At 38.2% G+C, this 50,450-nt stretch carries 48 protein-coding genes, 1 pseudogene and 2 other annotated features (1 of these 51 only partly in view); of the genes and pseudogenes, 7 read left to right on the top strand and 42 right to left on the bottom strand.

Annotated elements, in window-relative coordinates:
* Positions 1 to 121 precede the first annotated feature (121 nt).
* Together FAR12_RS15295 and FAR12_RS15290 are read right to left on the bottom strand one after the other, a co-directional pair.
* Positions 122 to 889: pseudogene (locus FAR12_RS15295) on the bottom strand (M42 family metallopeptidase); the annotation flags it as partial.
* A gap of 76 nt (positions 890 to 965) precedes the next feature.
* Entirely contained in the window at positions 966 to 1,457 is a 492-nt protein-coding gene (locus FAR12_RS15290) for a dUTP diphosphatase (RefSeq protein WP_126409639.1), read from the bottom strand.
* A 124-nt stretch (positions 1,458 to 1,581) separates the two neighbouring features.
* On the opposite strand from FAR12_RS15290, the gene FAR12_RS15285 reads away from it, so the two are divergent.
* Positions 1,582 to 1,992 carry a sigma-w pathway protein ysdB gene (locus tag FAR12_RS15285; protein ID WP_126409638.1) on the top strand — a complete coding sequence of 137 codons (411 nt, stop codon included), beginning with the start codon at positions 1,582 to 1,584 and terminating at the stop codon, positions 1,990 to 1,992.
* Positions 1,993 to 2,057: 65 nt separating this feature from the next.
* Here the strand turns inward: FAR12_RS15285 and FAR12_RS15280 are convergent, their stop codons facing one another.
* The 24 genes from FAR12_RS15280 to FAR12_RS15165 form a co-directional block, all read right to left on the bottom strand.
* Complete coding sequence (locus FAR12_RS15280) at positions 2,058 to 2,630, bottom strand: TVP38/TMEM64 family protein (RefSeq protein WP_126409637.1); 573 nt, start codon at positions 2,628 to 2,630, stop codon at positions 2,058 to 2,060.
* Between the two features lie 75 nt (positions 2,631 to 2,705).
* On the bottom strand, positions 2,706 to 2,963 hold the full coding sequence (locus FAR12_RS15275; RefSeq protein WP_126409636.1) for a DUF1294 domain-containing protein: 258 nt from the start codon (positions 2,961 to 2,963) through the stop codon (positions 2,706 to 2,708).
* A 71-nt stretch (positions 2,964 to 3,034) separates the two neighbouring features.
* Complete coding sequence (gene rplT / locus FAR12_RS15270; RefSeq protein ID WP_126409635.1) at positions 3,035 to 3,394, bottom strand: 50S ribosomal protein L20; 360 nt, start codon at positions 3,392 to 3,394, stop codon at positions 3,035 to 3,037.
* Between the two features lie 26 nt (positions 3,395 to 3,420).
* Positions 3,421 to 3,621: a 50S ribosomal protein L35 gene (gene rpmI, locus FAR12_RS15265; RefSeq protein WP_019154796.1), complete on the bottom strand. Its 201-nt coding sequence runs from the start codon at positions 3,619 to 3,621 to the stop codon at positions 3,421 to 3,423.
* Between the two features lie 16 nt (positions 3,622 to 3,637).
* On the bottom strand, positions 3,638 to 4,141 hold the full coding sequence (gene infC, locus FAR12_RS15260; RefSeq protein ID WP_126409634.1) for a translation initiation factor IF-3: 504 nt from the start codon (positions 4,139 to 4,141) through the stop codon (positions 3,638 to 3,640).
* Positions 4,142 to 4,258: 117 nt separating this feature from the next.
* Positions 4,259 to 4,395 (bottom strand) — a sequence feature (ribosomal protein L20 leader region).
* A gap of 205 nt (positions 4,396 to 4,600) precedes the next feature.
* Positions 4,601 to 6,535 (bottom strand): threonine--tRNA ligase, encoded by a 1,935-nt coding sequence (thrS, locus tag FAR12_RS15255; protein ID WP_126409633.1) that lies wholly within the window; start codon positions 6,533 to 6,535, stop codon positions 4,601 to 4,603.
* 75 nt (positions 6,536 to 6,610) lie between these two features.
* Positions 6,611 to 6,848 (bottom strand) — a binding site (T-box leader).
* Between the two features lie 70 nt (positions 6,849 to 6,918).
* Positions 6,919 to 7,773 carry a putative sporulation protein YtxC gene (gene ytxC, locus FAR12_RS15250; protein ID WP_126409632.1) on the bottom strand — a complete coding sequence of 285 codons (855 nt, stop codon included), beginning with the start codon at positions 7,771 to 7,773 and terminating at the stop codon, positions 6,919 to 6,921.
* A 177-nt stretch (positions 7,774 to 7,950) separates the two neighbouring features.
* Positions 7,951 to 8,883, bottom strand: a complete 933-nt coding sequence (dnaI, locus tag FAR12_RS15245) for a primosomal protein DnaI (protein ID WP_126409631.1) — start codon at positions 8,881 to 8,883, stop codon at positions 7,951 to 7,953.
* 5 nt (positions 8,884 to 8,888) lie between these two features.
* Entirely contained in the window at positions 8,889 to 10,265 is a 1,377-nt protein-coding gene (locus FAR12_RS15240; RefSeq protein WP_126409630.1) for a replication initiation and membrane attachment family protein, read from the bottom strand.
* Positions 10,266 to 10,569: 304 nt separating this feature from the next.
* Positions 10,570 to 11,028 carry a transcriptional regulator NrdR gene (gene nrdR, locus FAR12_RS15235; RefSeq protein WP_126409629.1) on the bottom strand — a complete coding sequence of 153 codons (459 nt, stop codon included), beginning with the start codon at positions 11,026 to 11,028 and terminating at the stop codon, positions 10,570 to 10,572.
* 247 nt (positions 11,029 to 11,275) lie between these two features.
* The gene (locus tag FAR12_RS15230; protein WP_126409628.1) at positions 11,276 to 12,307 is read right to left on the bottom strand and encodes a glyceraldehyde-3-phosphate dehydrogenase; all 1,032 of its coding nucleotides are present in this window, start codon (positions 12,305 to 12,307) and stop codon (positions 11,276 to 11,278) included.
* A 237-nt stretch (positions 12,308 to 12,544) separates the two neighbouring features.
* Positions 12,545 to 13,141, bottom strand: a complete 597-nt coding sequence (gene coaE, locus FAR12_RS15225; RefSeq protein ID WP_126409627.1) for a dephospho-CoA kinase — start codon at positions 13,139 to 13,141, stop codon at positions 12,545 to 12,547.
* A 72-nt stretch (positions 13,142 to 13,213) separates the two neighbouring features.
* Complete coding sequence (ytaF, locus tag FAR12_RS15220; protein ID WP_126409626.1) at positions 13,214 to 13,846, bottom strand: sporulation membrane protein YtaF; 633 nt, start codon at positions 13,844 to 13,846, stop codon at positions 13,214 to 13,216.
* A gap of 67 nt (positions 13,847 to 13,913) precedes the next feature.
* The gene (gene mutM / locus FAR12_RS15215) at positions 13,914 to 14,759 is read right to left on the bottom strand and encodes a DNA-formamidopyrimidine glycosylase (RefSeq protein ID WP_126409625.1); all 846 of its coding nucleotides are present in this window, start codon (positions 14,757 to 14,759) and stop codon (positions 13,914 to 13,916) included.
* Positions 14,760 to 14,880: 121 nt separating this feature from the next.
* On the bottom strand, positions 14,881 to 17,505 hold the full coding sequence (gene polA / locus FAR12_RS15210) for a DNA polymerase I (protein WP_126409624.1): 2,625 nt from the start codon (positions 17,503 to 17,505) through the stop codon (positions 14,881 to 14,883).
* Positions 17,506 to 17,626: 121 nt separating this feature from the next.
* Entirely contained in the window at positions 17,627 to 18,562 is a 936-nt protein-coding gene (hflC, locus tag FAR12_RS15205; RefSeq protein WP_126409623.1) for a protease modulator HflC, read from the bottom strand.
* A complete protein-coding gene (gene hflK / locus FAR12_RS15200; protein WP_126409622.1) occupies positions 18,555 to 19,523 on the bottom strand; it encodes an FtsH protease activity modulator HflK in 969 nt (322 codons plus the stop codon). Before hflK ends, hflC begins: the two co-directional genes overlap by 8 nt.
* Before the next feature lie 169 nt (positions 19,524 to 19,692).
* Positions 19,693 to 21,471, bottom strand: coding sequence for a two-component system histidine kinase PnpS (pnpS, locus tag FAR12_RS15195; RefSeq protein WP_126409621.1), 1,779 nt, complete (start codon positions 21,469 to 21,471; stop codon positions 19,693 to 19,695).
* Positions 21,468 to 22,184 carry a response regulator transcription factor gene (locus FAR12_RS15190; protein ID WP_126409620.1) on the bottom strand — a complete coding sequence of 239 codons (717 nt, stop codon included), beginning with the start codon at positions 22,182 to 22,184 and terminating at the stop codon, positions 21,468 to 21,470. The genes pnpS and FAR12_RS15190 overlap by 4 nt, the downstream gene beginning before the upstream one ends.
* Positions 22,185 to 22,381: 197 nt before the next feature.
* Positions 22,382 to 22,858, bottom strand: a complete 477-nt coding sequence (locus tag FAR12_RS15185) for a MaoC/PaaZ C-terminal domain-containing protein (RefSeq protein ID WP_126409619.1) — start codon at positions 22,856 to 22,858, stop codon at positions 22,382 to 22,384.
* A 116-nt stretch (positions 22,859 to 22,974) separates the two neighbouring features.
* The gene (gene mdh, locus FAR12_RS15180) at positions 22,975 to 23,913 is read right to left on the bottom strand and encodes a malate dehydrogenase (RefSeq protein WP_126409618.1); all 939 of its coding nucleotides are present in this window, start codon (positions 23,911 to 23,913) and stop codon (positions 22,975 to 22,977) included.
* 87 nt (positions 23,914 to 24,000) lie between these two features.
* The gene (gene icd, locus FAR12_RS15175; RefSeq protein WP_170972220.1) at positions 24,001 to 25,269 is read right to left on the bottom strand and encodes an NADP-dependent isocitrate dehydrogenase; all 1,269 of its coding nucleotides are present in this window, start codon (positions 25,267 to 25,269) and stop codon (positions 24,001 to 24,003) included.
* A gap of 237 nt (positions 25,270 to 25,506) precedes the next feature.
* Positions 25,507 to 26,628, bottom strand: a complete 1,122-nt coding sequence (gene citZ, locus FAR12_RS15170) for a citrate synthase (RefSeq protein ID WP_126409616.1) — start codon at positions 26,626 to 26,628, stop codon at positions 25,507 to 25,509.
* A gap of 384 nt (positions 26,629 to 27,012) precedes the next feature.
* Positions 27,013 to 27,474 carry a DUF441 domain-containing protein gene (locus tag FAR12_RS15165; RefSeq protein ID WP_126409615.1) on the bottom strand — a complete coding sequence of 154 codons (462 nt, stop codon included), beginning with the start codon at positions 27,472 to 27,474 and terminating at the stop codon, positions 27,013 to 27,015.
* Positions 27,475 to 27,643: 169 nt separating this feature from the next.
* Here FAR12_RS15165 and ytvI point away from each other — a divergent pair, with 169 nt between their 5' ends.
* The gene (gene ytvI / locus FAR12_RS15160; protein ID WP_126409614.1) at positions 27,644 to 28,750 is read left to right on the top strand and encodes a sporulation integral membrane protein YtvI; all 1,107 of its coding nucleotides are present in this window, start codon (positions 27,644 to 27,646) and stop codon (positions 28,748 to 28,750) included.
* Positions 28,751 to 29,081: 331 nt separating this feature from the next.
* Here ytvI and FAR12_RS15155 read toward each other — a convergent pair whose 3' ends face one another.
* The 10 genes from FAR12_RS15155 to dnaE all read right to left on the bottom strand — a co-directional run bounded on the left by FAR12_RS15155 (position 29,082) and on the right by dnaE (position 42,022).
* On the bottom strand, positions 29,082 to 29,744 hold the full coding sequence (locus FAR12_RS15155) for a DNA-binding response regulator (protein WP_126409613.1): 663 nt from the start codon (positions 29,742 to 29,744) through the stop codon (positions 29,082 to 29,084).
* Positions 29,745 to 29,891: 147 nt separating this feature from the next.
* Positions 29,892 to 30,341 carry a hypothetical protein gene (locus FAR12_RS15150; protein ID WP_170972219.1) on the bottom strand — a complete coding sequence of 150 codons (450 nt, stop codon included), beginning with the start codon at positions 30,339 to 30,341 and terminating at the stop codon, positions 29,892 to 29,894.
* Positions 30,342 to 30,914: 573 nt separating this feature from the next.
* Positions 30,915 to 31,304 (bottom strand): FxsA family protein, encoded by a 390-nt coding sequence (locus FAR12_RS15145; RefSeq protein WP_283202150.1) that lies wholly within the window; start codon positions 31,302 to 31,304, stop codon positions 30,915 to 30,917.
* A 60-nt stretch (positions 31,305 to 31,364) separates the two neighbouring features.
* Complete coding sequence (pyk, locus tag FAR12_RS15140) at positions 31,365 to 33,125, bottom strand: pyruvate kinase (protein ID WP_126409610.1); 1,761 nt, start codon at positions 33,123 to 33,125, stop codon at positions 31,365 to 31,367.
* 39 nt (positions 33,126 to 33,164) lie between these two features.
* The gene (gene pfkA, locus FAR12_RS15135; protein WP_126409609.1) at positions 33,165 to 34,127 is read right to left on the bottom strand and encodes a 6-phosphofructokinase; all 963 of its coding nucleotides are present in this window, start codon (positions 34,125 to 34,127) and stop codon (positions 33,165 to 33,167) included.
* Between the two features lie 412 nt (positions 34,128 to 34,539).
* On the bottom strand, positions 34,540 to 35,520 hold the full coding sequence (accA, locus tag FAR12_RS15130; RefSeq protein WP_126409608.1) for an acetyl-CoA carboxylase carboxyl transferase subunit alpha: 981 nt from the start codon (positions 35,518 to 35,520) through the stop codon (positions 34,540 to 34,542).
* A complete protein-coding gene (gene accD, locus FAR12_RS15125; RefSeq protein ID WP_126409607.1) occupies positions 35,505 to 36,383 on the bottom strand; it encodes an acetyl-CoA carboxylase, carboxyltransferase subunit beta in 879 nt (292 codons plus the stop codon). The genes accA and accD overlap by 16 nt, the downstream gene beginning before the upstream one ends.
* Before the next feature lie 215 nt (positions 36,384 to 36,598).
* Entirely contained in the window at positions 36,599 to 37,216 is a 618-nt protein-coding gene (locus FAR12_RS15120; protein WP_126409606.1) for a FadR/GntR family transcriptional regulator, read from the bottom strand.
* A 9-nt stretch (positions 37,217 to 37,225) separates the two neighbouring features.
* Positions 37,226 to 38,464 (bottom strand): NADP-dependent malic enzyme, encoded by a 1,239-nt coding sequence (gene ystJ, locus FAR12_RS15115; RefSeq protein ID WP_126409605.1) that lies wholly within the window; start codon positions 38,462 to 38,464, stop codon positions 37,226 to 37,228.
* 189 nt (positions 38,465 to 38,653) lie between these two features.
* Positions 38,654 to 42,022 carry a DNA polymerase III subunit alpha gene (dnaE, locus tag FAR12_RS15110; RefSeq protein ID WP_126409604.1) on the bottom strand — a complete coding sequence of 1,123 codons (3,369 nt, stop codon included), beginning with the start codon at positions 42,020 to 42,022 and terminating at the stop codon, positions 38,654 to 38,656.
* Between the two features lie 239 nt (positions 42,023 to 42,261).
* On the opposite strand from dnaE, the gene ytrH reads away from it, so the two are divergent.
* The gene (gene ytrH, locus FAR12_RS15105) at positions 42,262 to 42,600 is read left to right on the top strand and encodes a sporulation membrane protein YtrH (protein ID WP_126409603.1); all 339 of its coding nucleotides are present in this window, start codon (positions 42,262 to 42,264) and stop codon (positions 42,598 to 42,600) included.
* Positions 42,597 to 43,097, top strand: coding sequence for a sporulation membrane protein YtrI (gene ytrI, locus FAR12_RS15100; protein WP_126409602.1), 501 nt, complete (start codon positions 42,597 to 42,599; stop codon positions 43,095 to 43,097). Before ytrH ends, ytrI begins: the two co-directional genes overlap by 4 nt.
* 38 nt (positions 43,098 to 43,135) lie before the next feature.
* Here ytrI and FAR12_RS15095 read toward each other — a convergent pair whose 3' ends face one another.
* Entirely contained in the window at positions 43,136 to 44,077 is a 942-nt protein-coding gene (locus tag FAR12_RS15095) for a DHH family phosphoesterase (RefSeq protein ID WP_126409601.1), read from the bottom strand.
* Between the two features lie 222 nt (positions 44,078 to 44,299).
* On the opposite strand from FAR12_RS15095, the gene FAR12_RS15090 reads away from it, so the two are divergent.
* Positions 44,300 to 44,602 carry a YtpI family protein gene (locus FAR12_RS15090; protein ID WP_126409600.1) on the top strand — a complete coding sequence of 101 codons (303 nt, stop codon included), beginning with the start codon at positions 44,300 to 44,302 and terminating at the stop codon, positions 44,600 to 44,602.
* A gap of 48 nt (positions 44,603 to 44,650) precedes the next feature.
* Here FAR12_RS15090 and FAR12_RS15085 read toward each other — a convergent pair whose 3' ends face one another.
* From FAR12_RS15085 to FAR12_RS15075, 3 genes are all read right to left on the bottom strand, one after another.
* Positions 44,651 to 45,970: a CBS domain-containing protein gene (locus tag FAR12_RS15085; RefSeq protein ID WP_126409599.1), complete on the bottom strand. Its 1,320-nt coding sequence runs from the start codon at positions 45,968 to 45,970 to the stop codon at positions 44,651 to 44,653.
* A gap of 109 nt (positions 45,971 to 46,079) precedes the next feature.
* On the bottom strand, positions 46,080 to 46,322 hold the full coding sequence (locus FAR12_RS15080) for a hypothetical protein (protein ID WP_126409598.1): 243 nt from the start codon (positions 46,320 to 46,322) through the stop codon (positions 46,080 to 46,082).
* A gap of 108 nt (positions 46,323 to 46,430) precedes the next feature.
* Complete coding sequence (locus FAR12_RS15075) at positions 46,431 to 47,111, bottom strand: metal-dependent hydrolase (protein WP_126409597.1); 681 nt, start codon at positions 47,109 to 47,111, stop codon at positions 46,431 to 46,433.
* A 386-nt stretch (positions 47,112 to 47,497) separates the two neighbouring features.
* On the opposite strand from FAR12_RS15075, the gene FAR12_RS15070 reads away from it, so the two are divergent.
* Positions 47,498 to 48,577, top strand: coding sequence for a M24 family metallopeptidase (locus tag FAR12_RS15070; RefSeq protein ID WP_126409644.1), 1,080 nt, complete (start codon positions 47,498 to 47,500; stop codon positions 48,575 to 48,577).
* Between the two features lie 42 nt (positions 48,578 to 48,619).
* Here FAR12_RS15070 and ald read toward each other — a convergent pair whose 3' ends face one another.
* Together ald and FAR12_RS23480 are read right to left on the bottom strand one after the other, a co-directional pair.
* Positions 48,620 to 49,741 carry an alanine dehydrogenase gene (ald, locus tag FAR12_RS15065; RefSeq protein ID WP_126409596.1) on the bottom strand — a complete coding sequence of 374 codons (1,122 nt, stop codon included), beginning with the start codon at positions 49,739 to 49,741 and terminating at the stop codon, positions 48,620 to 48,622.
* 129 nt (positions 49,742 to 49,870) lie between these two features.
* Positions 49,871 to 50,032 (bottom strand): hypothetical protein, encoded by a 162-nt coding sequence (locus FAR12_RS23480; protein ID WP_170972218.1) that lies wholly within the window; start codon positions 50,030 to 50,032, stop codon positions 49,871 to 49,873.
* A gap of 108 nt (positions 50,033 to 50,140) precedes the next feature.
* Between FAR12_RS23480 and FAR12_RS15060 the strand changes: the two genes are divergently transcribed.
* Positions 50,141 to 50,450 carry the 5' portion of a universal stress protein gene (locus FAR12_RS15060; protein WP_126409595.1) on the top strand. 140 nt of this gene lie beyond the right edge of the window, so the window shows 310 of its 450 coding nt (coding positions 1-310); it begins with the start codon at positions 50,141 to 50,143; its stop codon lies off the right edge, out of view.

Genomic DNA, 50,450 nt, shown 5'->3' with positions numbered 1-50,450 from the left:
GGAATATAACCATCACCGTTATCAATGGGGCTTAAATAAAATGACCCCGGTACAATACCGGGGTCACTTACTAGCCGCATAGGTGCTTTTTTAAACTGTCCGTAAACTGGGGCACAGTTCACATTTTACTCATAGCTTCTTTTTCTGTAATTCCCGGTGTATCTCCTGCAATTCCTACATCCACTGCAAAACCGATATCTGGGTTAATCTTGTTCGCTGAAGTTTTCGCTCCTCTTAAGCCAACCTCTTCTTGAACATTTCCTACACTGTATACTTCATTATCGTGCTTTTCGCCTTTTAATTGCTTTAAGACATCGATAGCGATCGCACAACCAATTCGGTTATCCCAAGCTTTTGCCAGTAGCATTTTTTCATTATTCATGACGGTAAATTCAAAGTAAGGGACAACCATGTCTCCTGGTCGAACGCCCCACTCTTCTACTTCTTCACGGCTAGAAGCGCCAATATCAATGAACATATCCTTGATTTCAACAGGTTTTTTACGAGCTTCCGGAGGTAAAATATGTGGCGGCTTCGAACCGATGACTCCCGTTACATCACCTTTGCTTGTTACGATTGTCACGCGTTGTGCAAGCATAACCTGTGACCACCAGCCACCAACCGTTTGGAAACGTAAGAATCCTTTATCATCGATTTGTGTGATCATGAAGCCGACTTCATCTAAGTGTCCAGCAACTAAAACTTTCGGACCGCCTTCTTTACCAACCTTTTTAGCAATTAAGCTACCTAGTCCATCTGTTGTTACTTCATCAGCTAAAGGCTCTATGTACTTTTTCATGACTTCTCTAGGCTCGCGTTCGTTGCCTGGGATACCTTTGGCGTCAGTTAGCTCTTTAAGCATTGTTAATGTTTCATCTAATTTAGCCATTAATTATTTCGACTCCCTCAATATGTAATATAGGATTCATTATATCGAAAATCTTTGAAAATGTACAAAAATTCTACTAATAGCCTGTTTGCTGCCTCTTATAATTTACTTCGTTTTTGGAAATGTATGCTCGTTTTATGTCTTCATCTTGAAAACCAAGTAAATTTGCCAGAACTAAATAAGCTTGCAGCATTGATATATATGTCTCTTTAGAGCGTGCTAAACGAAACGCATGAACGGCTTCATATACTTTTAAAAATTGCTCATTAATCGTCACCTTATCGTCTGTCACACTTTTTACTTCATCAATCGTATCAAAGCCACATTCAATTCCAAGGGACGCCATAAAATGAACCCCATCAACGAACTCTTCTAATACAGTCGCTTGATCGGAAGCTGGCTTTAAGCTCCAAAACTTAAAGCATCTTGTTTCATTAGCTAGCTCTCCTAGCTCAACTAACAAAGACAATACTTTCCGATCAAATAAATCATCATTCTCTAGTCCATGTTGTTTTTCAATATGACTATCTAATTCTTTCTGCATTGCAAAAATTTCTTGTAATTGCACTTCATTCACCTACAATTCTTATTTCTTACTTAATCATAAAGAAAAAACGCAAAAAAATAAACGCGAATGAAACTTTTTTAGCGTTCATTCGTATACATGGAAAAATGATTGGAGGGCAATTGCTGTGTGGTTAATCCGTTTTCTATTGTTTGCACTTATTATTTTCTTAATATATAGCACGATTAAATATTTGTTAAATCCAAAACGGAAGCTTGAGCTCGCCCATGAGCAAAAGAAATTTTTCTTCCTTGATAATACAAACAATGTCCGTAAAAACTTTTTGCTTACTTATAAAGGAGTATTATTTGAAGGAGAGAAATATTTAGGGACTACCGACGATGCTTTTGTCGTGGTCGATGTATTTATGTGGCCACATCGGGTTTCTGCATTGAATGGACTAGTACGTGAGGATTTTGAGTTTATTGAAAAAAAGGTGAAAGAACACTACCCACATGCTAAAGTCGATTGGAAAAGTCCAATTCATGAATTTATGAAAAAAAGTCATAGCTCACAAACACCTTTTACAAAAAATTGACCGGATTCTAATCAGAATCCGGTTTTTCTGTCTAGCTCCAGCTCCTATCGCTTATGCTTTTCTATTTACGCAGCTTCCTTGAAAAATTCACGCCATTTGATAATGGTCATCCTTTCACGAAGAAGATAGACAAGAATCGAAAGCGAAAATAAAATAACGAGGATCATCGTTGGAGTAAACCGACTAATGAACTCCCCGAACACAGTATAAAAAAGTGCTAGTGGTATATTCGTAAGGAACGAGGCTTTCATATAGCCTCTGAAGCCTCGATGTCTTTCCATTAGACAAAAGCTTAGTAAATGATAATGAATGAACGGGATGAGCCGTAAAATCGCTACTTGGCCAGTTGTTAAATTGCGATATTCACCAAACCATTTTTTCTTAATCAGCGATAATTTTTGATGCGTTTTTGGCATTCGTTTGATAAGTACATAAAAAAAGATGCTACTTAAAAATAATCCCACCATGGAATAAAAGGTGCCCGCGACAGTGCCAAACAATACTCCCCCAGCAATACAGATAACTGCGACGGGGAAAAAGAAGAATTGCCGAACACAGTGAAATAAAACAAAGACGATTGGAGCTAAAATCCCGCCGGTTTCCACCATTACTAAAAGCATTGTCATTTGGTCTTCCACGCTCTCACCTTCTTTTGTAAAATTCCCTGATGTTATTAAAGCTTATCGAGGATAGATGATTTTTATGACAAAAAATTAGGATAAGTATAATAATAGACCAAGCCAGATTATAGCTAATGCAGGGAATCCCCATTTAAAAGAAGCATGTTTTGTTTTATGACGAAACCATTTCATCCCGATTGTCGTGCCAATCGCTCCCCCTAAAACAGCTACAAGCCACAATGTTTTTTCAGGAATTCGATATTCGTTTTTTCGTGCCTTCTGTTTATCTGCATACATGACGATAACACCAATCAGATTGATGAATAGAATGTAATAAAGTAAATACACCATTTTTCTCCCCCTTATATAAAAATGCATAAAAGCCATCCTCCTTGAAGAGAATGGCTTTTGATGAGCAAATATTATTTGCTTAAGTTTTGTTTAGCAACTGATGCTAATTCTGCAAATGCTTTTTCGTCAGCTACAGCTAAGTCAGCAAGCATTTTGCGGTTTACTTCGATACCAGCTTGCTTTAAACCGAACATTAAACGGCTATAAGAAAGTCCGTTCATACGAGCAGCAGCATTGATACGAGTAATCCAAAGCTTACGGAAGTCGCGCTTCTTTTGGCGACGGTCACGGTAAGCATACATTAATGATTTCATAACCTGTTGGTTAGCAACTTTATATAATGTATGTTTTGAACCGAAATAACCTTTAGCTAATTTTAAAACTTTTTTACGACGTCTGCGAGTAACTGTACCGCCTTTTACACGTGGCATTCTATTTCCCTCCTAGTTTCGAAAAATTACTTAAGATTTACTAATAAGTTACGGATACGCTTGAAGTCTCCAGAAGATACAAGAGCACCTTTACGAAGCTTACGCTTTTGTTTTTGAGATTTGTTAGCAAACATATGGCTTCTGTAAGCATGGGAACGCTTCAGTTTACCAGATCCTGTTCTCTTGAAACGCTTTGCAGCGCCACGGTGAGTTTTCATTTTTGGCATTTGGTATTCCTCCTCATTACTTATCGTTTTTAGGGGCAAGCATCATAAACATGCTTCTTCCATCCATCTTTGGATGAGATTCTACTGTTGCTACTTCATTGCAGCTTTCAGCAAAACGAACTAAAACTCTTTGACCAATTTCTTTATGTGTAATTGCACGACCTTTGAAACGAATCGATGCTTTTACTTTATCGCCTTTTTCTAAGAACTTAATGGCATTACGTAACTTTGTATTAAAGTCATGCTCATCAATTGTTGGACTAAGACGAACTTCTTTGATATTGATAATCTTTTGATTTTTGCGTGCTTCTTTTTCTTTTTTCTGTTGTTCGAATTTAAACTTACCGTAGTCCATAATACGAGCTACTGGTGGTTTAGCAGTTGGAGCAACAAGTACAAGGTCCAAATTCACACGTGCAGCAATCTCAAGTGCTTCGTTCTTTGACTTAATCCCTAGTTGCTCGCCATTTTGGTCAATTAGACGAACTTCTCGGGCACGAATACCCTCGTTTAACAACATGTCTTTGCTAATAGTTAGACACCTCCAAATAATTTTACGAACACAGCTTTGGGTCAAGAATTACGTTGTATCAAACCCAAATCATCACTTGATTCTAAGCTAAAATTGCAGTAATTTGCAATTAAAAAAGTGTGGATGAATAATACACCCACACTTTACGAAAACAAACATAAACGAATCAAAAATTGCTCGTAAAACCTGTTAACTGCTCATTGCGTCAATCAGGTGAGAAGCGGGTGCTTCTTCTTTTCCCTAAACTCGTATTCAGTTACCTAACTATTTTACAACAAAGGCGTGTTTGTTGTCAATGTAACACTCTTTATTGTCTAGCGTTCAATCGGAACGCCATCTCTATTGCAACAAAAAGAATTGTATCAGAATAATTTATGCTTGGCAATAGTTTTTTTACAAGTTGATTTCCACTCCAGGCAATGCCTTCCGCTCCAATCAACTATTTTTTTAGAAACGTTGAACTTCAGCTTTAATGCCCGCAATGAAGTCGTTGAATGAGATTGTTTCAGACTTTTGCTCACCGTATTTGCGGACGTTTACGGCATTTTCTGCTACTTCGTTGTCACCAACTACTAGCATGTAAGGAATCTTTTGGATTTGTGCTTCTCTGATCTTGTAACCCATTTTTTCATTGCGATCATCTAGCTCAACACGGAAGCCTTCAGATTTAAGCTGTTCCACAACTTGTTTTGCATAATCAAAATGAACATCCGGAGATACTGGAATTACTTGTACTTGAACCGGTGCTAACCAAGTTGGGAATGCCCCTTTGTATTCTTCAATTAAGAAGGCAACAAAACGTTCCATTGTTGATACAACACCACGGTGGATAACGACTGGACGATGCTGCTTACCGTCTTCTCCAACATAAGTTAAATCAAAGCGCTCTGGTAATAAGAAGTCTAATTGAACAGTTGATAAAGTTTCATCTTTACCAAGTGCAGTCTTTACTTGAACGTCAAGCTTCGGACCATAGAATGCAGCTTCTCCTTCTGCCTCGTAATAATCAAGACCTAATTCGTCCATTGCTTCTTTAAGCATGGATTGTGCCTTTTCCCACATTGCATCATCATCAAAATACTTTTCAGTATCTTGAGGGTCACGGTAGGATAGACGGAAAGTATAGTCAGTAATATTGAAGTCCTTATAAACTTCTAATGTTAAATTCACGACACGTTTAAATTCGTCTTTGATTTGATCAGGACGAACAAATACGTGAGCGTCATTTAAAGTCATCCCGCGTACACGTTGTAATCCGGAAAGTGCTCCAGACATTTCATAACGGTGCATTGTACCAAGTTCAGCAATACGAATCGGTAGTTCACGATAGCTGTGAATTCCTTGTTTGTACACCATCATGTGATGCGGACAGTTCATCGGACGAAGAACTAGCTGTTCATTATCCATTTCCATTGGCGGGAACATATCTTCATGGTAATGATCCCAGTGACCAGAAGTTTTATACAGATCCACACTTCCCATAATTGGAGTGTATACATGATCATAACCAAGGCGAACTTCTTTATCGACAATATAACGCTCGATAATACGACGGATTGTTGCACCCTTTGGAAGCCATAATGGTAAGCCTTGACCAACCAATAGATTGTTTGTAAAAAGCTTCAGCTCTTTCCCAATTTTACGGTGATCGCGCTCTTTTGCTTCTTCTAATAAACGTAAATGCTCATCTAAATCAGCTTTTTGGAAGAATGCAGTTCCGTAAATACGTTGAAGCATCTTATTTTTGCTATCTCCACGCCAGTAAGCTCCAGCAATGCTTAATAGCTTAAACTCTTTAATTTTTCCTGTTGAAGGAACATGAACACCACGACATAGGTCGAAGAAATCACCTTGTTCATAGATTGTTACCTTCTCATCAGCTGGAATGGCATCGATTAATTCTAATTTATACTCGTCGCCAATTTCTTTATAAAGCTCAATTGCTTCATCGCGGCTAACTTCTTTACGAACAACCTCGATGTTTTCGTTGATGATTTTCTTCATTTCTTTTTCGATTAATGGAAGGTCTTCTGGTGTAATGGATTCTTCTAGATCGATATCATAGTAAAATCCACCTTCAATAACTGGACCTACCCCAAGCTTCACATTTTTATATAAACGCTTAATCGCTTGTGCCATTAAATGAGCTGTACTGTGACGTAGCACCTCAAGTGCATCATCGCTACCAGCAGTCACGATTTCAATCGCCCCATCTTCTTCAATCGGACGACGAAGATCGTACATTGCACCATTTACTTTACCTGCTATCGCTTTTTTCTTAAGACCAGGACTAATGGATGCAGCAACATCCTCAGTAGTCGTACCAAATGGAAACTCCTTCACTGCACCATCTGGAAACGATAACTTAACTACGTTTGACATAAAAATTCCTCCTTAATGATTTAGCAAAAGCCATATGAAGGCTTCGTTTAAAAAATAAAAAAACCCGTCCCTATAGAAAGGGACGAGTTATTGTTATTAACACGTGGTTCCACCCTAATTTTCACTTATCCAAATAACGAAAAAGTGACTTTAGTGACAAATATAACGGTTTGAACCGTCAACCAATACTACTACTTCCTGGTTGAAGTTTAGAGGTGGTAAGCATTCCATTCGTGTTAGGAAGATTCCAGCCAATGTCTTCCCTCTCTAGAAACCGGTTATCGAATACTCTTGTCCTCATCAATACTTTTGCTACGTTCAATTATTATGTATTATAGTAGTTTAATTTCGTAAAATCAAGCTTTCGAATTATTTTTTTGTGCCTAAAAGAGAGCTGTTCGATTTTGATAAAATTCGGCCATTTCCTTTAATTGCACACGCTCTTCAAAAATATTCAGGATCGTTCGAACTAGCGGCTGCTCATAGTCGTCTGTATATAGATATATGGTAGAAGGAGCAATCGAAAGTAATGGAGCGATCGTGACAGAATCGATATAAACCGGGTGGTTGGAAATAAGCCTTCGATCAATCATTCGAACGAGTTCTGCTCTACGTATCTCATAGTACTGTTCATCATAAAAGGTAACTCCGTCCTCCATCAACAAATGCAGATGATTAATCTTAGGCGCCCTCTCCGCTAAAAACTGTCTTAAGGTTTGAATAAACATCTGGTACTCCTGTTCCATTTTGTACTCATCTATCGAAATCTCTACAAATTTTTCAAGTTTTTCCATAAAGGGTCGCATCCGAAATCGAACAAAGGAGTCAAAAGAAAAAGTTCGACTCTCCTCAAACATTTGCGAGATGGCGTTTTCAATCTGTTTGTTCATATTTAAATCGTGGATAAGAGACTCTAAATCATTGCGATTTCCGTCAAGAATGGATTGAACAATATCTAAAATTTGTAGTTGTTCATCTTCATCTTCATAAAAATACTGCTCCTTTAAAATCAGCTTGAACCAATCGTTTAATTTAATCTTAATGATAAATTGTAAAAAGGCTTTTTTACACGCTTCTAAAATTTCCTGAACACCTTTATCGATTTTCACCTTCGCTTTATTTTCATCTTCTAAAAGAAGGATCATTTTTTTATCAAATACCATGGAATGCAATTGCTTTTGTATGTAATTGTGAAACTGGTTAGCATCCTCTTTGTTTAGGAACGTAATTTCAGCCAACCAAATCCCCCCTCTATACGGTCTACTCGGCGGTAATCCACAGGGACTAGTCCAACCTCTGTATTCCATGTATATGGGGATTTTGACTAAAATAGAAGCAATCAAATAAATCTACTAAATCTATTGTTTTATGCAAAAAAGCTAGCTTTCGAATTGAATCGATAGCTAGCTTTTAGTTCATCTTCTTAAGTTTGGACCATCTACAAGAACGGGCTCAGTCAAGTAACGAATTCTCTCTAAGACACGACGTGCCTTCATTTTCTCTTCCTCTCCACGTTGACTGTATGTGAGATGGTGTTCAAGACCTTCATAATCAAAATTCGTACTGAAAAAAGTTGGTAAGTACTCCTGCATACGATATTGCAGAATCGGACCAAGTACTTCATCTCGGGTCCAGCTTGACATCGTCTCCGCACCAATATCATCAATCATCAAGACTGGTTGATTCTTAATGTTTTCGATTTTCTCATTTAAAGTTGAATCACCAATGGAGTTCTTTAACTCTCTTAATAGCTCTGGGAAATAGACAATCATGGACGAGACATTCTTTCGCGCCAATTCATTGGCAATCGCACCGAGCAAAAATGATTTCCCCACACCAAATTTTCCGTAAAAATAGAGACCTTTTTGCTTAGCCCCAGGCTCATAATTTTTCACAAAAAGAACAGCCTTCTTAATCGCGTCTCTTCTGCCTAATTCATCATCATATAAATCTGTGAATGATGCCTGGTAAATATCCTTTGGCACGTACATGCTCTGAATTAATTTTTCGCTCTTTCTCTTTTCCTCGTCCATCACTTTAAGCGGGCAACGATCATAAGAAATATCAATCGTACCTCTGCCGATTACAAGCTGTGGATGATACCCTTGCATCAAGTTCTTGCATTCCCCTAAACTCGGACATTCCTGACAATTCTTGCTTTGATTCGCATAATCATAGAGTGTCATTAAACTTCTTTCAAGCATGTCATCTGTAATTTCATCTTCATGCTTTACTAAAAAGGCACGAACGGATGGATTTTGCAAAGTATCCTGCCTCATTTTCTGAAAGCGTGCTTGAAAACCAGCATTGTTCCCTAATTTTTTCAAGGTATCATTAATCCTTTCCACATCTGTCACCCCCTATTTTTGAACTCTCTAAGTAGCTCTTCTATTTCACTCTTATCATTATCAATTACTTGTTGATTTTGGGTTCCTTCATTCTCTTTCTCATCAAACCAAGCTGGAAGTGCTTCAGTTCGAATTGGCTGCTTTCGTGAAGAAGCCTTTGGACTCTTTTTATTTTCAGCCCACTCCATATATTGTCGATGCTCTTTTATAGCTAAATCCATTGCTTCTTTCACCGTTGAAATTTTCTTTCTCGTCCAATGAGAGGCAATTTTATCTACATATCCCTTTGTTAATTTCATATCGGTTTTTAACAATACATACTGGATTAAGACATTCACAACACCTGGAAGGAGCTTCTGTTTAAACATGACATCCTCGATTATTTGTAAGTCGGCCTTAGAAGGATCTGCTCCTCCTGAAATATCACTTAGCAGCTGGCGTGGTGAAGTGGTCTCTAAATAATGGACAAGCTTTTCTTCCTGCGTTTTCGGTTCACTTGATCCGGTTTGTTTCATGGTCGGTTGAACTTTATCAACTAATTTCGGGAGCTTGTCTTGATGTTCAAGCTGATACCAGTCCCTTGCAGCCTTTCTCAGCTCTTCCACATTTACTTTGTTGGCAACATCATCCATCGCTGAGATCAAAAGATTTTTCATTTGAATCGGGTCAATTCCATATAAGTAAGCAAGATTGCTAATAGCATCTCGAACCTTTTGATTCAAAGCTTTTTTCGGTACCAACGATTCTGATAATCCCGCCTGAAGTAATTCAAAATCAAAGCCGGCGGTTTCATCGACTTTGATTCCCTTTTGAGCAGCTCTTCCAACATAGATTTGGTCACTATCTTGTTCGATCTCCTCAATCATTGAAGATGGTACAGATGAATCGTATACATCTTGAAATGACCTTGTGACATTTTTATATTCGTCGGTTGGAATCGACTTATCAGAAAAGAATTGTTTTAATTTCACAAATTGATTTTTTCCAACCTTTTGATATAAATAAATATTTAACATTCCATCTAGGAAAAACCGATCTGGTTGTAAAGGAGGTTGTACCTCATATATAAATGAACGTGATTCTTCCTTCGCTTGTACAAATGTTTTCAGTAAACCAATTCCCTCAAGCTTTAATCGCGCTTCATGTATGGACTTTAGGTTCAGGTCCATCGAGGTCATCAAACCATGATGGGATTGCTCCCCAGACCACAGTCGATTTTCCTCTACTTGAGCCCACAATGTCATATACAAACTCATAGCAATCGGACCAATTAAAGGCTGGTACAGCAATGTAATGATTTTACGGTCATACTCATGTAGTATTCCGTTACTGGCCACTGTATATCGATCTATTGGTAACATTTCTTTCCAATGCTGGGCCATCTTGCTTCAAACCTTTCTTTTACACTATTTTTCTTAAAAATGTATATTTGTAAATGTCTTAAGACCGACATTTACACTTCCTTTGTGGTTTAGCAGTAAAAATTATATTTGCACGGCACTTTTCGCTGTCATTTTACTTATTTTCATAAGAAATATAGTTATTCATGTATTATCCAAAATTCCCAAAAGTTAGCGAAAAGAGCCTTTTTACAAAATAAGAAAAAAAAGCCAAAGTTATCCTTTAGCCTAGTTTCTCAGACTATGCTTCTTTTTCAAACAGCACAATCGATAGTCTAATTTTATCTTATTTTTCTTTTTTGATAAGTTCTTTAAGTTCTTCGATAAATACATTAATATCCTTAAATTGTCTATAAACGGAGGCAAAACGAACATAGGCAACATCATCAACCTTCACAAGTCGTTCCATCACCATTTCTCCGATAATTTCACTATTTATTTCAGAAACACCTTGGCTTCTAAGTTCTTTTTCTACTTCACCAGTTATATCCTCAAGTGTCTGCAAAGCGACAGGACGCTTTTCGCATGCTTTTATAAGACCACGTAAGATTTTATCACGGCTGAACTCTTCTCGGGTGCCTTCTTTTTTAACAACAATTAAAGGAATTTCCTCCACCTTTTCAAAGGTAGTGAATCGAAATGAGCACCTTTCACATTCTCGTCTACGTCGAATTGAGCGACTGTCATCAACGGGGCGCGAATCAAGTACTCGGGTATTACTATTTTGACATGAGGGGCACTTCATACGTCAATCAGCTCCGAATAAGAAATCTTTATAAGTCTATCTTATTAAAAAGAAGGTAGATGTACAAGTGAAGACTGTTTAATATTAAGGGTTTATTTGCTTTTTCAGGATATTTTTTTGAAAGCGGAAGGTATATCGTGTTTTTGTGTTTGACCCATATATTGCGATAAAGACCAATATCCACCAACACCACTTTTAAAACATAGAAAAAGGCTACCCCAAAGTGAGTAACCTTCCTCAAATTATCTTATCCAACCTTAATTTTTGCTGTTTGTAGGAGAGCAGCTGCCACATAATTCGCTAAATCAACTACACGGCAAGAATAGCCCCATTCATTATCATACCAAGCTAATACTTTTACTTTATTTGTTCCCATCACCATCGTTGATAAACCATCGATGATAGCTGAATGTTCATTTGTATTAAAATCAACAGATACTAATGGTTCGTCTGTAATATCTAGCACACCACTCAAGGAACCCTTTGAGGCTGTAAAATATGCATGGTTAACATCGTCAATCGTAACATCTTTTTTCAAATCAACTACAAGATCCACTAATGAAACGTTTGGCGTTGGAACCCTCAAAGCCATTCCATGAAGTTTCCCCTTAAGATGCGGTAGTACCAAGCTTAGTGCTTTGGCAGCACCCGTAGAAGTAGGAATAATCGATTGACCACATGCTCTTGCACGACGTAAATCTTTATGTGGATTATCGATATTTCTTTGGTCGTTTGTGTAAGCATGAATCGTTGTCATGAGTCCATTTTCAATACCAAACTTCTCATCTAATACCTTCACAACAGGAGCTAAACAGTTTGTCGTACAGGAAGCATTTGAAATGACATCATGCTCATTTATATTTAGGTCATGTTCATTGACCCCCATCACTATGGTAACATCTTCATTTTTACCAGGTGCTGTTAAAATTACTTTTTTGGCACCTGCTTTTAAATGGAGGCTCGCTTTGTCTCTAGAGTTAAATTTCCCTGTCGCCTCAATGACAATATCAATCCCGTATTCCTTCCATGGAAGTTCTTCAGGATTTCGATTGCTTATTAGTTTCACTCTTTTTCCGTTCACTACAAGGGCATCATCTTCCGCAACGACTTCTCCAACGAATTGGCCATGATTTGTGTCATACTTTATCAAATGTGCTAATGTCTCCGCTGGATAGCTTGCATTAACCGCAACGATATCTAAATTATCTTCAAGGATGGCCTTTCTAAAAACCATTCTACCTATCCTTCCAAATCCATTAATCGCTATCTTCGCCTTCATTATGCGGCCCCTTTCGTATAAAGTAATTCTTAAATCAATCGAGGTCATAGGCCCCTTATATTAAGAAATACAATTTAATGAGGTTATCTCTCACCCATGTATGAGATATAATCCTCGTTCCAAAAAGATAATGTTATACTTTTTATCCGATATTTTCGTCATTAGTATAACATATTAACACTAATTTGTGATGATTAATTTCACAAAAATATAAAAAAAAGAAGCCTAATCGCTTCGTTATATATTCAACTCTGTAAGAATTATATTTAATTGTTTTTTTGTATCTTCGATTGTGCCATTGTTATCAATAACCGCATAGCTTAATTGAACTTTATCCTTCAGTGGCATTTGAGACTTAATCCGAGCAAGAGCCTCTTCTTCTGAAAATCCGTTCCGTTCCATCAGCCGCTGAAGCTGGGTATCCTCATCCACATAGACTAGTAGAACCTTATCTACCATACTTGTTAGCTGGCTCTCAAACAACAGAGGAATGTCCATGACAATAAGGCTTTCTCCATTTTTTACCGCTTGTTCTCGCTTTTCAAGCATACGTCGACGGACATCAGGATGCACAATGCTGTTTAGCTTTAATCTTTTTTCTTCATTGTTAAAAATTATTTCCCCTAGCTTTGCCCGATCAATTTGACCATTTGGAAGCTTAATCTCTTCTCCAAAATATAATACAATCTCGTTGTAAGCCGGCTCCCCTATTTCAACAGCAAGGCGTGCCTCTAGATCAGCATCAATAATTGTATAACCCATTTCTCTTAATAAGTTAGATACCGTACTTTTTCCACTAGCTATTCCACCAGTTAATCCTACAACTAATGCCATCATCGTAATTCCTTTCGTCCAAACGTATATGTATGTGCAAAAGCCGTTGACTTGGCTTTTGCAAAAAACACCCTACATCTTCCAAATTCCAATAAAGATCAACAATATCCCAGGAATAAAAGTAAATTTTTGCATCATGTTACTCTTTGAAAATACGACTCCCATCTTCATTCCTAAAGAAACAAATAAGGAACTCATGACCGCCACTGTAAGAGCGAGTACATGAGGTGAATAGCCAAGCATTGCCGCGCCAATTCCAGCTCCGAACGCATCCAACGACAGTGCTAATCCGAGCATAAATGCCTCAATACCAGTAATCGTGCCAGATTTATCAAAATCAGCAGACATCGGTTTTTTCAAGATGTTTATCACGATTCCTAGTGACTTAATTTCAAAATTTACGATAATTTTTTCATGAGGGAGAGCATCCTTTGATTTTTCCGGGCGAAAAAATTGATACAGAATCCATACTCCTAAAAGGATTAGAACAATTCCTCCAATTTTTTCGGCCATTTCAGGCGAAAGAAAAGCTTCAATAATTTGACCGACTGCCATTGCTCCAATCAATGAGATTGCCGAGCAACCAGCAATGACTAATATGGACTTAAACGGAATTTTCATTTTTCTTAGCCCATAAGTAAAACCAACACTAAAACTATCAAGGCTTACTGCAAATGCAAGTAGAAGTAGTGAAAATGTGAACACTGAAAGTAGCTCCTTCCTAACAAAAAACTAAGATAGTATATGGAAGGAGCTACTCCAATGTTAATCTCTAACGACTTTTAGACTTTTTTCTCTTTTGACACTTCGGACAGAAAACTGTCCCTCTTCCCCCTACTACAATGCGTTCAAGCTCGGAGGAACAAGTCTTACAAGCCTTCCCATTACGTCCATACACAAAAAGCTCTAATTGAAACATCCCTATTTCACCTTGACTATTCACATAAGAGCGCACTGTGCTACCACCCTTTGCCACTGCTTCGGTTAGCGTTTGGATGATTTCATGATGAAGTATTTTCATTTCCTTTTTCGTAAGACTGCTTGCACTTCGTTCAGGGTGAATTCCTGCCTTAAACAAAGCTTCATCCACATAAATATTTCCGAGTCCCACAACGAGCTTTTGATCAAGTAATACTGTTTTTATGCTACGATTCGTTTGAGCAAGCATTCGCTCCATGCGCGCAACCGTGAATTCCTCAGAAAATGGCTCAGGTCCAAGCTGAGATAAGGGCAGCTCAGCGAGCTCCTCTCCTTTTTTAAAAAGATGCATCGTCCCAAACTTTCGCACATCTCGATATCTCAATTGTGTTCCATCTGTGAAGTAAAAAATAACATGGGTGTGCTTATCTATTTCTTCTTCTGGCGTATAAAGTCCGTACCGTCCCTCCATTCGCAAATGGGAAACAAGGGCAAAATCAGTTGTATAAAAGATGAGGAATTTCCCTCTTCGACTTATTTCCTCAATCACTTGTCCAACAAGGGCATCCTTAAACTGTTCTACTTCTACTGGTTTCTTGATGATTTTCGGCCAGGTAACCGTGACGCGCTCGATGGTTTTCCCACTCACGAGCTCGACCAGTGTTCTCCGGACCGTCTCCACCTCTGGTAGCTCTGGCATTCAATTTCCTTCTTTCATTTACGCTCTTTTTATACGAAAAAAACTTGTTTATTTTCTAGCGAAAAAGACTTGTTTATTTTCTGGCGAAAAAAACTACATTCATTACGAAAACAGCGTTCATTTATTTTGCATCAAACCATGTTGGTCCATAAGAGAAATCAACCTTTAGAGGTACCTCCAACTCAATCGCATTCTCCATTACATCTGGTACAATCTCTTTTAATATCTCGATTTCATCCTGTGGAGCTTCAAAAATCAATTCATCGTGAACTTGAAGAAGAAGTCTTGTTTTTAATCCTTCTTTTTCAAGACGATCTGCCATATCTATCATTGCCTTCTTAATGATGTCAGCAGCACTTCCCTGGATCGGTGTGTTCATCGCTGTTCTTTCCGCAAAGCTTCTAATATTGAAATTCCTGCTCGTAATCTCAGGCAAATAGCGTCTGCGGTGCAGTAGGGTCGATACAAATCCCTTCTGTTTGGCATCTTTTACGATGTCTTCCATATAATCCTTTACGCCAGGATAGCTCTCTAAATACTTCTCAATGAACTGTCCAGCTTCTTTTCGCGTAATATTCAAGCTTTGTGACAAGCCATAATCACTAATTCCATAGACGATTCCAAAGTTAACCGCTTTAGCGTGGCGGCGCATGTTGGATGTCACTTCATCCTTTGACACGCGGAATACTTCCATCGCTGTCTTCGTATGGATATCCAGCCCTTCTTTAAAAGCCTCAATTAATTTATCATCGCCTGCAATATGAGCGAGAACGCGGAGCTCAATTTGCGAATAGTCGGCTGCAAAAATGACCCAGTCCTTTTCAGAAGGAATAAACGCCTGACGGATTTTTCTTCCTTCCTCTAAGCGAATCGGGATATTTTGTAGATTTGGATCGGTTGAACTTAAACGCCCTGTTTGTGTGAGAGCTTGGTTATAACGAGTATGAACCTTATCATTCTCTGGATTGACTACCTTCGAAATTCCTTCAATATAAGTCGATTGAAGCTTACCTAACTGACGATAATGAAGGATTTCCTTAATAATAGCGTGATCGGCTGCCAACTTTTCAAGAACATCAGCCGAAGTAGAATAGCCTGTCTTCGTTTTTTTCACAGGAGGCAACCCTAGCTTTTCAAACAATATAATCCCTAGTTGCTTCGGTGAATTAATATTAAATGCTTCACCCGCTAGCTCATAAATTCGTTTTTCAATTTTCACCAGCTGTTCATTAATGTCTTGTCCCATTTTACGCAAACGTTCCAAATCCACCTTGATTCCCGTTGATTCCATGTCAGCTAATATTAAAGACAATGGCAATTCTAATTCATAAAATAATTCATATTGTTCGTTTTCATATAACTTATCTTCAAGTAATTGTTTGAGTTCAAATAAAACAATCGCCTTTCTCGCTAGATGCTCGGCCAATGCCTCCTCTTCAGGCACTCTCCGTTTTGCCCCTTTACCATAGAAAACATCATCCGATTCAACATTTCCATGGCCATACGTTTTCCCAACAGAAGCTATATCATCGATCGTTTCAGATGGATTTAGTAAATAAGACGCCAGCAACAGATCGAATTCCACACCTTTTAGATGAATATCATGGTGTCGAAGCGCGACCTCACTTCGTTTCGCATCATAGACCCATTTCTTCTTGCTGTCATCCTCTGCCCACTTTTTAAAAGCTTCTGACGTAATCGCTAATTCTGTAGGGATAAAATAGCTCCCCTCATGATGGGCAATGGAAAATCCAACAATCGGTGCGTAATGATAGTTATCCTCTAATATCTCGACATAAAGGGCAGACTCGTCTGCAAATAGGTCTTCAGTAATTTCTTTTACCATTTTGAATTCGATCTCTTCTAATGCCTTAGCTTCTTCAGCTACATCCATTTTTTCTAAAAGAGAGTTAAAGCCCAATTCCTTAAAGAACTTGATCAGCTTGTCCTGTTCAAAGCCCTCATACTCCACTTCTTCAAGGCCAATCTGAACAGGTGCATTACGAATAATCGTCGCTAGCTCCTTACTCATCAAAGCTTGGTCCTTAAACTCTTCTAGCTTTTCCTTCAATTTGTTCCCACTTACTTCATCAATGGAAGCAATGAGATTTTCAACGGTCTGAAACTCTTTTAATAGTTTAATTGCCGTCTTTTCTCCAACTCCTGGGACACCTGGAATATTATCTGACGCATCCCCCATCAAACCCTTCATTTCAATAATCTGTTCAGGGATTAAGCCATACTTTTCCTTAATATGTGCTGGGGTGTATTCCTCAATTTCTGTAATCCCTTTTTTCGTAATCGCTACAGTCGTTTTATCAGAACTCAACTGAGTTAAATCCTTATCTCCTGAGATAACCTTTACCTCAAAGCCATCCTTCTCAGCTTCTAAAGATAATGTCCCAATAATATCGTCTGCTTCGTAGTTTTCAAGCTCATATCGAGAAATTCCATAAGCATCTAGCAGTTCTCGAATATAAGGAAACTGTTCCGATAACTCTGGTGGCGTCTTCTGTCTTCCACCTTTATATTCGCTAAAGGTACTATGACGAATCGTTGTTTTTCCAGCATCAAACGCAACCATAATATGAGTTGGTTTCTCATCCTCGAGTATTTTCATCAGCATCATCGTAAAACCATAAATAGCATTTGTATGTATACCCTTATCATTATTAAGTAGTGGCAGCGCAAAAAAAGCGCGATATGCAATACTATTTCCATCAATCAATACAAGTTTTTTCGACATTTACATCTCCCTCACTTCAAAAAAATAACCGTTGTTTTCCTCCCCTTATTCTATCATGAGAACGTAGAGAAGGAAAAACAACGGTTATTTAGATTGGCTCTTTTCGAAAATAACGTTTGAATTATTCTGTGTACCCCATTAATAGTCGTGCGTACGGAGAATCAGAAGGAAGAACAATAACAGTTTCATCATTGATTGTCTTTTTATAGGATTCGAGAGTTCTAAATAAGGAATAGAATTCTGGGTCCTTTGAAAAAGCCTCATTGTAGATCTTCGCTGCTTCTGCCTCACCTTCTGCTCGTATCAACTCTGCATCCGCGGATGCCTTCGCAAGGTCTGCCTTCACGCTTTTATCCGTTTCTGCTTCAATACGATTTTTTTCAGCGTCACCTTGTGACAGATAGCCTTGAGCAGTGGATTGACGTTCAGATATCATTCTCGTAAAGACGGACTGTTCATTTTCTTCTGGTAAATCCGTCCGTTTAATACGTACATCCGTTACGACGATTCCATAATTATCGTTTGCTAATAGTTCGTTTACTCTTTCGGTAATTCGATCATTCAAGGAACCTCTAGATGACTTCTCATCGTTGATAATTTCCTCATAATTTAGTTGCCCTAATTCTGCACGAACGACAGAATAAATAAACTCTTGCATACGTGTCTCCACATTAACAACTGTTCTAGCATTGGAAATCATTTTTTTCGGATCTTCAATTCGCCAAACCGCATAATTATCAATTAACACACGCTTTTTATCTTTTGTATTAATTTCTGCTTCCTTCACATCATAGGTCATTTGATATTTTGGTAATGTAGTAACCGTTTGGATGAACGGAATTTTATAAGTAATACCCGGTGTGTTATCAATTCTGACAACCTCACCAAATTGACGAATGACTTTATACTCGCCTTCTTTGACAACGAAGAGATTCGTAAAAATCAGGATAATAACGGCAATTACAATGACAGCAAAGATACCGAGCTTAATATAGGCTCGCCCATTGAAGCCACTTCCGCCACGTTCATTCATATCAATTACGTTTTGATCACTCATCCTTTGCTTTCACTCCTTCCTCAGTTGCTGCTTTCGTGTTTTCAAGTGGACGTATCGGGAAGTATTTCAGTGTATTCCCATCATCATTCATAATGTAAATTTCTGCACCTGGGAGGACCTGCTCTAATGTTTCCAGTACGAGACGTTGCTTCGTAATGTCCGGATTATTTTTATATTCGGCATACAATTCATTAAATACAGCAACACTACCACGAGCTGCTTCTACACGAGCTGCCTTATCCCCTTGTGCTCGAGAAATGATGGCCTTTTGTTCCCCTACTGCTTCATTTTCTTTTTGGTTCTTGTATTTATTTGCTTCATTTAATTTGGTATTCATCGTTTCACGCGCATCCGTCACTTGAGTAAACGCCTGACGTACTTCATCATTCGGAAGCTCCACATCCTGAAGTTTCACAGCAAGAATCGAAATCCCAATGTCATACTTCTGAATTAGTTGAGACAGCAGATCATGAACATCCGCTTCAATATCTGCTTTTCCAGATGTCAAAGCAGCATCAATTGCGGAATTCCCGATGATACTTCTTAACGAAGCAGAAGTAGCATCTCGTAATATTTCTTCTGGATTATCCGCATTATACAGATATTTAGATGGTTCATTTATTTTCCATTGCACAACGAGATCAGCTAAGACAATATTTTCATCACCAGTGATCATCTTTGTTTCTTCAGGGAATTCCTTAATAACTCCATCCTCGTTTTCTTCATATCCAAACTGTAAACTAAATGTCTCTTTCGATAATTTTTCTACACTTTGGATTGGCCACGGCAATTTGAAATTCAAGCCTGGCTCCTCCACCCCTTCTTCTACTTTTCCAAAGGTTAATAGAACGGCTTGCTCTGATTCATCCACCGTATACCAGGTGGTAAAAGCAACAAGACCGAGTATTAAAATTCCGAGGACCAAACCAAGTATCGTATAAATTCGCTTAAGACTTACCATAGAGTCTCCTTTCCTCCTGCAGATTTGTGTCTAGTCTTTTTTACGTTTTTATTACAAAAAGGTTTCATTATTCTGAAATGTCGGAGACTAAGAGGCAGTTTATTTGCAAAAAAAGACCACACCCATGGTAAGCTTACCTACCTTTAGGTGCAGTCCCCAAATCAACTTTCTATTTCACCGGAAACTTTTTGTGCAGTTCAATTGTAAAGGTTGTTCCTTTTCCTACTTCACTTTCGACGGCTATTTTTCCTTTATGAGCTTCTACTAAATGCTTAACGATTGCTAGCCCTAGTCCTGTTCCGCCTGAATTGCGACTTCTCGCTTTATCGACACGATAAAATCTTTCAAAAATACGCGGGATTTCCTCTTGTTCAATCCCAATTCCAGTATCCTGAATGGAAACAGCAACAGTCTTTTCATTTTCCACGATCGAAATAGAAACTTCTCCACCATTCAACGTGTATGCGATAGCGTTACTAATCAGGTTAATAAAGATTTGCTTTAAGCGATAAGCATCCCCTTCGATTTCGATCGCTTCCTCTGAACCTTTCATTAGAACCTGAATATTTTTATCATCCGCTTTCGGTTTTAAAATCGGGAGCATCTCTTCAAATAATTGATTGAGATTAATACTTTGAATCGACAGTGTATAGCCTTGTTGTTCAATTTTGGACAGCTCCAATAGATCTAAAATGAGCGTCTGTATCCGATTACTTTCCTCCAAAATAATGTGAAGAAAGTTTTCTAATGTTTCCTTATTCTCTTTTGCTCCATCTAATAAAGTTTCCGTAAATCCTTTTATCGATGTGATCGGCGTCTTCAATTCATGGGAAACATTGGCCACAAAATCTTTTCTGACCTGTTCTAGCTTCTTAATTTCCGTAATGTCGTGAAAAACTAGGAGAATCCCTTTCCACTCTTCATTCGTCCCTAAAATCGGAACACCATACACCTCAAAGTATCGTCTTTCAATCCCAATTGGAAGTACGACTTGTTTTCTAACCTTATGCTCGGTCATAAAAATTTCTTCGATGATCTCAGAAATTTCTTTGTACTTAATCACTTCATAATAGAGCTTATTTAAATAAACCTGCTTTTCTACATGGAATACTTCAATAAAAGTGCGATTAATTAAATTAATATGCCCCTTACTATTAATGAGGAGCAGACCACTTCCCATATTTTCAATGAGTGCGCTTAATCGTCCTTGTTGATTTTCGTTTGCCTTTACCATTGCTTGAAGATTTCTCGCTAATATATTGATAGAGGTACTTAACATTCCTGTTTCTTCTAGAGAATCTTCATAAGTTCTAGCTCGGTAATTTCCCTTTGCTAATTCAATCGCAACCTTAGTAGCCGATTCGATCGGTCTCGTATACCTTGAGGTAATCCGCGCTCCTAAAATTAAAATCACAACAAGCGCTGTACCTAAGCAACCTATGAGGAGCCACCATATTTGTTGATAAGCTTTTTGAATTTCAGATAGCTTCGCACTTAAGAAAAGATATCCTTCTACCTCATCATCGAGCTTAATTTGTCCCCAATAGTATTGGAGGTTATAACCCCCACCTACTTCTAATGTTTTCTCTTGTTTTTTATTTCCGATCTTGTTTTCAAGAATATCATGAATAATCGATTCATGACGTGCTTGTTCAAGATTATTGATGCTACCACTATCATAAACAATCTTCTCATCAGAATTGACGATTGTGATTCTACTATCTAATGTTTCACTGTACCATTCGAGTTTCTCGTGATCCAATTGATCGAGACCACCCGATTCTTCTAAGAAGGCTGCAAGTATGCTACTCTCCTTATTTAAACGAGAATCGTAGGTATTCATATAATGACTTTTAAATAATTGGCCTAAAAGTAACCCTAACCCTATTAATACGGCAAAAATGAGGGTGACTAAGCCAACGAATAGCTTTGTCCGATATCCCCTCATTCTCCCTTAGGCTCCTCCATCTTGTAACCAAGCCCACGAATCGTCTTGATAAAGGTTGGTTTTTTGGAATCTTGTTCAATTTTTTCACGAAGGTGACTAATATGAACATCGACAATTCGCGTATCACCTGCGAAATCATAATTCCAAACTGCACTTAATAATTGGTCTCTCGTTAGTACTCTTCCTTTATGCTTTGCTAAATAAAGCAAGAGCTCAAACTCTTTTGGAGTTAACTCTAGCAACTCTTCATCAAAATAAGCCTCATAATGCTCAGGAAATATTTTTAGACTACTAATTTTGATATACTCTGTATCTGCTGGAATTTGTCCAGGCATAACTGGTTGAACCTGTACTCTTCTCAATATTGCCTTCACTCGTGCGATTACTTCTCTAGGACTGAAAGGCTTTGTCATATAATCGTCCGCACCTAATTCCAAACCAAGAACTTTATCGAACTCTTCATCTTTTGCCGTTAGCATTAAGATTGGCGTTGAGACTTTTTGCTGTCTTAGCTGTTTGCACACGTCAATTCCATCTAATTTAGGCAGCATTAAATCGAGGATAATTAAATCTGGGTTTTCGCTTAGGGCAAGATTTTTCCCTTCTTCTCCATCCATAGCAGTTATAACCTCGTATCCAGACTGCTGTAAATTATATTGTAGCAACGTTACAATTGATTGTTCATCATCTACGACAAGAACTTTTTTCACGATAAGCTCCTCCGGGTTTGAAATTTTTCTTACATTTACAATTTCATTATAATATAAATTTTCTTGATTAAAGTAAATTTACAATTCTTTTACAAACTAGAAATCAAATTTAAAATATACTAGGTTGCAAACAAAAAGAAGAAGACATACAAATTGTACATCTTCTCCCCAGCTTATTTAAAATCCCTCTAAATTTTTATCTAAAAATTTTCTAAAGCTTTTCCGTCCATTCCTCCCAAACGTTCTGGCGGGGAAACTTGCATGAGTCCTTGAATCACAACTTCTTCTTCCTCATTTGTTCCTTTTACACTTAGTTGAATCGTATTCGTTCCAGTATTTACATCCACTACCTCAAATAAAAAGTGAACGATTCCATAATGGTAAACAGGCTTGAGAAAATCAATATCTTGCTTGAGAATATGGCTTCCAGGGCCTGGAAGATATTTCGAAATCGCTGAACTGATAAGTCCAGTTAGCATAATCGTTGGTACCACTGGCTTTTTGTAAGAAGTTTGCGCAGCATAATCATGTTGAATATAAAGAGGATTAGCATCATCAGTAAGACCCAAATACAATAATAAATCCTTATCTTCGATTTTTTCAGATAGCGTTAGCTTTTCACCAATTGTGATCTCACTTATTTTTCTTCCTAGCTTTCTTTTTCTTCCAAGCAACATGGAATCTCCACCTCCAACAATTGTAAACGGTTTCATTTTTTATATTTATCTTACCATAAAAATCTAGAAATAGAAAAATCCAGGATCAAGCCCTGGATTTTTCACTAGCTATGCAATTATACTAACACAGCCATAACATTTCTAACTGATTCTACCGATTTGTCTAGAGCTGCTTTTTCATCAGCAGTTAGTTCAAGCTCGATCACTTTTTCAATTCCGTTGGCTCCTAAAATCGTCGGAACACCTAAATAAATTCCTTCATAGCCGAATTCACCTTCTAAGTAAGCAATCGATGGCAACACACGGCGTTGGTCTTTAAGAATCGCTTCACACATTTCAACTAGTGAGGCAGCTGGAGCGTAGTACGCACTACCGTTTCCTAGTAAGTTAACAATCTCACCGCCACCTTTACGGGTACGCTCTACTATGGCATCTAAGCGGTCTTTTGGAATTAGTGTTTCTAATGGAATCCCGCCAGCGTAAGAATAGCGGACAAGTGGCACCATGTCATCTCCATGACCACCTAAAACAAAGCCAGTGATATCTTTTACAGATAAATTTAATTCTTGTGAGATAAATGTACGGAAACGCGCTGTATCAAGAACGCCAGATTGACCGATGACACGATTTTTCGGGAATCCTGATTCTTTAAAAACGGTATAAGTCATAGCATCTACGGGGTTCGTTAAAACAATGATCGTACTGTTTGGAGAATATTTCACAATTTCCTGTGTGACAGATTTCATGATTTTTTGATTCGTTTGAACTAAATCATCCCGGCTCATTCCAGGTTTACGTGCGATTCCAGCTGTAATTACGACAATATCTGAATCCTTCGTATCCTCGTAATTAGAAGTGCCTGTAATATTCGCATCAAATCCTTGAACTGGACTAGCTTCAAGCATGTCGAGCGCTTTTCCTTTAGTCGGGTTTTCCATTTGTGGAATATCCACCAATACAACGTCTCCAAGTTCCTTTTGCGCTAGTAAAAATGCAGTTGTTGCTCCAGTAAATCCTCCACCAATAACAGATACTTTTTTACGTTTTAATGACATAATATTTTTCCTCCTTAAGGATTAAAATTCATTATGCAAAGGAGACTGACTCAAAAAAATGAGTCAGTCTATTATATGTCGTACCTATTATAAATTTTTAATTAATTCATCACCAAATTCAGAGCACTTCACTTCTGTTGCGCCTTCCATTAGGCGAGCAAAGTCATAAGTTACGACTTTAGAAGCGATGGTCTTTTCTACAGACTTCGTGATAAGGTCTGCAGCTTCATTCCAACCTAAGTGTTCTAATAAAAGTACTCCAGAAAGAAGTACAGATGATGGGTTCACTTTATCTAAACCTGCATATTTCGGAGCTGTACCATGAGTTGCTTCGAAAATAGCATGTCCAGTTTCATAGTTAATGTTGGCTCCAGGAGCTATTCCGATTCCACCAACCTGAGCAGCTAGTGCATCAGAAATATAGTCACCATTTAAGTTCATTGTTGCTACAACATCGAACTCTTTTGGACGAGTTAAAATTTGTTGTAAGAAAATATCAGCAATCGCATCTTTAACGATGATTTTGCCAGCAGCCTCAGCTTCTGCTTGAGCTTTATTCGCAGCTTCAGTACCTTCTGCATCTTTGATTCTGTCATATTGAGCCCAAGTGAATACTTTATCACCGTATTCTTTTTCTGCAAGCTCATATCCCCAGTTCTTGAAAGCACCTTCTGTAAATTTCATGATGTTTCCTTTGTGAACTAGTGTTAAAGATTTACGTCCTTCTTTAATTGCATATTCAATCGCAGCACGTACTAAACGGCTAGTTCCTTCTTCAGAAACTGGCTTAATTCCTAGACCTGAAGTTTCAGGGAAACGAATTTTATTAACACCTAGTTCAGTTTGAAGGAAGTTGATTAATTTTTTCACTTCATCAGAACCTTTTGCATACTCAATACCTGCATAGATATCTTCAGTATTTTCACGGAAGATCACCATATCCGTATCTTGCGGACGCTTAACTGGAGAAGGTACTCCTTCAAACCAGCGTACAGGGCGTAGACATACAAAAAGATCAAGTTCTTGACGAAGTGCTACGTTTAGAGAACGGATTCCTCCACCGATAGGAGTTGTAAGTGGCCCTTTAATCGCAATTAAGTATTCTTGGATAACATCAAGAGTTTCTTGAGGTAACCATTCGCCTGTTTGATTAAATGCTTTTTCCCCAGCTAAAACTTCTTTCCATTCAATCTTACGCTCACCTTTATATGCCTTATCAACGGCAGCATCTAATACACGTGATGCAGAAGCCCAAATATCTGGACCAATTCCGTCTCCTTCAATAAAAGGAACGATTGGATTATTTGGTACGTTTAATACCCCATTTGTTACTGTGATTTTTTGACCTGACATAATGATTCTCCCTCCAAATTCGATGACTTTCTAAAATGTTTTGCTTCTAGTTACGAAAATCAAAGGTTAGCGACTTTACCGCCTACATGGGCGGCTGTGTCATCTAACCTTTTCTCATTCCACTACAGCAATTTTTACTGAAAATTCCCATATAAACTAGTTTCCCCTCACTAATTCTAGCATAAATTGTAGCAATAGTCAGAGAAAAAAATCTATAAAAGTAAAATGCTGCTTTCTATTTTATAAGCCTCTTTGTTCAACTGGAATATATTTTTGCATTCCAGGTCCTGTGTAATCGGCACGTGGACGAATTAAGCGGTTATTTTCATATTGTTCTAGAATGTGAGCTAACCAACCAGACACACGGCTAACAGCAAAAATCGGTGTGAATAGATCGTGATCAATACCTAAGCTGTCATACACGGATGCAGAGTAAAAATCTACGTTTGGTGGTAAGTTCTTCTCACCAGTTACGATGTTTTCAATGCGTGTCGACATTTCGTAGTATTCAGGCTTTCCAGTAAGGTTCGTTAATTTCTCGGACATTACCTTTAAATGCTTGGCACGTGGATCCCCTTTTCTATACACACGATGACCAAAGCCCATGATTTTTTCCTTATTATCAAGCTTTTCGCGAACATATGAATCTACTTGATCAACAGATCCAATCTCAGTCAACATCTTCATAACTGCTTCGTTTGCTCCGCCGTGAAGTGGCCCCTTTAGCGCACCAATGGCAGCTGTAATACCAGAATAAACATCTGATAATGTTGCTACACAAACGCGAGCAGTAAATGTAGAAGCGTTTAGTTCATGATCTGCATGAAGCACTAACGCTTTATTGAAAGCTTCAATCGCAATTGGTTCAGGCTCCTGACCAGATAGCATATAAAGGAAGTTCGCTGCAAAGCTTAAATCTGTGCGTGGAGCTACAGGTTCTAAACCTTTTCTAATGCGAGCAAATGTCGTCACTATAGTAGGAAGCTTCGCTTGTAAACGAATCGCTTTACGATAATTAGCTTCTGGGTCCATTGCATCCGCTTCTTCATCGTACAATCCTAGTAGCGAGACCGCTGAACGAAGGGCTCCCATAGGATGTACTTTGTCAATTGGATACATCTTAAAATGGTCGATAACTTCTTTCGGTAATTCTGCATTTTCAGCTAACTGTTTAGTAAGCTCTGCAAGCTCTAATTTTGTAGGTAGCTTTCTGTGCCAAAGAAGATAGATTACTTCCTCAAAAGTGGCGTTTACGGCTAAATCATCAATGTCATACCCTACATAAGTTAGTGTATCATCAATGATTGAACTAATGGAGGATGTTGTTGCGACTACCCCTTCCAGACCACGTGTTACAGTCATCTTAACTCTCTCCTTTACCAAATAAATTTCCCCATACCCTTTGTCTGTACTTTTACAAACGTCTATCTATGCGGTCTTCGTTAGACCAATAAGTCGGCAACAAATGCCGAGCCACAGACCATTCTTTAAATGGTTGAGCGCTTGCTCAATAACATCGAAAAGAAAATGCTTTCATTTTCTTAAAAAAAACCAAATAAATGTTTGTTGCGGATCATAAGACGGATGCGCTTACAAGTCCTATTATAAACAATTATCTGACTTTTGTGAACGGAATGTGGCTAAAATGTGAAAAAATTAATATTTTATTAGAAAAATAAAGAATTATTTCACCGCTTATGAAAAGGTTATCATTTTTAATACTCATAAAGCAAGATTAAGAGTATTCTACTTAAAAAAATCGAATACTCTCATGACCATATAAGCAATTCCAGCACCAATTAATGGGCCAACAGCCACACCTTTAAAGATAGACACTGCTAAAATTGTCCCTAGAACGAGGGCAGATGTTATATGTGGATCCTTTGCTAATAAAGTAATCCCATTTTTCGCTAAGAGGGCAACAACCATCCCAGATATCAACGCTATCCATGCGTAAGGAGACTTGAATGCACTTGTTAATTCTTTAAAGCCAATTTCCCCACTAGCAATTGGTGCAAGAACGGCAATTGTGATGACAATAACTCCCCAATTAATACCTTTTGAATGAATAAATGCAAAATACTTTGAATCTACACCAATAACTTTCATAATAATAAGGAAAGCAATGGCAATAATTAGTCCATTGTTTTTAACAATTAATCCAATCCCCAACAAAAGAAGTAAAAAAATAAGTGACTGGGAAAACACAGATTTCTACACCCTTTCTCGATGTATTGTTATCTCAACATAGAAATTAGTCATATACATTGGACAAACTCTCAAAAAAAAACTGACTAATAGAATCTTTTACTGTGATAAAACGTAGTATTAAACAAAGTATGAACCATAGGTAAAAAATTTGCAAAAGGAGGTTCCTATGAACTATACATATTTGCATCGAACCCTTAGATTTATTTTAGTCATAAGCATCGTTATTGTTAGTTTTCTAGCACTTTTCTACCTTTCAAAGGTAACCTATCCTTTTATCATCGGCTTTCTGATCGCGTTTATGATGAATCCATTAGTGAATTTTTTTAATACGAAAGCACGAATGCCCAGAGTATTAGCAGTAATCGTGAGTCTGCTGATTATTTTTGCCCTTTTCGCAGGATTAATTACGCTATTGGTCGCTGAAATAGTTTCAGGAGCTGACTATTTAGCTCAGGTTGTTCCAACACATCTTGAAACATTAATTGATTACATTGAGCACCTGTTTGCATCACAAATTATTCCACTTTATAATCAGCTCTCAAATATGTTTGACAATCTTGGGACAGGCCAACAAAACACTATCCTAGAGAATATTGAAAATGTCGGAAGAACGATTGGTACGACATTAGGTGATTTCATTCAAAACTTTTTTGAAAAGATTCCTAATATCTTCTCTTGGTTTCCTAATGCTGCAACCGTCGTGATCTTTTCATTGCTCGCAACATTTTTTATTAGCAAGGATTGGTATCGATTATCTGCACGTGTTGGAAAACTCATTCCGGCCAAAGCTAAATCTAGTGGAAAAACTGTTTTTAGTGATTTAAAAAAGGCTCTGTTCGGTTTTGTCAAAGCCCAGCTTACTTTGATTTCGATCACAACCATTATCATCCTAGTCGGTTTACTTATTCTTCGAGTAGATTATGCCATTACGATAGCGCTGGTAACAGGACTTGTTGATATTATCCCTTATTTAGGTACCGGGTTGATATTCGTGCCATGGATTATCTACGAAGCGCTCATAGGTGAGATTCCTTTAGCAATCGGTTTAGGCGTTCTTTATGTTATTGTTCTCGTGCAAAGACAAGTCATGGAGCCAAAGGTTCTTTCCTCCAATATTGGACTAGACCCACTTGCGACACTAATTGCATTGTTTGTAGGATTTAAGCTGATTGGCTTTTTAGGCTTGATCGTTGGTCCAGTGACTCTAGTCATACTTACAACGCTTCATCGGGCTAGTGTATTTAAGGATCTTTGGGGCTATATTAAAGGATAATTTGTATAAAAAAGTAAAACTCGCCAAAAGAATTGGCGAGTTTTACTTTTTAGGAAGAATACAATCAAAACAGGTTCTCTCGGACTCACTCTCTTTTAAATATGATGTCATGTACTTAATCGAATAAATAGCATACAGAATATAAGCGGATTTTTTCCGGTTAGATATTTGATGAAGGTCGTTTCGGAATAGATAGGCGGAGCTTTTCCGACTATGCTAAGAAAAAACCCTCATTTTCACTGTTTTCGAGTCAATAAGGGTCTTTTCTCCGTTTATATAAGCCATTCTTTAATAAAAATCACTAGTTTAGCGGAATTAATCCGTCTATTTATTAGATCGGACGCTTAACCTGCTCTCCCAACCGATAGGTGCGGACCCTTTTAATTCCTGATGCGGGAATCAGCATCTTTTTATCGACTAGTTTAGAAAGTACTTTTTTTACCGTCTTGTCACTTAGCTTCAAATACTGCCCGACTTCTTTAGGGGATATGGCTTCTCCTTTTCGAACCGCTAGCCTAAGTATTTCCTTTTCAACAATGGTCAAGGATTTTTGTTCCAACTCATCACCCAACCATTGGCCAATCACTTGCTGAACAATCTGTTGGCATCGACGAGGCTTCTCTTTCACTTGATCATAAGAAAAGCGGATCACGGTCCATCCGTCAATTACCAACTGATTTTGACGTTCCAGGTTGTCGGAAAATTGCCATCTACTTATGTTCCCTAGGTGAGGTCCATATCCGTCGACCTCAAAGCATAATCGGACGCCGGGACGAATATAAGCAAAATCTAAATATCTCTTGCCATCCTTGAAATCATCGACTTCATATTCTGGATGAAGGTACTTGAAGTGAAAAAATATTGGCCACCAAACTTGCATCAAGAACAACATTTCAGCCTGGCTATGCCCTTCTTGTAAACGCCGTAATCGTTCGCCGGTTCTTGCCTGCAAATGTGCATCCAAAAAGTCCTGGTATTCTTTTTCAAACCCCATAGCATCTCTCCTCATTTTGTAATTAATGTTTTTTAAGAGCATACTTTAGCCTTGTTATTTAAAATAAGTGGCCAAATATACAGTTAGATTAAATGAATTTGAAAAATGCTCTTCCTCAATTTTCTCACAATTAAAGTTTGATGTTATTTATTCCTCGATTGGAACCATAAAATCATATTCAGAAACTCCGTACTTGGCAAACATCTTTTCCTTATACTCATCAAATGAAAGGTAGAAGTTTTCTGGTGGGTTGCCAGCTAGTATCGTAAATACTCCGTTTTCGAAAGATACGAAGTAGCTTCTCTCCTGGTTTACATTGCTATCCATGAATGAAGCTGTAAACTCTTCTAATTGTGCAGAAGTTAGGCTATCGTTCAAAGCCACCTTTTCCCGACTTCCGTCTTTCTTTTCTAATACAAATACACCGTGTCCTTCACTCTTCTTTTCCTTATACTCAATTGAGTTTTTAGTATATTTCTGTATTGTTTTGGTGTAGTAATATCCGCACCTCATACAAAAAATGTACATTTCATGACTTTTGTAATAATTATCCTCCAAAGCAGAACGTCCACAACATGGACATTTAATAGCATACATAAGTGATGCCACTAATGAATCATCTCCTTTGTTTATTCATTTTAAATTCGGACAGTTTTTTTAAGCGAAAGGGTGTTAATGCTGGTGAGCTGGTGAAAAATAGATTAAATGCGGTTTCAATAGAAAAGTGGAAAAAGACAATTAAAGACTTGCGGAATAGGTAACCTAAAAGAAGATTTAGTGAGAGGAAATTGAAGATAGAGCTATTTTTAGTTTAAATAAATTGTTAGATTTGTCAATCTATTTTATTTGAATGTATGTTTTACCGTAATGCATCAAAATGAGGTCTTGTGCTTAATCGAGTAAACAGCATACAGAATATAAGCGGATTTTTTCCGGTTAGATATTTGATGAAGGTCGTTTCGGAATAGATAAGCGGAGTTTTTCCGACTATGCTGAGAAAAAACCCTCATTTTCACTGTTTTCGAGTCAATAAGGGGCTTTTCTCCGTTTATGTAAGCATTCTTTAATAAAAATCACTAGTTTAGCGGAATTAATCCGTCTATTTTTCAGTTCGGATGCTGCTCGGCTCAGTTCGGTATCTAGCCCGGTTCCTCCCCAAAAAACGTCTACCTATCTAATGATCGTAAAAGTGTTACGATCCATCCATTTTCTTAATCCACTTTTAATAAGCCCTCTAAACAGTTTCCTCGTTTGTGGAATGAGCAATAATAATCCTGCTATATCCGTTAGGAAACCTGGTGAAAGAAGTAACACGCCTCCAACTAGGATACAAACACCATCGATGATCGACTCTCCAGGTGGTCTTCCATATTGCATTTCAGTTTGAGCACGTCTTAACGTTTCTAAGCCTTGTTTTTTCGCTAAATACGTTCCAAGTACACCGGTTAGGATGATAAGCCCAACAGTTGGCCATACACCGATTAAATTCCCCGATAAAAGCAATACACCTATTTCACAAGCTGGAATAACGATAAATAACAATAAGAGAAAATTCTTCACCATGATCCCCCTCTTAATTCTAAAAAAAGGAAGGGGTCTCCCCTTCCTTTTTACAGCTTATTAAAGTACGCTTGCGTGACCGTTATAAACGACACCACGATTTGCATCTACAGTAATCTCTTGTCCATCTTTTAAAATCGATGTAGCATTTTCTGCACCAACGATAACTGGAATTCCTAAGCTTAAGCCTACTACAGCAGCATGACTTGTTAAGCCACCTTCTTCTGTAATTAATGCACTGCTTTTCTCGATTGCTGGAACCATGTCTGCATCAGAACCAATTGTCACAAGGACAGATCCTTCTGTCACTTTTGCTAAAGCTTCTTTTGCATCACGAGCAACGACTACTTTACCGTAAGAAGACTTGCGTCCGATTCCTTGCGCTTTTACAAGCACATCTCCAACAAGATGAATTTTCATTAAGTTCGTTGTGCCAGATTCTCCAACTGGTACTCCTGCCGTAATCACAACAAGATCCCCATGCTTCACAATTTGGCAATTTAAGCTTGCTTGTACCGCTGTATCTAACATATCGTCAGTTGTGTCTGCTTGAACACCTAACTGAGGGTATACGCCCCATACAAGTGCGAGACGACGATATACACTAGGGTGTGAAGTAACGGCCACAATCGGAGCTTTTGGACGATACTTAGAAATCATACGTGCTGTATGTCCGCTCTCTGTAGGTGTGATAATCGCACTTACAGATAAATTCAAAGCAGTATGAGCAACGGATTGACCAATTGCATCCGTAATATTTGTATCACTTTCTTTTGTACGCTTCGATAATAGACGCTTATGATCAAGCGCAGTTTCTGCACGAGAAGCAATATTGTGCATTGTTTGCACAGCTTCAACTGGATACATACCTGCAGCTGTTTCACCAGAAAGCATGATTGCATCTGTTCCATCAAAGATAGCGTTCGCCACGTCACTTGCCTCAGCACGAGTTGGACGTGGATTTCTTTGCATAGAATCAAGCATTTGCGTAGCAGTGATAACAGGCTTTCCAAGATCATTACATTTCTTAATCAAGTTCTTCTGAACTAATGGTACTTCTTCTGCAGGAATTTCAACTCCAAGATCCCCACGAGCAACCATTAATCCATCAGATACCTCAAGGATTTCGTCGATATTATCAACACCCTCTTGGTTTTCGATTTTCGGGATAATATTGATATGTGTTCCGTTATTTTCTTCAAGAAGCTTGCGAATTTCCATCACATCGGATGCACGGCGAACGAAAGAAGCTGCGATAAAATCAACCCCTTGCTCAATTCCAAATAAAATATCCTTAGCGTCTTTTTCAGTAATACCTGGAAGTTTTACTGACACACCTGGAACGTTTACCCCTTTTTTGTTTTTCAGGGTACCACTATTTAGGATTTTTGTATGGATTTCCTTCGCTGCACGATCGATTTCAATTACTTCAAGTCCAATTAGTCCATCATCAAGTAGAATCTTTGATCCTGCTTCGACATCATCAATTAAACCTTCGTATGTAATAGAAAATTTATCTTCTGTTCCTTCTACTTCCGTCATGGAAATAGTAATGTTCTTTCCTGCCTCTAATTCAATCGCACCATTCACCATATTATTCGTACGGATTTCCGGACCTTTTGTATCAAGTAGAATAGCAACATTTTTGTTTAATTTTTGTGATGCTTCACGAATATTTTTAATACGATTGCCATGTTCCTCAAAATCTCCATGAGAAAAGTTCAATCGTGCTACATTCATTCCTGCTTCCATCAATTGTGTAAGCTTTTCTACACTTTCACTCGCTGGACCAATCGTACAAACTATTTTTGTTTTACGCATTTAAAATGCCAACCCCCATATATATATTCCTACAAATTGTTAAATCGATAATTCTTTTGAAAGCTTTAACATACCCATATCAATTTCATGCTTCTTCGTTTCAAGGGCTTCGATAATGTCATAGTCAACAAGCTCGTTTTTCACGATTCCAACCGCACGGCCGCCTCTACCTTCAATTAGTAGTTCAACCGCACGTGCTCCTAAACGACTAGCTAGTACTCGGTCACTTGCAGTCGGTGAACCGCCACGCTGCATATGTCCTAGTACGGAAACACGGGTATCATAGTTCGTCAATTCTTTGATTTTTTGACTAATTTCCACACCGCTTCCGACACCTTCAGCTACGACAATGATACTGTGTTTTTTGCCACGTTCGCTACCTTTTTTCAAACGGTCACAAATATCGTCCATTGAGAAGTTTTCCTCAGGAACAAGAATTGTTTCTGCTCCGCCAGCAAGTCCAGCCCATAGAGCGATATCACCAGCATCACGGCCCATTACTTCAATAATAAAAGTTCTTTCATGGGATGTTGCTGTATCACGGATTTTATCGATCGCATCAATAACTGTATTTAATGCCGTATCAAAACCAATTGTAAATTCAGTTCCTGGAATATCATTATCGATTGTACCTGGTACACCTACACAAGGGAATCCTTGCTCAGTCAGCTTCTTAGCTCCCATGTAAGAACCATCTCCACCGATAACAACAAGTCCTTCAATCCCTAATTTCTTTAATTGCTCAATCCCTTTTTGTTGTCCTTCTTTTGTCTTAAATTCCTCACAACGCGCAGAATATAGAACAGTACCGCCTCTATGTATAATGTCCCCAACTGAGCCTAACTCTAACTTTTTGATGTTACCGCTAATTAAGCCAGCATAACCTCCATAGATTCCGTAAACCTCTAAATCATGGTATATACCTTTTCGTACGACTGCACGAACCGCAGCATTCATTCCAGGTGCGTCGCCACCACTTGTTAATACGCCAATCTTCTTCAAAAAAAATCACCTCAGAAATTTATCTTGATTTCAATATCTAATAGAATTAATTTCACAACGGCACATAATAAAACGAAACTAGAAAACTTTACTAGCTACTATCGAGATGTTACTTACGATTCATTCCGTTCGCTTTTCATTAGGCTTCAGACATTATGAAATCGATCCTCCTACACCTGAGATTCAATTCACTTTCTTATTATAGACAGAATGTAGTGTATTATTTATCTCTAAAATACCACGAAATACATAGCTTACTCAACTAACGGAAACGTTTTCGCAAATAGGCAGAATAATTTATTAAATGAAAGCGTTTAATATGATTTTAGAAATAGATAATATTTCATTCTTAATTAAACTCAAAAAACGCACTTTTATCAAGCGCGTTTTTGAGTTTCTACCTTAATTCGCTTCATGAATTTGTCGTGATGTATTCATTTTGAAGATCAAACTGGCCAATGGCTTTATACTTTTCATAGCGTTGATTGATAAGCTCCTGCTCAGAAAGCTTTAACAATTCTTTAAGGGATTTCAAAATCACTTCATGAATGGCTTGAGCTTGTATATCCTTATCCTTATGTGCTCCACCTTTGACCTCAGGAATGATTTCATCAATAACATTTAATTCCTTCAGATCGGGAGCTGTAATCTTCATTTTTTCAGCAGCCTGCTTCGCTTTTGAAGCATCCTTCCATAGGATCGATGCTGCACCCTCAGGAGAAATAACGGAGTACGTCGAATTCTCGAGCATATGAAGATGGTTCCCAACTCCTAGTGCAAGAGCTCCACCACTTCCGCCTTCTCCAATGACGATACAAATAACCGGAACTTTAAGGCCCGCCATCTCGAATAGATTTCGAGCGATCGCTTCACTTTGACCTCGTTCTTCAGCTGCTTTACCAGGAAAAGCACCCTTTGTATCAATAAAACAAATAATCGGTCTTCCAAACTTATCAGCTTGCTTCATTATCCGCAATGCTTTGCGATACCCTTCTGGATGAGGCATCCCAAAGTTTCTACGAATATTTTCTTTCGTGTCCTTCCCGCGCTGATGACCAATAATCGTTACGGGCAGACCTTGAAATTTCCCAACTCCCGCAACAATCGCTGCGTCATCCCCAAAGGTACGATCTCCATGTACTTCAAAGAAATCTGTAAAAAGAAGAGGAATATAATCTAATGTAGTTGGTCGATTTGGGTGTCGAGCAATTTGTACCCGATCCCAAGGCTTCATATTTTCATATATCTCTTTTTCTAATCGTTCTAGACGGACTTCTAGTTTCTCAATTTCATCTGACAGATCAACGTCTGCATCTTTTGTAATCTCTTTTAACTCGGCAATTTTCTTTCTTAATTCGAGCACTGGTTTTTCAAATTCTAATTCTCCAACCATACTAGATCACCTCCTGGTTGATGAATATCTAAGATCGTTGCAATCTTTTCCTTCAACTCAGCCCTTGCAATCACTGCATCAAGCTGACCTTTTTCTAAAAGGAATTCAGCTGTCTGGAAGTCTTCCGGCAGTTCCTCACGAATTGTTTGCTCAATAATTCTTCGGCCTGCAAATCCAATCAACGCTCCAGGTTCAGCAAAATTATAATCCCCCAAAGAAGCAAAGCTTGCTGATACCCCACCTGTTGTTGGGTGGGTCATGATAGAGATAATAAGTCCGCCGTTATCACTAAATCTTTTCAGAGCAACACTCGTTTTTGCCATTTGCATCAAGCTTAATACACCTTCCTGCATTCTCGCCCCACCGGAAGCTGTAAAGATGATAAAAGGAACTGATAATTCGTCAGCTTTTTCAATTGCTCGCGTAATTTTTTCGCCAACAACAGAGCCCATGCTTCCCATTCGGAAGGTGGAGTCCATCACAGCTACGACCACTTCATGCTGATCTACTCGTCCCATACCAGTGACAACCGCCTCATTCAAATTGGTTTTTTCCTTATCCTTTTCCAGCTTTTCTAGGTACTCAGGAAACCCAAGTGGATTCGTCGATACTAATTCTCGATCTATTTCTTGAAAGCTATCTTCATCTAAGAAACTAGCAAGTCTCTCTTTTGAGTTCATTGGGTAATGGTAATCACAATGGAAACAAACTTTAAGATTTTTGGCTAATTCTTTTGAGTACATGATTTTTTTGCAATTAGGACATTTCGTCATAATTCCTTCAGGGACATCTTGTTTTGCCGCCTCTGAAGGAATGGTTGCATACTTTTTCTTCTTCGGTTTTGTAAAAAGATCCTTAATCACGGTCTCAAACCTCCCCTTGCTATACATTTTGTACAATTTTTCGAGTGGTCAGACCACTGGTGGATAGAGTAGTGCCTTGAGGAATTTATTCCTGTAGGCTAGTTTAATGCAGTAATACCACATTCTACGCAATATCTTCTTTTTTTGTACAGGCTAATGTATTTCTTTTCAATATAAATTAACATACGAATAATTGCTTAAAAAATTTGTCGGTATCAAGTCGACAATTTCCTTAACTGTAGATATTTATCTAAGACCACATTTTCATCTCCTAATAGGAGTGCATCAAGTAAAGCAAGATATTTTGATTTTGAATATGGTTCTTCTTGAAAATTCAAGGAACGATAAAAATTACTTAAGATGATCCAAATGCGATACATTAAATGGTTATCCCCTAATTCAATCATCTTGAGAAAGAACTCTTCGTCACTAACATTGATCGATTCTAGTGTTTTACGAAAAGAAACAATCTGTTCTACATTATTTCTTTGTAAAACAAGTCTTAAACAATCCATTTCAATAAACTGAAGGGTGTCTTTCACATCTTCTTTTGCTTTTTCATCTTGTAGAATAAATGTACTCAATAATTGAACGAGCTGGTTCCCGCGAGCATCTCGAAGAAAAGTCCCTTCTCCTCGTCTCGTCTCAATTAGTCCCAACAGCTCTAAAGCACGTAATGCTTCACGAACGGAAGAGCGCCCTACTTGAAGGCGCTCCGACAGTTCACGTTCTGAAGGAATTTTATCTCCTATTTTAAGTCCGTCTTCTACAATCATGGTTCTGATCTTCTTAACAATTTCAATATAAACCTTATTGCTCGCTTCTTTATTCAATTTTAGAAATCACTCACTTTTTCCAATGATCGAAAGACTGCTTGTTTTTAATTTTACTTCCTCAGGATCCACTTTAATTCTAGCAACTCCTGTTTCCATCGCTGCCCTTGCTACAGCTGCCGCAACTTCAGGTGCCACCCGAGAATCGAATGGGGCTGGGATTACATAATCAGCTGACAATTCCTCTGCCGAAACAAGGCTTGCGATAGCTTCTACCGCTGCTACCTTCATTTCTTCATTGATATGAGTGGCCCGAACATCTAGTGCGCCACGGAAGATGCCAGGAAAGGCAAGGACATTATTCACTTGATTAGGAAAATCTGAACGACCTGTTCCAACTACCTTCGCTCCAGCACTTTTTGCCTCTTCAGGCATAATCTCTGGATTTGGGTTCGCCATTGCAAAAATAATCGGATCCGCATTCATTGTTTGAATCATTTCTTTTGTTAAGGCTCCCTCAGCCGAAACGCCAATAAAAACATCAGCATTTTTAATCACATCAGCTAAGCTGCCTTCTTCATTATTAAGGTTCGTAAATTTTGCTACTTCATCCTTAATCGCATTCATCCCGAAAGAACGACCTTCATAAATCGCACCTTTGGTATCACACATAATAATATCGCGAACGCCGTAATTATATAGTAATTTAATAATGGCTATTCCAGCGGCGCCTGCTCCACTTGCGACGACCTTAATCTCGGTCATTTTCTTGCCAACTATTTTCAGTGCGTTGACTAACCCTGCTACCGTTACAATCGCAGTTCCATGCTGATCGTCATGAAAAATTGGAATCGATGTCTCTTTCTTCAATCTTTCTTCGATCTCAAAGCATTTTGGTGCAGCTATATCCTCTAGATTCACGCCACCAAATGTTGGTTCAAGTAATTTTACAGTTTCAATGATCTTTTCAACGTCGGTTGTATTTAAACAAATCGGAAACGCATCGACTCCGGCAAAGCTCTTAAATAAGACTGCCTTCCCCTCCATAACAGGCAATGCTGCTTGTGGTCCGATATTACCAAGTCCTAACACAGCAGTCCCATCTGATACGACTGCGACCATATTACCTTTCATCGTATAATCATAGACAGTTTCCGGCTTGTCATAGATCGCCTTACAAGGTTCTGCAACTCCCGGTGAATAGGCCAAACTCAAATCCTTAGCATTTCTTACTGGTATCTTTGATTTAGATTCCAATTTCCCCTTATTCACTTTATGCATGTGTAATGCTTCTTCTCGTAAAGTCAAGCAGAATTCACTCCCCTAATTAATTTGACCTTGTTCATTCCGACAGTGGTCTGACCACGCTGTATATTAGAACAATATACCATATTTACTCTAATTGTAAAGAGGCGAATATGATATCAGACTGGCACAATAGTGCTTACAACATTAAGAAATCTAGACAAACATAGTACTAATTTCCCTCTATTACCCTTAACCTTTTAAAACGACATTGCTCTCTCCAAGTAACACTTTTAACTTCGATAAACACTCACTGGAAGGAGTGATTCTGTCTTCTTTTCCTAGACGAATTGTTCTTTCACTTTTCTCGTAAAAAAGGACTACATTCACATTCCCTTTATATTCCTTCAATAATTCTTTTAGTCTATTTAACAGATCGCTCGTTTCTCTTTCCTTTTCAATTCTTACATATAAAGTACCGTGTTGATTTTTCACAGCATCTATTGCTATTTTGACTTCCTGCGCACTTTGAATGACGAATTGTTTTTTTCCGTCCCTCAAATCAATCTTTCCCTCAATAAGAACGATATTCCCTTTTTGCAGAAGGAGCATGAAACGTTTAAATACAGTTGGAAACACTACACCATCTAGATCTCCACTTTGGTCAGAGAGAGCAAGAAAAGCCATCTCTTCACCTTTTTTCGTGCGGATTTTCTTCACCTCTGTAATGTTAACAAGCGATTTGATCGTTTTTTGTTGTGTAGACGCCACTAAAAGCTCAGTTACTCCGAGTGGCTCAAGGAAGTCATTATAAACAGATACTGGATGATCAGATAAATAGAATCCAAGCACTTCTTTTTCATATAGAAGCTTTTGTTCAATGCCAATCGGGTCGACGTTCATGTATTTTGGTTTTAGAAAAAATCCATCCTCATCTGCAAACAGATCCGTATCTCCTAATTCTTCAGGACTGACAAGCTCTGCATGTTCAATGGCCACATCTATACTTGCTAATAAGACGGCACGGTCTTCACCAAATTCATCAAAGCTACCAGAGTGAACAAGGGCTTCCAGCACCTTTCGATTCACCGCTCGTGATGAAACTCTCATGCAAAAATCGAAGAGATCGGAAAACTTTCTCTTTTTACGTGCTTGAAAAATTTCTTTTAAAGCGGCAACCCCTACTCCTTTTATCCCTGCTAAACTATAGCGAATTCCTTCTTTCTCTACTAAGAAAGAATATCCGCTTTGGTTAATGGAAGGTGGAAGTAACGGAATGTCCATCTCTTTGATTTCTCGAATATACTGAACAATCTTGCCTTCATTTCCACTCACTGTAGATAAAAGAGCTGCCATAAAGAAAAGTGGATAATGGACCTTTAAATAAGCAAGCTGATAGGCGATTACACTATATGCAACAGCGTGGCTTCTGTTAAAGCCATAATTAGCAAACTTAACAATTAAATCATAAATGTCATTTGCCGTTACTTTGTCATAGCCTTTTTCTAACGCTCCTTGGACAAAATGTTCTCTTTCTTTATCAAGAACTTCCTTTTTCTTTTTCGATACAGCTCTTCTCAGCAAATCTGCTTCTCCCAGTGAAAAGCCAGCCATCTTTGCAGCAATTTGCATAATTTGCTCCTGGTAAACAATAACGCCGTATGTGTTTTCAAGAATCGGCTTTAAATCTGGATGTGGATAATTAACCTGTTCCTTCCCATGCTTTCTGTCAATATAAAGAGGGATATTTTCCATTGGACCTGGACGATATAAAGCATTGACGGCAACAATATCCTCAAAATGGGTCGGTTTTAACCTTTTTAGGACACTTCTCATTCCGTCAGACTCTAATTGGAAGACCCCTGTTGTCTCTCCCTGCGCCAGAAGCTTGAACGTTTCTTCATCATCAAAAGGCAGTTCTTTGATTGGTAATCTTTTTCCCGTTTTACGATAAATCGAGTCTAGGATCGATTCCATTAAGGACAGATTTCTCAATCCAAGGAAATCCATTTTTAGCAATCCCACTTCCTCTAAATGGTCCATCGTATATTGCGTCAAATAAATATCATTGTGGCCACCTTGGATAGGAATCGATTCAACTAATGGTTTCTCTGTTAAGACAACCCCGGCAGCGTGTGTTGACGTATGACGAGGAAGCCCCTCTAGTTTTGTTGCCACTTCAAATAATCGTTGATTCAATGACGATTCTTCCGTGAATTTCTTTAGTTGTGGAGATTCTGCCATTGCTTTCTTTAACGTAATGCCTGGTCGTGAAGGGATTAATCGTGATACTTGATCCAGCTCTTTAGGATTTAAGCCAAAGACTCTCCCTACATCCCTCATAACGGCCTTGGTCGCAAGTGTCCCAAAAGTGATGATTTGCGCCACATGAAGCTTTCCATATTTTTCGGAAACATACTCGATCACTTCATCTCTTCTGTGATCTGGAAAGTCTATATCAATATCCGGCATGGAAATTCTTTCTGGATTTAAGAAACGCTCAAATAATAGATTGTATTCAATCGGATCAACATCTGTAATATACAGAACATAAGCTACCATCGAACCGGCAGCAGAACCCCTTCCAGGTCCAGTTAAAATTCCATTCTCCCTAGAGAACTTCATGAAATCCCAAACAATTAAGAAATAGTCTGCGAATTTCATTTTCTTAATGATATCTAACTCATAGAAAAGTCTTGCTTTATGTTCTTCTGTAGGATTTGCATACCTTTCATCAAATCCCTTAAGACAGAGCTCCTCAAGTAGCTCTCCCGTACTTTTTTTCCCGGTAGTTGGATATTTAGGCAGATTCATTTGGTTGAGCTCGATCATGACATTACATGCTTCAGCAATTTTAAGGGAATTTTCCAATGCATCTGGAAGAGCTGTGAATACCTCAACCATTTCTTGAGCGGTTTTTAAATAGTATTGATCGGATTCTAAAAGTTCTCGCGATTCATCCTGAAGTTTATCCCCGTTTTTAATGGAGAGGAGGCATTCATGGGCAAATGAGTCTTCTTTCTCGAGATAATGCACTTCATTTGTGGCCACAAGCTGAACTTGTGATTGCTTTGATAACTCGATTAGCTGTTCATTTACAGATGCTTCTATGCGAAGACCATGATTTTGAATCCCTAGATAGAAATTTTCTTGTCCAAAAATATTCTGATAGGAACGAACACATTGAGTAGCATCTTCAATGTTACCTGCAGCTAGACTCTCTTCCACCTCACCTTTTATTCCTGGTGTTATTCCGATTAGTCCACTCGCATAACCACGGAGCCATTTCATTGGGATTCCAGATGGAGAGTTCGTTTGTACAACACTTGATATTTTTAATAGATTATAAAAACCTTGTTGATTTCGTGCTAGTAATACTAGCGGAAATGAGCGTTCTTCTTTCCGTTCACTTTGAACTTGAACGGTTAATCCGATAATTGGTTTAATCGAAGCTTTTAAACAAGCTTTATAGAAAGCAATCGTTCCGTACATCACATTCTGGTCAGTTAATGCAATCGCCTTAAAGCCCTTTCTTTTGGCATCTTGAACGAGTTCCTCAATAGTTGCTGTACTCGATAAAAGACTGTATGCACTATATACATGAAGGTGAACAAATGACATAGATATCCCACCTTTTTCGTTTACATAAAATTTTCCTATTATAAAGTTCATTGTTTACTTTGATAGCGTTCATAAATTTGATTGTCTTATTTTATTATAGAGCCACCATCGAAAAAAAGAAAATATGTTCTCCTTTTTAATTTGTATGGATGTTTTCTCATACTGAAAAACATAATGTATAAGGTTTGTCCATATGAATGTAATAGGAAAGCTAATCTATGAAGTTAGGATGAATGTGAATGAAGGAGCAACCCTTTTTTACCCATTTAATTGATAGCTATTTTATTGCTTTGGGTGTTTTACTTGGAGGAGCACTGATTGGTGGTATTGGCGCTTTTTTAACAGGGAAGCCGTTAATGACGGAAATATATCGTATTTCATCCTCCATCAGAATTTGGGCCATTGTCGCCGCCATTGGTGGTACGTTTGATGCCGTTTATAGTTTTGAAAGAGGGTTGTTCGACGGAGATACGAAAGATATTTTTAAAACCTTTTTACACATCTTAGCAGCAGTAGGAGGAGCGCAAACAGGCTCTTTATTGATCACTTTTCTGACAGGGGAGCATGTATCAGAATGAGAGTTCCACCTTATTATCGGTTGCATGAAGTAAGAAGACTGTTTGCTGGGATGGCGATTGGCGCAATTCTGAGCTGGCTTATTTTTTTATACATATACGGCGAGTGGCAGGAGGAATATAGTGTACAAATTCGACAACAGGAAGAAACGATTCGTGATTTAGAGCAAGAAAAAAAGATTTGGCAGGAGGATGTTGAGAAAATCAATAAAGAAAATGAGGATAAACTTACGATCCAAAGTATTGAAGTAAAGATTACTAACTATGAAAAATATGAACTTGATGAGCTTAGTGTCTACGAAATTGAGGAAGCCGTGAAGGAAGATATTCAAACCCTTTTAAAAAAGGATATTGAGACCGCCTTTAAAAGCAGAGAACTAACGCGGAGAGCAATTGAAAACAGAAGCTACAAAGTTCATGACAAACGTTACCGTCTCAAAATCAAGGAAATTGCATACTATACAACCTTATCCATACAATTAAATCTAGAGTTTGAATAGTAGCTTAGAGAAGTAATTTTTCTCTAAGCTACCTATTGTTAATTGTAATTAATACAGGCTTCTTCTAGATCCTTCATGACGTTCGCCATTTCGTCCCATGAATAAATGGAAGCTCCAGAAGCTAGTGGGTGTCCACCACCTGAATATTTTCTCGCGATCGTATTGACGATTGGACCCTTCGAACGAAGACGTACACGAATTTGGTCATCCTCTTCAATGAAGAAAGCCCAAGCTAATATCCCCACAACATTCCCTAGCGCACTTACTAAGAGAGAGGCATCTGAAGGTTTCGCTTGATACTCCGCTAGCAATTCCTTGTTTAGCACCATTGAAGCAACACCATTCTCATTCATGTTAAAGTTTTGCAGAACATAACCGTTCAATTTAATAAGATTAGGAGCTAGTTCATACATGCGATCAAAAAGCTCTGTCCGATCAAATTTGTACTTAATTAACTCGCTTGCGTAAGCAAAAGTCTTTTCAGTCGTACTTGGATAAAGAAAACGTCCCGTATCACCGACAATTCCACCGTATAACAGTCTTGCTGCTTCATCAGACATTTTAAGACCAGATGCTTCTCCAGCCAAATAAAACTCATAGATCATCTCACTGCATGAACTTGCACTCGTGTCCACCCAAACCATATCTCCATATGGTTCTTCATTAGGATGATGATCAATTTTAATTAACATATCTCCAAGTCCATAACGGCTATCACAAATTCTTGCCTCATTTGCTGTATCAGTTACGATAACTAAAGCACCTGTATAGGTTTCGTCTGGAATTTGGTCAAGTCGGCGTAAGAAATTGAGGGATTGTTCTTCTTTCCCTACCGTGTAAATATTTTTTTCAGGAAAAGATGCTTTCAAAATTTCTGCTAATCCCCCCTGTGAACCATACGCATCTGGATCCGGACGTACATGACGATGAATAATAATGGTTTCATATTGTTTAATGGTTTCTAAAATTTTCTCTTTCATTATTAACTCCTTCACAAACAAAAGATTGAATTTTGTTCGGTTTTCGATCGTATTAAAAATGCCTTACTTCATTTTTACCATAAAAAAGTTAAAAGAAAAGGCTCTTTTCTTAATTTTTGTTCATATTTCAAACAAATCTAACTTGCCCTTATAACAGTAGCATTTTTTCACGATAATCGGTAAAATGAAGTGAAACTGTCCAAGCTTGGAGGAAAAAGTCAGATGCCAATACTTGTTATTCTATTTGTATTCTCCCTATCATTTTACATTTTTTATAAAGTAAAGTACTTCCGCTCACAAAAACCAGCAGAGAAAAAATGGATTTCTGCAAAATCAGGAATTGCATTAGGTCTTTTTATTGCCCTTTTTGGTCTTAACCAATTTTTCATCAATCAAACAACCGTTGGCTATATTGTCGGATGCCTATTTATTCTTTTAGGAGCCTATAATGTATGGGCTGGATTGAAATCATATAAGTTCTATCTCCCGCATGCCATCGAAGAGGCTGAGCAATTAAAAAAATAATACACATGTAGAAAGCCGCTTTTCTTATCCAGAAAGCGGCTTTCTATATTAATGTCTATCGATAAGTTGGCACATCATCATCGCTTTGCCCACTAATACACCTTCATTAAACACCTCAACGTCTACCTTTCCAAACTTCCGTCCGACTTCTAAGACACGAGGATTAATTTCTAACATACTATCAATTTGAACTGGCTTAAGGAAATAGATTGTCATATTTTCTACAACTAAATCTCCTTTTTTGAAGCTACGTAGTACTCGATTCGCTGCTTCGGTCACAATTGTGGTAAAAACTCCATAAGAAATCGTCCCTAAATGATTCGTCATTTGTGGAGTTACTTCACAACGATATGCGTCTTCGTTTTTCATTTTCCCTTTTATCAAGGTAATCTGGCTCGTAACGATATCATCAATCGTTTCCCCAACCTGAGGCTGACGCTGAATCATTTGTAATGCCTTTAAGACGTCCTGTCTGCTAATAATCCCTAGTAACCTATTGTTGCTATCAGTAACTGGTAATAACTCTATGCCTTCCCAAACCATCATATGAGCTGATGAAGCCACACTGGTCTGTCCGCTTACAGTCATAGGGCTTTTCGTCATGATTTTTTCAATCAACTGATCTGATTCTGAACCTATAACATCCTTCGAAGTCACCATACCTTGAACCTTCATATTTTCGTCTACAACGGGATAACGGCTATGCAACGTTTCTCGATTGTATTCATGCCATTTGGATACTTTATCCATAGTCTTTAGAAAAATCGTATCGGTAACAGGTGTTAAGATATCCTCCACTAACACAATTTCTTTCTTTATTAGTTGGTCGTAGATGGCCCGGTTAATCATTGCCGCAACAGTGAATGTATCATAGCTAGTAGAAATAATCGGAAGCTGTAGCTCGTCCGCTAGTTTTTTTACATCATCGTCCGTATCAAAACCACCGGTAATTAATACAGCCGCTCCTGCATTCAAAGCATATTCATGCGCTTTAGTCCGGTTCCCAACAATCAATAAATTTCCTGCACCCGTATAACGCATCATAGCCTCAAGCTTCATTGCTCCGATGACAAATTTATTTAAGGTTTTATGTAATCCAGAACGTCCCCCTAAAACTTGCCCCTCTACAATGTTAACAACCTCTGCATACGTAAGCTTCTCGATATTTTCTTTTTTCTTTCTTTCTATACGAATTGTACCGACCCGTTCAATCGTACTAACGTATCCTTTGTTTTCCGCATCTTTAATTGCTCGATATGCAGTACCTTCACTTACATTTAATGCCTTGGCGATCTGTCTTACAGATATTTTTTCCCCAATCGGTAACTGATCAATATAATCTATTATTTGTTCATGCTTTGTAGCCAAGAGCTTCACCCTTAAAATAAATTTAAACATCCGATTCGTGCGTATGTATGATCTTATTATAAGGGGAAGTAGGCAATAGATTCAATCGACAGAATATTGTTTCATGGATTTAATTGTATTGGCGAAGTTTTTTTCGTGTTTTTTGGGATGTTGTTTTGTTTGCCGATTTAGCCTTTTTCGGCGCATATAGTAGTGCAGATAGATTGCCAGCAATCACAAAGAGACAAAGTACCAGCCAGGATATCGAGAAGATACCCGCTAGTCCCTCAGCTGTAACGGACAATTTCGGCAGAGCGTAATATAGCATCATTCCACAAGCGAGAAGGCAAAGTAAGTAGCGATTTTTATTCATAGTTACCTCCACAAAATCTTTTTGTATTATGTATATGTGGACAAGTTGAAAAAAAGTCTTATTTTTGCATGATGAAAGCGCAATCCCTACACGGGCTGCGCTTGCATTTTATAACTCTATGGATTCTCCTACTTCTAGTACCTTTCCTTGTCCGTTTGGCAGCAACTCGACAAACTTATGTGGGTCCTGTTCAATCACAGTAAATGTACTGTAATGGATTGGAACAACTTGCTTAGCACCTAATAGTTCAGCAGCATAAGCAGCATCCTCCGGTCCCATCGTGTAATTATCACCAATTGGTAGGAATGCTACGTCAATTGGATGTCTCTCCCCAATCAACTTCATATCATAAAATAATGATGTGTCCCCAGCATGATAGATTGTTTTTCCTTCAATCGTAACGAGAAGTCCGGCTGGCATTCCGAGATAAATGATTTGTTCATCCTCCGTTTCAAACCCTGTTGAGTGGAAAGCTTGTGTAAACTTGACTCGTCCAAATTCAAAGTCACGAGCACCACCAATATTCATCTCATGCGTTTTAACACCTTTCCATGTTAAATAAGAGGAAAGTTCTGGGCTCGCGATGACAGTGGCATCATTTGCTTTTGCTAATGGAATCGTGTCTCCCAAATGATCCCCATGTCCGTGTGTTAATAAAATATAGTCCACCTTAACCTCATTTGCTTTTAAATCTGTCTTTGGATTACCAGTGATAAACGGATCAATCAAAATCGTCTTCCCATTTGCTTCAATCTTCAAAACCGAATGACCATGATAAGTAACTTTCATATACATTCTCCTTTCAATTCTTTTCCCTATATCTTTACTTCAACAAAATATCCAACATTCCTCCTTAATATTACTTTCAATTGATAAAATCAACGAATTAAAAAGTAGACTTCGTAGAATTTCGATCCTATTTTAAGCATTGAGTTGATTGGATCGGAAGTCCCGAGACTCCTGCGGGAAGTGCTAGTTAGGGAAGACCCCACAGGCGCGAAAACGCCGAGGAGGCTTCCCAACTGCCCCGCGGAAAGCGAGTGGCCTGAAGCGGAAATCAACGGACATAATTCTTTTAACATTATGAATGTATTCAAAAGTTTACATTTACCCAAGAAGTTGCTAAGTTTAAAAGTAGAAAATAATTAGGGGGAATTTAAGTGGATAGAATACATATGCTTTCCCAATGGATGAAAGAAAAAGACATCGAAATGAGCTTCCTTACTTCAACAGAAAGCGTCTTTTATTTAAGCGGTTTTTACAGTGACCCGCACGAAAGACTTCTTGGAGTTGCTGTTTTCCAAGAGGAAGAACCATTCCTTATTTGTCCAGCGATGGAAAAAGAAGATGCAAAAAAAGCAGGCTGGCCATATGAAATCATTGGCTATAGCGATATCGAAAACCAATGGGAAATTGTGCAAAAAGCTGTTTCCAAACGCGTCAACAAGGTTACTCAAATTGGAATTGAAAAAGAACATATGAATGTTGAAAGATACGAGGAACTCACTAAGCTTTTCCCTGGCACTTCCTTTGTATCAGCAGAAGAAAAGCTAAGAAAACTTCGTATGGTTAAAGATGACAAAGAACTCTCTACGATCAAAGAAGCATGTGCTTTAGCTGACTATGCAATCGAGGTCGGCTGTTCTGAGATCAAAGAAGGCAAAACTGAATTAGAGGTTTTAGCAGCCATTGAATTTGCCTTAAAGAAAAAAGGCGTTGCAGCCATGTCCTTTTCAACAATGGTCTTAACAGGCGCAAATGGAGCTTCTCCTCATGGAAACCCTGGACAAACAAAGATCCAAAAAGGAGATCTTGTTCTTTTTGACTTAGGTGTTGTTGTCGACGGATATTGCTCTGATATCACAAGAACAGTAGCATATGGAGATATTAGCGATAAACAAAGAGAAATTTACGACACCGTTTTAAAAGCCCAATTAGCTGCGGTGGAAGCAAGCAAACCAGGTGTTGCTTGCTCAGAAGTCGATTTGACGGCACGTAAAATTATTGCGGACGCAGGATATGGTGAATACTTCCCGCATCGTCTTGGACATGGATTAGGAATCAGTGTTCACGAATACCCTTCTTTAACAGAAACAAATAACCTTCTACTTGAAAAAGGAATGGTTTATACAATTGAGCCAGGTATCTATGTTCCAGGAGTAGCTGGCGTTCGCATTGAAGATGATGTATACGTTACTGAAAATGGTGTAGAAATCTTAACGAAGTTTCCAAAAGAACTGCAAACTATACGATAAGAAAAAATCCTCTAGGGCTTGTCCTAGAGGATTTTTAATTAGTTATTCTTGTTCATGTAGATTCTTCACAGGTGTATATTCTAGATCTAATGAAGTAGCTACAGCTTCATAAGTGACAACACCATTAAGGACATTAATCCCTTTTAATAGACTTTCATTTTCCAAGCATGCTAGACGATATCCTTTATTAGCAATTTCGAGTGCATACGGAACTGTCACATTTGTTAAAGCAATCGTTGATGTACGAGGAACTGCTCCAGGCATATTGGCTACAGCATAATGAACAACGTCATATTTATTATAAGTTGGATTGTCATGCGTTGTAATTCTATCTGTTGTTTCAAAAATTCCACCTTGGTCAATCGCAATATCGACGACAACTGAACCAGGAGACATCGATTCAATCATTTCTTCTGTTACGAGTCTTGGCGCCTTCGCACCTGGAATAAGAACTGCCCCAATGACAAGATCAGATTCCTTAACCGCTTCGGCAATGTTATAAGGGTTAGACATAAGCGTAGTTACATCACTGCCAAAAATATCATCTAATTGACGAAGACGTTCTGGGTTTAAATCAATAATTGTTACATTTGCACCTAATCCAACTGCTAGCTTAGCAGCATTGGTTCCTGCTACTCCACCACCAATAACTGTAACTTTAGCACGTTTTACGCCAGGTACACCTGATAATAATATCCCTTTGCCTCCGTTCACCTTTTCCAAATATTGCGCACCAACCTGAGCTGCCATTCTACCAGCAACCTCACTCATTGGTGTCAAAAGTGGCAATGAACGATTCGGTAGCTGCACCGTTTCATAAGCAATTGCAACAACCTTATTTTCTACTAAAGCCTCTGTTAATTGTGGCTCTGCCGCTAAATGCAAATATGTAAACAAAATCAATCCTTCTCGGAAATAACCGTATTCAGATGGAAGTGGTTCTTTTACTTTCATCACCATTTCCTTAGACCAAGCTTCTTCAGCTGTGCTTACAATTGTTGCGCCTGCATTCATATAATCAGAATCTGTAAATCCAGATCCTAAACCTGCATCCGTTTCTATGTAAACTTCATGTCCAAAATTCACTAAATTAAGAACACCAGCTGGTGTCATAGCAACTCGATTTTCATTGTTTTTTATCTCTTTTGGTACCCCTATACGCATGTTTGCCCCTCCCAAAAAAAATGTCAAATTCGATTCTACTATAACACCTAACTAGAGAAAGAATAAAGAGAATTTTTTGGCATAGAAAAAGAGGTGCCTGAAACACACCTCTTAAATTGCTACTTCAACCTATTCCGTTTCTTCAGCAGTAGGGAATTGAGACATATCAAATTGACCATCAGGTTGATCAATTACGCCACTATTGTAAGCATTCATGATTTGCTCGCTTACTTGATCCGTCCCTTGCTCATCATAAAAATAAACAAAATCCTTCGTCGGATCCTTTTTCATTTTGCCAACTCCCCTCAAAAAAATTAATCTGCATCATTATTTTTCGAAAATTTGTTACAGATATTCATAAAAAGGAGTTGTATAATTAAGGTAAAGGAGGAGATAAATATGAGTCTCAAGTATAAGAACATACTAGTTGCTGTTGATGGTTCTACAGAAGCAGAATGGGCATTTAAGAAATCGATTGAAATTGCTAAACGAAATGACGCAAAAATTCTTCTTGCACATATTATCGATACACGTACATTTGCCGCAGTTGAAGCTTACGATCGAACAATCGCCGAGAGAGCTGACCAATTTGCTACTGAGCTGTTGGAGAATTATAAGCACCTGGCACTCGAAGCAGGAGTAAAAGATGTCACTTATATTGTCGATTATGGATCTCCCAAAGTAAGAATTCCAAAAGATATTGCCAAAA

Origin of the sequence: Bacillus yapensis, from assembly GCF_005280205.1 — a bacterium.
Classification (GTDB): Bacteria; Bacillota; Bacilli; order Bacillales; family Cytobacillaceae; genus Robertmurraya; species Robertmurraya yapensis.
This window is presented reverse-complemented; position numbering and strand designations above follow the sequence as displayed.

Coding starts and splice junctions, on each gene's coding strand:
- FAR12_RS15275 (WP_126409636.1), bottom strand. CDS start 2,963: ATGGTGTATTTACTTTATTACATTCTATTCATCAATCTGATTGGTGTT.
- rplT (WP_126409635.1), bottom strand. CDS start 3,394: ATGCCACGTGTAAAAGGCGGTACAGTTACTCGCAGACGTCGTAAAAAA.
- rpmI (WP_019154796.1), bottom strand. CDS start 3,621: ATGCCAAAAATGAAAACTCACCGTGGCGCTGCAAAGCGTTTCAAGAGA.
- infC (WP_126409634.1), bottom strand. CDS start 4,141: ATGTTGTTAAACGAGGGTATTCGTGCCCGAGAAGTTCGTCTAATTGAC.
- thrS (WP_126409633.1), bottom strand. CDS start 6,535: ATGTCAAACGTAGTTAAGTTATCGTTTCCAGATGGTGCAGTGAAGGAG.
- FAR12_RS15240 (WP_126409630.1), bottom strand. CDS start 10,265: ATGGCCCAGCATTGGAAAGAAATGTTACCAATAGATCGATATACAGTG.
- nrdR (WP_126409629.1), bottom strand. CDS start 11,028: ATGAAGTGCCCCTCATGTCAAAATAGTAATACCCGAGTACTTGATTCG.
- FAR12_RS15230 (WP_126409628.1), bottom strand. CDS start 12,307: ATGAAGGCGAAGATAGCGATTAATGGATTTGGAAGGATAGGTAGAATG.
- coaE (WP_126409627.1), bottom strand. CDS start 13,141: ATGGCATTAGTTGTAGGATTAACTGGTGGAATAGCTAGTGGAAAAAGT.
- mutM (WP_126409625.1), bottom strand. CDS start 14,759: ATGCCAGAGCTACCAGAGGTGGAGACGGTCCGGAGAACACTGGTCGAG.
- polA (WP_126409624.1), bottom strand. CDS start 17,505: ATGTCGAAAAAACTTGTATTGATTGATGGAAATAGTATTGCATATCGC.
- hflC (WP_126409623.1), bottom strand. CDS start 18,562: ATGAGTGATCAAAACGTAATTGATATGAATGAACGTGGCGGAAGTGGC.
- hflK (WP_126409622.1), bottom strand. CDS start 19,523: ATGGTAAGTCTTAAGCGAATTTATACGATACTTGGTTTGGTCCTCGGA.
- pnpS (WP_126409621.1), bottom strand. CDS start 21,471: ATGAGGGGATATCGGACAAAGCTATTCGTTGGCTTAGTCACCCTCATT.
- FAR12_RS15185 (WP_126409619.1), bottom strand. CDS start 22,858: ATGTTGCTTGGAAGAAAAAGAAAGCTAGGAAGAAAAATAAGTGAGATC.
- mdh (WP_126409618.1), bottom strand. CDS start 23,913: ATGTCATTAAAACGTAAAAAAGTATCTGTTATTGGTGGAGGATTTACT.
- citZ (WP_126409616.1), bottom strand. CDS start 26,628: ATGACTGTAACACGTGGTCTGGAAGGGGTAGTCGCAACAACATCCTCC.
- ytvI (WP_126409614.1), top strand. CDS start 27,644: ATGAACTATACATATTTGCATCGAACCCTTAGATTTATTTTAGTCATA.
- FAR12_RS15155 (WP_126409613.1), bottom strand. CDS start 29,744: ATGGGGTTTGAAAAAGAATACCAGGACTTTTTGGATGCACATTTGCAG.
- FAR12_RS15150 (WP_170972219.1), bottom strand. CDS start 30,341: ATGTATGCTATTAAATGTCCATGTTGTGGACGTTCTGCTTTGGAGGAT.
- pyk (WP_126409610.1), bottom strand. CDS start 33,125: ATGCGTAAAACAAAAATAGTTTGTACGATTGGTCCAGCGAGTGAAAGT.
- accA (WP_126409608.1), bottom strand. CDS start 35,520: ATGGTTGGAGAATTAGAATTTGAAAAACCAGTGCTCGAATTAAGAAAG.
- dnaE (WP_126409604.1), bottom strand. CDS start 42,022: ATGTCATTTGTTCACCTTCATGTATATAGTGCATACAGTCTTTTATCG.
- ytrH (WP_126409603.1), top strand. CDS start 42,262: ATGAAGGAGCAACCCTTTTTTACCCATTTAATTGATAGCTATTTTATT.
- ytrI (WP_126409602.1), top strand. CDS start 42,597: ATGAGAGTTCCACCTTATTATCGGTTGCATGAAGTAAGAAGACTGTTT.
- FAR12_RS15095 (WP_126409601.1), bottom strand. CDS start 44,077: ATGAAAGAGAAAATTTTAGAAACCATTAAACAATATGAAACCATTATT.
- FAR12_RS15090 (WP_126409600.1), top strand. CDS start 44,300: ATGCCAATACTTGTTATTCTATTTGTATTCTCCCTATCATTTTACATT.
- FAR12_RS15080 (WP_126409598.1), bottom strand. CDS start 46,322: ATGAATAAAAATCGCTACTTACTTTGCCTTCTCGCTTGTGGAATGATG.
- FAR12_RS15075 (WP_126409597.1), bottom strand. CDS start 47,111: ATGAAAGTTACTTATCATGGTCATTCGGTTTTGAAGATTGAAGCAAAT.
- FAR12_RS15070 (WP_126409644.1), top strand. CDS start 47,498: ATGCTTTCCCAATGGATGAAAGAAAAAGACATCGAAATGAGCTTCCTT.
- ald (WP_126409596.1), bottom strand. CDS start 49,741: ATGCGTATAGGGGTACCAAAAGAGATAAAAAACAATGAAAATCGAGTT.
- FAR12_RS23480 (WP_170972218.1), bottom strand. CDS start 50,032: ATGAAAAAGGATCCGACGAAGGATTTTGTTTATTTTTATGATGAGCAA.